Consider the following 57,671-nt stretch of genomic DNA (forward strand, 5'->3'; position numbering starts at 1 on the left):
GGTGTCGTGCTCGCGCATCCACGTTATGCAGACCTGCCGCCCGCGAACTGTCCGGCATTGCGCCGGACCGGACGGTGGCCGGACCTCTGATCAGCGTCTCCGACGGACACCTCCCGGGCCCGGTGACACCACCCCCCAGGTCATCCCATCGACAGGGGGACACAGTCATGCCGGGCCCGGAGGCCAGCGGCCCTCTTGCAGGACCGCGAAAAAGATAACGGGGGTGGTGTCTGGCGAGGATGCGGCGGGCGAGACCGGACAGACGTCCAGGCGGTCGGTCGCGGGATCGGTCAGGACGAGTTCGTCGACGGGGAGGGTGTCCCGCAGGCGGGCGACGCCGTCGACGAGTTCGGGGGTGCAGGCCGAACCGCCGCCGACCGTGGTGCGTTCATCGTCGTCCCTTCACTCCGGTGAGTGTGACGCCTCGGCGAACGCCTTCTGGGCGAGGAGGGTGGTGCGGGAGCCGGGGGGAGAGACGGGGTGTCAGCGGGAGGTGTCGAAGACTTCGGCACGGGTCGTGGCCAGGGCGCTCTCCAGGGCGCCGCGCAGCACGGGGTGCTCCCGGACGTCGCCGGTGACCAGCCGCGGGCGGGAGGCGGCCAGCTCCTCCAGCTCGGCCTGGACGAGGGCGCGCAGGGCTTCGCCGCCGGAGGTGAGACCGGTGCCGCTCAGGACGACGAGTTCGGGGTCGAGGACGGAGACGAGGGAGGCGAGCCCGGTGGCGAGCCGGGTCGCGTAGGTGGTCAGCAGGGCGCGGTGGCGTTCGTCCCGCTCGGCGGCGACGGCGGCGCGTTCCAGCAGGGCGGCGGCCACCTCGGTGCAGTGGCCCCGGGGGATGTCGGCGATGCCCAGCTCGCGGGCCAGCTCCGCAACCGCCTGGGCGCCTGCCAGCTCCTGGAAGCCGCCGCTGCCGGCCCTGGTGACCCGGCGGACCAGCGGGGTGCCCGGCACCGGCAGGAAGCCGAGCTCGCCGGCGCCGCCGGTGTGGCCGCGGTGCAGCCGCCCGCCGATGACCAGGGCGGCGCCCAGGCTTTCCTGGTTCCACAGCAGTACGAAGTCCTCGTGGCCGCGGGCGGCGCCCAGCCGCTGCTCGGCGACGGCGACCAGGTTGACGTCGTTCTCGTACGCGAACGGCATGGGCAGTGCGGCGGCCAGCTCCTCCAGCAGCGTCGGAGAGTGCCAGCCGGGCAGGTGGGAGGCGTGGCGCAGGCGCCCGGTGTTCGGGTCGAAGGCGCCCGGGGTGCCGATGACCAGGCGGTGGATGTCCGACTGGGACAGTCCCGCCTCCTTCACCGCGCCGTCCAGGGCGTCGGTGACCTGCCGCACGACCGGGACGGCGGGCCGGCGGCCGGGAGTGGGCAGCTCGTACCGGCCGACGGTGCGTCCGGTGATGTCGGCGACGGCCGCCAGGATCCGCTCGGGGGTGACGTCGAGTCCGGCGGCGTGTCCGGCGGCGGGGTTGACCTCGTAGAGCTGGGCGCCGGGTCCGGGCCGCCCTGCGGTGGTGCCGGTGGCGAGCACCAGTCCGGCCGCCTCCAGGCGGGCCAGGAGCTGGGAGGCGGTGGGCTTGGACAGGCCGGTGAGCTTGCCGATCCGGGTGCGGGACAGCGGGCCGTGCTCAAGGAGCAGGTCCAGGGCCGTGCGGTCGTTCATGGCACGCAGGACGCGCGGGGTGCCCGGCGTGCCGGCGGTTCCTGCCACGGGGTACGACACCTGCCTCTCCTCGGCGCCCAGCTTCTCGACGACCGGTGCCGGCCGCCCGACGGTACTGTTAGGAAAGTTTCCTGTCAGGTGCAGGGAACGTACGCCCGCCGGAGAACGGGCGTCAAGGGGAGCGACGAGAGGGCCGGAAGAGGGCGGGAAGAAGGCGGGGGGAGGAGGCGGGAACGGCCGGGAAGAGCGAGGGTGTGCGAGCAGGGCGGCCCCCGGTGGTCACCGGGCGCCGCCCTGCTCGCATGCCGTGCCGGCTACTTCGTGGTGCTCGGCGGGGTCAGCGGGGAGGCCGCGACCGACTGCGGGGAGACCGAGCTGGCGTACGCCGACGGCGGGGCGACGGAGGCCGCCGGGTCGGGGCCCGGGGCCGGGTCCTCCGGGGTGGTGGCGCCGCCCACGATGCGGATGCCGGCGGCGTCGAAGGCCCGCTTGATGCGCCAGCGCAGCTCGCGCTCCACGGAGAGGGACTTGCCCGGCATGGTCTTCGCCGAGACGCGGACCACCATCGAGTCCAGCAGCACCGAGTCCAGGCCGAGGACCTCCACCGGGCTCCACAGGAGCTCGTTCCAGGGCTCTTCCTTGTTCATCTTCTCGGCGACCTCGACCAGCGTGGCCTTCACCCGGTCCAGGTCCTCGTCGGCGCGGACGGTGACGTCGACGTTGGCGGTCGCCCAGCCCTGGGAGCGGTTGCCTATCCGCTTCACCTCGCCGTTGCGGACGTACCAGATCTCACCGCTGTCGCCGCGCAGCTTGGTCACCCGCAGCCCCACCTCGATGACCTCGCCGGAGGCCACGCCCGCGTCGATGGTGTCGCCGACGCCGTACTGGTCCTCCAGGATCATGAAGACACCGGAGAGGAAGTCCGTCACCAGGTTGCGGGCGCCGAAACCGATGGCCACACCGGCCACACCGGCCGAGGCGAGCAGCGGGGCGAGGTTGATCTGGAAGGTGCCGAGCACCATCAGCGCGGCCGTGCCCATGATCAGGAAGGACGCGACCGAGCGCAGCACCGAGCCGATCGCCGCCGAGCGCTGGCGGCGCCGCTCGGCGTTGACCAGGAGCCCGCCGAGCCCGGAGCCGTCCACCGTGTTGCCGGTGCGGGACATCCGCTCGATCAGCTTGGTGATGGCTCTGCGCACCACCACCCGCAGCACCGCGGCGATCACCACGATCAGCAGCACCCGCAGACCGATCGCCAGCCACGTCGACCAGTTCTCCTCCACCCAGCCGGCGGCGTTGGTGGCGCTCTCCTGGGCGTCCCGGAGCGAGGGCACCGTCGGTGTCTCGGCCTCCGAAGGGGTCGGCGAGGGACTCACGGCCGCCAGGGCGACGTCCGCAACGGGCAAGGACACGGCAGGTACCTCCAGGTGCACGCTCTGCCCCCGGTGCGCAAACCACGGTCACGTCGGTTCGGCAAGGTCGCGCCGATCACGAAAGGGTCACCGGTACGGCAGAACCACCACACTATCGGGGCATTGTGAAGACCCGGGACGGCTTCGTGAAGAAGTAATGGCCCTCACCTGCGCTTGAACCGGCCATGATCCGGGGGAAGACACTCCTGTGTGGTCGAAAACACTCCCAGCCCGTTACCGGGACATGGTGGCGCGTTCACCTGGCATGAGAGGAAACTGACTACGAAATCGTCCCGGCGCGAGCCACGCGCCGCCGGCGTACAAGGAGGCATCCGTGCCGCATGTCCTGGTCCTCAACGCGTCGTACGAGCCACTCGGCGTCGTACCGCTCCGCCGCGCGCTCGTGCTCGTCCTCGAGAACAAGGCCGTCTGCCTCGAGGAGTCCGGCGCCTATCTGCACAGCGCAACCGTCACCGTCCCCGCACCCAGCGTGGTCCGGCTCAAGCGTTTCGTGCGTGTTCCCTACCGGGGGCCCGTTCCTCTGACGCGGCGGGCACTGTTCGCCCGTGACGGGGGCCGGTGCATGTACTGCGGTGGCGTCGCAACCAGCGTCGACCACGTCATCCCGCGCAGTCGTGGGGGCAAGCACGTCTGGGACAACGTGGTGGCCTCCTGCCGCCGCTGCAACCACGTGAAGGCCGACCGGCATCTGCGCGAGCTCGGCTGGCGCCTGCGCCACAAGCCCGCCCCGCCCACCGGTCTGGCCTGGCGCATCATCGGCACGGGCCATAGGGACCCGCGCTGGCTGCCCTACTTGCAGCCCTACGGCGCGGACGACGTCCTGGCCCGGATCGACGGCATCTCAGCCTGACGATCCGGGCCTTCGTGTGTCCGCCGGGGCCCCGCCGAGGGCGATCCGCCCCGGCGGCGGCCGGTACGCGTGCGCACGGATTCCGTCCAGGCCGTGAACGGCGGAGGCCGCCCGGTGAACGGGCGGCTCAGTCCGCCACGGCGTACGCCTCCACCGACCACAGCGAGTACCCGTACTGCGTGGCCCGTCGCTCGCCCTGGACGCGTACGAAGCGCACCTCGGGTTCGTCCATGCGGAGCGTCTCGCGGCCGCCGCGGCCGTCCTGCACACGGACCGCCGTGCGCCAGGTGCGGCCGTCCGCCGAGACGTCCACCCGGTACACCGACGGGTACGCGTCCTGCCAGTGCAGCTTCACGCGGCCCAGCCGCACCGGACGGCCCAGGTCCACCTGCCACCAGGCGCCGTCCTCGGCCGGGGAGGACCAGCGCGTCGCGGGATCGCCGTCGTTCGCCGCCGGGGCGGGGAAGTCGGGCGTCTCGTCCGCCGAGGAGCTCGCCCGGCCGGTGCGTGCCAGGTCGGGGCCGGCGGTGCGCGGGACGGCGTGCACGGTCAGCGTGCGCCGCACCCCGCCGAATCCGAGCCGCACCTCGTAGCGTCCGGCAGGCGTGCCCCGCTCCACGCTCACCTCGACCGGCACCCGCACCGAGGCGCCGCGCGGCACGCTCACCTCACCCTTGGGCACGCGGACCTCGACGCCCTCGGGCGCCTCGACGGTCAGCCGGCCGCGCACCCCGGCGGGGCGGCGGGAGCCGAGGGTGGCCGTCAGCCGGCGGCTGCCGCCGATGTCGGTGTCCGCGCGGCCGCCGCCGGACAGGTTGAGGGAGGCGGTGGGCGCGTCCTGGAACCAGGGCACCAGGTGGCGGACGCGGCCGCTGCCGGCGCCGGTGACCCGTACCCCGTCCGCCCGCTCGTCCGTGCGCAGCTCGGTCGCGCCGGAGGCGTCCAGCGTCCCCACCCGGCGCCAGCCCGCGCCGGGCACCCGCACCTCGACCGTCCCCTCGGTGCCGGGCTCGGCCAGCACCGTCACGGCGGACAGCGAACGCGTCCGGGGGAGCCGCAGCTCACGTTCGTCGGCGGCACCGCGGGACTGCGCGGGCGGCTCGTGCTCGACCCCGGCCCACTCCCGGTACGTCTCCTGCGCCCGGCTGAGGAAACCGTCCAGCACGCCCTCGCCGACGGTGACCCGTGCCGACTCCAGCCGCTCCCGCTGGGTGCCGAGCCGCTGGTACGCCGCCCACGCGCCGGCCGCGTCGCCGGAGTCCTGTGCGCGGAGCATGTCCAGCGCCGTGAGCCCGGCGTCCCCGTACCGGCGCAACTGCCCGGTCCACGGGGCGGCCTCCGCGCCGATCCCCGCCCCGTCCAGGCTGCGGGGCAGCTCCCGCAGCTCGCGGAAGGCCGAGCGCAGCCGTTCCTCCGCGCCGGACGCGGAGCGGCCCCGGCCGCCTTCCGCCGAGGTGCGGGCCTGCCAGTACGCCTTCATCGCCGGGCGCAGATACGCCGCGTCCTCGCCGCCGAGCACCGAGGAGGCCGCGTTGCCCGCCAGGGCCCGCAGCGCCCGTTCGCGTCGGGCGTCCTGGCCGGCCAGGGCGGCGATCGCGGCCCGCCAGGACTCTTCCGGGCGGTAGCCGCGCGGGTTCCAGGCGAAGTCGGCGGTGGTGAACAGGGGGATGCGGGAGGCCTCCGGCTGCTCCATGGCGTTGGCGAGCAGGGCGGCCGAGCCGTAGGCGACGGCGGGTTCGCGGCCCCGGTAGGGGCCGAGGAGGATGCGGCCCGGCTCGTAGTCGTTGACCGGGTAGTTGTCCATGGTCACCAGCGGGTGCCCGAACACCTCGCGGGCCTCGGCGAGCTCACCGCCGGTGATGGTGCGCGGCACCACCCCGACCCCGGTCCACGCCACCTCCACCCGCGGGTCCAGCGCCTTCGCCAGCTCCCGCCGGTAGGGGGTGGCACCGTCCTCGTAGTACTCGGTCGGCAGGACCGACAGGGCGGCCGCGTCCGGGTGACGTTCCGCCAGATGGCGGGCCACCGCGTCGGCCACGTGCGCCTGGGCGCGGGCGGCGGCCTCGGGGCCGGAGCCGAAGCGTTCGGCGTCGGCGCGGCAGTGCCACTCGCTGTAGCTGACGTCCTGGAACTGCAGCTGGAAGGCACGGAAGCCCAGCGCCCGCATCGCGTCCAGCTTGCGGGTGAGCGCCCGCAGGTCCTCGTCGGAGGCGAAGCACATCGCCTGACCGGGGGAGACCGCCCAGCCGAGGGTGACGTGGTTGCGGCGGGCGCGCTCGGCCAGCTCCCGGAACTCCGCCCGCCGTTGCTGCGGGTAGGGCTCGCGCCAGCGGGCCTGCCGGTAGGGGTCGTGGCCGGGCGCGTACAGATAGCGGTTCTGCTTTGTGCGGCCCAGGAAGTCGAGCTGAGTCAGTCGCTGCCGGTGCGTCCACGGGGTGCCGTAGAAGCCCTCCGTGACGCCCCGCACCGCGGTGGCGGGCCAGTCCCGGATCACGGCGGCGCTGAACCGTCCGTCCGGGCGCAGCAGCTGACGCAGGGTCTGCACCGCGTGGAACTGGCCGTCCGGGCCCGCCCCGGTGAGCGAGATGCCGTCGCGGCCGACGGTCAGGGCGTAGCCGCCGGAGGGGAGGGCGTGACGCGAGTCGCCGCCGGGGCGCTGAGCGCCCACCCGCACCACCAGCGCCCCCTTGGGCATCCGTGCGCCGGGCTCGGTGAACCGGCGCGCTCCGGCTTGCCGCAGCAGGGCGCGCAGCGCGTCCAGGGCGTACGGGTCGGCCGTCCCGTCGACGTGCAGGGCCACCTCGTCGGTCACCGCGACCGGATCGTTGCCGGTGCGCAGGGAGTGCGGGCGCGGCCAGACGGACACATCGGCGGCCTCGGCCGCCCCGGAGGCGGGACGGGGCTCCGTCCGGGGGTCGTCCGCCGGGACGGCGGACACGTCGGGCGCGAGGCCCAGGGTTCCGGCGACGACGGCGAGCGCGAGGACCGCCGCCCTCTTCCCACGCCGTGGCTGCACAGCTCCTCCCGGTCGCTCGACAGGCGGTTCGAGCCCACCACCCTTGCGGTGAACGTGTCAACGAGAGTGGCCGGTGTGCCCGATCTGTCCGAATGCGGGGCGAGTGAGCGGGAACAGAATGTGAGCAGGACCACGTTGGACGGGTTTGTGCGTCTGGTCTCGCGCCCTCTGGGTAGGGCTGCGGGATAACCCGCACGACCCGACCGGACACACCCGCACATCCGTGCCGAACACTACACACGGCCCGAGCCGAGCCTCAGGGGCACGGCCGGGCCCGACGAGGAGGCCATCCGTGGCTGCACCCGCATACGTACCGTCCCCCGCCCTGTCCAAACCCTGGGCGGAGCACACCTCCGCCGCACCCGAGGGCCCCCACGGGGCCGAAGCGGGCGAGGGGCTGCACGCCTGCGTCTTCAGCGCCGAAGGCCCCTGCACCGAGGTCCCCCTGACCAGCGAGCCCCCGCTGCCCGACGCCGAACCCCTCACCAGCGAGCCCCCGCTCGCCGACGCCGCCCCGCTGACCAGCGAGTCCGACGCCTTCACGGACACCGAGACGGACACCGACCCCTCCGGACTCGACGCCTTCCCGTCCCAGTCCACCGGATTCGACGACGCCTTCCCGGCCCAGTACCGCCCGGAGCCGTAAGTGACCGCGCCGGCCGAGCCCTGCTCCGAGGACCTCTCCCGGCTCGCCGAGCTGCATGGCGTCGCCACCTCCTACCGTCCCTCCCCGGACCGCACCGTCGACGCCTCGGCCACCGCCGTCACCCTCGCCCTCGCCGCACTCGGCGTGGACGCGACCACCCCCGAGGCGGTGCGCGCCGCGCTCGCCGCCCGCGAGGAGGAGCTGGCCGGCCGGCTGCTGCCGCCCACCGTCACCGGCTGGGGCGGCACCGTCCCGGCCGCGCTGGCCGCGCTCCCAAAGGGCACCCGGCTGAGCATCCGCACCGAGCAGGGCGAGCTGCGCTCCGGTGCCGACGGGCTCCCGCCCGGCGTTCACCAGGTGACCGCCACCGCCCCCGACGGGCGCACCGCGCGGGCCCACCTGATCGTCGCCCCGCCCCGGCTGCCGGCCCCCGCAGGACGTTCCTACGGCCTGCTCGTCCAGCTCTACTCGCTGCTGTCCGGCCGCTCCTGGGGCATGGGCGACCTCGGCGACCTCAACGAGCTGGCCGCCTGGGCCGGACGCAGTCTCGGCGCCGGATTCGTCCAGGTCAACCCGCTGCACGCGGCCGTGCCCGGCTCCCCGACCGACCCCTCCCCGTACCGGCCCTCCTCCCGCCGGTTCCCCGACCCCGTGCACCTGCGGATCGAGGACATCCCGGAGTTCGCCCACGTCACCGACGACGACCGCGTGCGGTCCCTGCGCCGGCGGGCCGGACGGCTGCGCACGGCGGTGCTGGAGCAGGGCGAGCTGATCGACCGGGACGCCGTCTGGAAGCTGAAGCGCGAAGCCCTGGAGCTGGTGCACCAGGTGCCGCTCGGGCCCGGCCGGCGCGCCGCCTACTGCGACTTCCTCGCCGAGCAGGGCACCGCCCTGGAGGACCACGCCACCTGGTGCGCGCTCGCCGAGGTGCACGGCCCCGACTGGCACAGTTGGCCCGCCTCCCTGCGCGACCCGCGCTCGCCGGAGACCGCCCGCGCCCGCCGCGAACTGATGGACCGGGTCGACTTCCACTGCCGACTGGCCTGGCTCACCGACAACCAGCTCGCCGCGGCCCAGCGCACCGCCCGCGAGGCCGGGATGCCGCTCGGCATCGTGCACGACCTCGCCGTCGGCGTGCACCCGGGCGGCGCCGACGCCTGGGCGCAGCAGGAGTACTTCGCCGCCGGCATGTCCATCGGCGCACCCCCGGACGCCTTCAACGCGCGGGGCCAGGACTGGGGCCTGCCCCCGTGGCGGCCCGACCGGCTCGCCGAGTCCGGCTACGCCCCCTTCCGCGACCTGCTGAGGGCCCTCTTCCGGTACGCCGGGGCGCTGCGCATCGACCACGTCATGGGCCTGTTCCGGCTCTGGTGGGTGCCCCACGGCCACCCGCCCACCGAGGGCACCTACGTCCGCTACGACGCCGAGGCCATGCTCGCCTCCCTGGTCCTCGAGGCCTCCCGCGCCGGGGCCATGGTGATCGGTGAGGACCTGGGCACGGTCGAGCCGGGCGTGCGCGAGGCGCTGCGCGAGCGCGGGGTGTACGGCACCTCGGTCCTCTGGTTCGAGCGCGACTGGGAGGGCGACGGGCGCCCTCTGCCGCCGGACGCCTGGCGCGCCGACTGCCTGGCCACCGCCACCACCCACGACCTGCCGTCCACCGCCGCCCGTCTCACCGGCGAGCACGTCGACCTGCGCGACCGCCTCGGCCTGCTCACCCGCCCGCTCAGCGAGGAGCGTGCGGAGGCCGCCGCCGACACCGCGGAATGGCTGGACCTGCTGTCCCGGCTCGGCATGCTGCAGGGCTCCGGCGGCGGGGGCGACACGCGCTCGGAGGAGGCCGAGATCCAGGCCGTCCACCGCTATCTGCTGCACACTCCCGCCCGCCTGATCGGCGTCTGGCTGCCCGACACCGTCGGCGACCGCCGCCCGCAGAACCTCCCCGGCACCTGGGACCAGTACCCCAACTGGCGGCTGCCGATCGCCGACGCCGAGGGTCGTCCGGTGTCCCTGGAGGACCTGGCGGAGTCGCCGCGGCTGCACGCGCTGCTCGAGGTGCTCAGGGACGCGCGGGGAGGCCGGGGCCGGTGAACCGCCGTCGTCCGACCTGCGCGAAGGCCTCGTACGGCACCCCGGGCGCGCGCCCTTCACCGGCGTTCGCTACCTTGTGCAGCGTGGACAAGAAGAACGCCCTGCGCGCCGGCGCCCTGGCAGCCGGTACGACGCTGATGATGCTGCTCATGTCGTCCCCCGCGCTCGCGATCACCCGCGACGACGGTGACGACCCCGGCCCCGGCCTGAGCGTCATCGAGACGCTGGGCCTCTTCGTCGCGCTGCCGATCGTCCTGTTCGCGGTGATCACCGGCCTGGTGATGGTCCTCGACCGCTCCAAGGAGGAGCACCGGGTGACCAGCCGCAACATCAAGACCAAGGCCGACGCCAAGGCCTGACCGGCGCCGCACACGCGCCCGCGGGGACCGTCACCGAGGGCGCCGCGTCACGGGCGCCGAGGGTGCAGCTGCACAGCTCACCGGGGCGCCGCCGCACAGCTTCACCGAGGGCGCCGTCTCCAGCCGATCCCGGCGGAGGCGGCGCCCTCGGCGCGTTCACGGGGCCCGCGGACCTACCGCTCGTTGGCGAGCAGCAGCTCCCGCAGCAGATCGGCCAGCTGCCCGGCCTGCTCCCTGCTGAGCACCGAGAGCGCCTCCGTCTGCACGGCCAGCCCCGCGGCCACCGCCTGGTCGACCACCCGCAGCCCCTCCTCGGTGAGCGTCACCTGCAGCCCGCGGCGGTCGTGCGGGTCGGGGGAGCGGCGCAGCAGTCCGGCCCGTTCCAGCTTGTCCAGCCGGCCCGTCATCCCGCCGGTGGTGAGCATCAGCGTCTCCGAGAGCCGGCGGGGGGAGAGGGTGTAGGGCTCCCCGGACCGCCGCAGCGTGGCGAGCACGTCGAACTCGCCGCGGGCCAGCTCGTACGCCCCGTACGCCTTGTCCATGCGGGCGCCCACCGCCCGGGTGAGCCGGTACATCCGGCCGAAGACCTCCATCGCCGCGGTGTCGAGGTCCGGCCGGACCGTCGCCCACTGCTCGATGATCGCGTCGACGGGATCCCTGCGCTGCGCGCGGCGTTCACTCATGGCCCTGAGTATGACCTGTCCGGTCAGCGGCGAGAAAGCAGCTTGATGGTAAGTAGCTTGCCGCTAAGCTACTTACCATCAATCTATCCGGCCCTCCTCGGAGAGGTGCACATCATGTCCGCTGCCCGTGCCGCACACGCCGGCCTGATCGTGCTCACCGCCTACGCCCCCGTCTCCTGGGGCACCACCTACGCCGTCACCACCGAGTTCCTGCCGGCCGACCGTCCGCTGTTCACCGGTCTGATGCGCGCCCTGCCCGCCGGCCTGCTCCTGCTGGCCCTGGCCCGGGTGCTGCCGCGCGGGGCGTGGTGGTGGAAGGCGGCCGTGCTGGGCGCGCTGAACATCGGCGCCTTCTTCCCGCTGCTGTTCCTCGCCGCGTACCGCCTGCCGGGCGGCCTCGCAGCGGTCGTCAGCTCGACCGGCCCCCTGCTCGTGGTCGCCCTCTCGGCCCTGCTCCTGCGCGAACGCCCCACCGTCCGCTCCGTACTCACCGGCATCGTGGCCGCCTTCGGAGTGAGCCTGGTCGTCCTGAAGGCGACCGGCGCGCTGGACGCGGTCGGCGTGCTGGCGGCCCTGGCCTCCACCGCGTCGATGTCCACCGGCACCGTGCTCACCCAGCGCTGGGGCCGCCCGGAGGGCGCCGGCCCGCTCGCCCTGGCCGGCTGGCAGCTCACGGCCGGCGGACTGGTCATCGCCCCCGTCGCCCTGCTGGTGGAGGGCGCCCCGCCCGCCCTCGACGCCCCGGCCGCCGGCGGCTACCTCTACCTCGCCCTGGCCAACACGGCCCTCGCCTACTGGCTCTGGTTCCGCGGCATCGGCCGCCTCACCGCCACCCAGGTCTCCTTCCTCGTCCCCCTCTCCCCCCTCACCGCGGCGGTCCTCGGCTGGGCGGCCCTCGGCGAGTCCCTCACCCCCGTGCAGGTGGCCGGCATGGCCCTGGCCCTCGGCGCCACGGTGGCGGGACAGCTCCTGCCGCGGCGGGAGCCCGTGGCGGGGCCCGTCCCCTCCGGAACGTCCGGGTCGGCCGAACGAGCCGATCGCAAGGTCTCGACGCGCGTGTGAACGCCGAAGGGGCGCCCGGCATCACACCGGGCGCCCCTGTCGCTGCGGACGTACTGGCTGCTACTTGCCCGCCGCCGCGTCCGCGGACTGGGCGCGCAGGGCCCGCTCGATGCCGGCGCGGGACTCGGAGACCAGCCGGCGCAGGGCCGGGCTCGGGTCGGCCGAGGAGAGCCAGGCGTCGGTCTTGTCCAGGGTCTCGCGGGTGACCTGGACGGACGGGTAGAGGCCGACCACGATCTGCTGGGCGATCTCGTGCGAGCGGGTGTCCCAGATGTCCTTGACCACCTCGAAGTAGCGGTCGGCGTACGGGGCGAGCAGCTCGCGCTGGTCGGTCTGGACGAAGCCGTTGATGACCGCCTCCTGCACGGCGTTCGGCAGCTTGTCGGACTCCACGACCGACGCCCACGCCTCCGCCTTGGCCTCCTCGGTCGGGCGGGCCGCGCGGGCGGTGGCCGCGTGGCGCTCGCCCGCCGCGGTCTTGTCGCGCTCGTACTCGGCCGCGATGTCCGCCTCGTCGAAGCGGCCCACCGCCGCGAGCCGCTGCACGAAGGCCCAGCGCAGCTCGGTGTCCACGGTCAGGCCCTCGACGGTCTGCTCGCCGCTGAGCAGGCCCTCCAGCAGGTCCAGCTGCTCGGGGGTGCGTGCGGTCGCGGCGAACGCCCGCGCCCAGGCCAACTGGTGGTCGCTGCCCGGCTCGGCGGAGCGCAGGTGCGCCAGCGTCGCGTCGGTCCAGCGGGCCAGCAGGGCCTCACGGGCGGCCGGGTCGGCGTACAGGTCGATGGCCAGCTTCACCTGGCGGTGCAGCGACTGCACGACACCGATGTCCGACTCCTTGCCGATGCCGGACAGCACGAGGGAGAGGTAGTCGCGGGCGGGCATCTCCGCGTCCCGGGTCATGTCCCAGGCGGAGGCCCAGCACAGGGCGCGCGGCAGCGACTCCGCGAAGTCGCCCAGGTGCTCGGTGACGGTGGCCAGCGACTGCTCGTCCAGGCGGACCTTGGCGTACGAGAGGTCGTCGTCGTTGAGCAGGACGACCGCCGGGCGGGGCTTGCCCACGAGCTGCGGCACGGCGGTGAGTTCGCCGTCGACGTCCAGCTCCACGCGCTCGCCGCGCACCAGGCGGCCCGCGCCGTCCAGGCCGTAGAGGCCGATCGCGACGCGGTGCGGGCGCAGCACCGGCTCGCCCTTGGCGCCGGCGGGCAGCGCCGGGGCCTCCTGGCGGACCGCGAAGGAGGTGATCACGCCCCGGTCGTCGGTCTCGATCTCAGGACGCAGGACGTTGATGCCGGCCGTCTCCAGCCACTTCCTCGACCAGGTCTTCAGATCGCGCCCGGAGGTCTCCTCCAGCGCTCCCAGCAGGTCGGACAGGCGGGTGTTGCCGTAGGCGTGGCGCTTGAAGTAGGCCTGCACACCGCGGAAGAACTCGTCCTCACCGACGTACGCCACGAGCTGCTTGAGCACGCTGGCGCCCTTGGCGTAGGTGATGCCGTCGAAGTTGACCAGCACGTCGTCCAGGTCGCGGATGTCCGCCATGATCGGGTGCGTGGACGGCAGCTGGTCCTGGCGGTAGGCCCAGGTCTTCATCGAGTTGGCGAACGTGGTCCACGAGTGCGGCCAGCGCGAGCCGGGCGCCGCCGCCTGGCAGGCGATCGAGGTGTAGGTGGCGAACGACTCGTTGAGCCACAGGTCGTTCCACCACTCCATGGTGACCAGGTCGCCGAACCACATGTGGGCCAGCTCGTGCAGGATGGTCTCCGCCCGCACCTCGTACGCCGCGTCCGTCACCTTGGAGCGGAAGACGTACTGGTCGCGGATGGTCACCGCGCCCGCGTTCTCCATCGCGCCCGCGTTGAACTCCGGCACGAACAGCTGGTCGTACTTCTTGAACGGGTAGGCGTAGTCGAACTTCTCCTGGAACCAGTCGAAGCCCTGCCGGGTCACCTCGAAGATCGCGTCCGCGTCCAGGTACTCGGCCAGCGACGGCCGGCAGTAGATGCCGAGCGGCACGCTCTGCCCGTCCTTCTCGTACACGCTGTGCACGGAGTGGTAGGGGCCGACGATCAGGGCCGTGATGTACGTGGAGATGCGCGGCGTCGGCTCGAAGACCCAGACGTTGTTCTCCGGCTCGGGCGTGGGCGAGTTGGAGACGACGGTCCAGCCCTCCGGCGCCCTCACGGTGAACTGGAAGGTCGCCTTCAGGTCGGGCTGTTCGAAGCTCGCGAACACCCGGCGGGCGTCCGGCACCTCGAACTGCGTGTAGAGGTAGGCCTGGCCGTCGACCGGGTCGACGAACCGGTGCAAACCCTCGCCGGTGTTGGTGTAGGCGCAGTCCGCGCTCACCCGCAGCACATTGCGGCCCTTGAGCAGGCCGGGCAGAGCGATGCGGGAGTCCTTGAAGACCTCGTCCGGGTCGAGGGCGTCCCCGTTCAGGATCACCTCGTGCACGGTGGGTGCCACCAGGTCGATGAACGACTCCGCGCCGTCCTCGGCGACGTCGAAGCGCACCGTGGTCACGGACCGGTAGGTCCCTCCCTCTTGCGCGCCGGAGAGATCCAGGTCGATCTCGTACGAGTCAACGGTCAGCAGCTTCGCCCGCTGCTGCGCCTCTTCGCGAGTCAGGTTTGTGCCAGGCACGCGGTCATCTCCTCGTCATGTGTGCGTCGGGTCATCCTTCCACGCATCCCCCCTGTTCAACGACGACGGAGCCGGACCATGGGGATACCCCTGCATCGGACGGGGGAGTGCGAGGGCCCGGTGCGCGGTGCGCGGCGACGGAGAGGCGCACAGAACACGGCTCGGGCACCCCGGACACCGCGGGGCGCGGGGCGCGACCGGGCACACGAAGGGGGCGCCCGGTCGTCCGCCGGGCGCCCCCTTCGAGGCTCCTGGAACTGCCGCGCAGCTCCGGGCTACTTCTTCTGCAGCTCGGCCGCCACCAGCTCCGCGATCTGCACCGCGTTCAGCGCGGCGCCCTTGCGGAGGTTGTCGTTGGAGATGAACAGGGCCAGGCCGTTCTCGACGGTCTCGTCGCGGCGGATGCGGCCGACGTACGACGGGTCCTTGCCGGCCGCCTGCAGCGGGGTCGGGATGTCCGACAGCTCGACGCCGGGGGCGTCCGCCAGCAGCTCGGTCGCGCGCTCCGGGCTGATCGGGCGGGCGAACCGGGCGTGGACCTGCAGCGAGTGGCCGGAGAAGACCGGGACGCGGACACAGGTGCCGGAGACCTTCAGCTCGGGGATCTCCAGGATCTTGCGGGACTCGTGGCGCAGCTTCTGCTCCTCGTCGGTCTCGTTCAGACCGTCGTCGACGAGGTTGCCGGCGAAGGGCAGCACGTTGAAGGCGATGGTGCGCTTGTAGACGTTCGGCTCGGGGAAGTCGACCGCTTCGCCGTCGTGGGTCAGCTTGTCGGCCTCGGCGACCACCTTCTGGGTCTGCCCGTGCAGCTCCGCGACGCCCGCGAGACCGGAGCCGGACACCGCCTGGTAGGTGGCGACGACCAGGGCCTCGAGGCCGGCCTCCGCGTGCAGCGGACGCAGTACCGGCATCGCGGCCATGGTGGTGCAGTTCGGGTTGGCGATGATGCCCTTGGGGCGGTCGGCGATCGCGTGCGGGTTCACCTCGGCGACGACCAGGGGAACCTCGGGGTTCCGGCGCCAGGCGGAGGAGTTGTCGATCACGACCGCGCCCTGCGAGGCGACCTTCTCGGCGAGCGCCTTCGAGGTGGCGCCGCCCGCCGAGAACAGCACGATGTCCAGGCCGGTGTAGTCGGCGGTGGACGCGTCCTCCACCGTGACGCCGTCCAGCTCGGTGCCCGCCGAACGGGCCGAGGCGAACAGGCGCAGCTCGGTGACCGGGAAGTTCCGCTCCGTGAGGATCCTGCGCATGACCGTACCCACCTGACCGGTGGCTCCGACGATTCCGACCCTCACGGTGACTCCTTCACTTGCGTCCTGGTGCGTACCTGATGCCTGGCCGAGGCTCTTCCATCATGCGGCCGGCCACGGCCCTGCTGTCCAATCCTTCGGCGTACTGCCCGCCCACTGGGACGAGCCCACGGTGATCAGAAGTTCCGGACCTTCGGTTCCGGGCCCGCTGAGCTGCACAAAATCAGCCCTTCACAGCTCCCGGCCGCAAGGACCCCTGCCCGGACCGCCGGCACGCCACACAGAGTGTGACGTACGCCTCTGAACACTCCGGGCCGGGCGTGAACGTTCCGGGCGGCCCCGGCGTCGTAGGAGAAACAGCGTGAGGGGGGTGCCAGTGCTGCGCGGAAGGACCCGGCGCGGACGGGGCGCGCGTACCGCCGCGGACGACGATCCGCTGGACGCGGCGCAGGAACGCCGGGTGCGGGCGGTGCTCGCCCTCGGCGGGGTGCCGCAGGCGGACCTGCCGGACGGGGTGCAGCAGGTCCGCCTGCGGCTGCTGGAACGCGCCGCGAGCGGCCGGGAGGCACCCCGGGACGTCGCGGCCTGGGCGGCGGTCGTCGCCTCCAACCTGGCCATGGACTGGCACCGCGCCCGCCGGCGCCAGGAGCGGCTGGGCGAACGCCTCGCCGCACTGCATCCGACCCAGCTGCCGTCCGGCGAGGAGACCAGCCTGCTCTCCCTCGCCGTCGCCCGCGGTCTGGACGAGCTGCCGGACGCCCAGCGCCAGGTCGTCGTCCTGCGCTTCTACGCGGATCTGCCGGTCCGCTCCATCGCCGAACAGCTCGGCGTCCCTGAGGGCACGGTCAAGAGCAGGCTGCACTCCGCGGTCCGCGCGCTGCGCACCCGCCTGCACGAGGACGAGGTGGTGTGACATGACCGCCGAGAACAGCGGAAGCACCGGGAACACGGGAAACCCCCGGAACCCCCGGAACCCCTGGAACCCCGGAAGCACCGGCCGCAGCGAGAACACCGAGAGCGCCGGGCACGGCGAGCACGGCATGCACGGGTACGCCGGCCCCGAGGGCCAGGACGCCCTGATGGCCGCGATCCTGGGCGAGCCGCCGCCCCCGGGGGCCCTGCGCGACCCGTCCGTCCGGGACGAGCACGGCGCGGCCGCCGCCGATGTCGCGGCGCTCCGGGAGCAGCTGGTGGTGATCGGTGACGCGCTGGCCGGCGAAGCCGGTGCCGCCCCTGCCGGACAAGCGGCCGTCACCCCGCTCGCCGGGCGCCGCCCGCGCCGCCCGCTGAAGGCCGCCCTCGGCGCCCTCGCGGCCGCCGCTGCCGCCGCGCTCGTCGTCTCGGTGGGCTGGCTCGCGCCGCAGGCGGGCGTCTCGGGCGGCGACGCCGGGGGCGGCTCCGCCGCCGACAGCGTGCCCGGCGAGAGCAGCGGCCCCGGCGTCCTCTTCGGCAGCCCCCGGTATCTGGCCTGCGCCCGCACGGTCGCCGAGGGCACCGTCTCCGCGGTGCGGCCGGCATCGTCCGGCGGGGTCGAGCGGGTCACGCTGACGGTGAGGGCCCTGTACAAGACGGAGGACGGGCGGACCGGAGAGCTCTCCTTCCCGGTCCGCACCGCCGAGGCGCCGCCGCTGCGCACGGGTGACCGGGTGCTCGTCGGCATCCCGAGGAACAACGCCTTCCCGGACACGGTGCTGGTCGGTGAGGAGCGGATCGCCCCTGCCCGGTCCCGGCTCGCCGCCTCCCTGCCCGAGTCCCGCACCCTCGGCTGCCCATGACGGCATGACGAAGGGCGGGCGCCCTCACCAGGACGCCCGCCCCTCGTGCGCGGGCCCTGCCAGGACCCGGGCTGCTCACGGCTTTGCCGTCACGGCACGGGGCCGCAGCGGACCCGGCCGACAGCCGTTACGGCACGACGTTCCCGATCGCCACGCTGCCGGTGCCCGCGACCGTGCCGCGCTCGTTGACCAGCTGGACCCGGCCGAAGAACTCGCGTCCCTCGGGGGCCGCCGCGGCGGCCGTGACCTCGGCGGAGACCTCCGCCGAGTCGCCCGTGCCGAGCTTCACCGTCGCGGAGTCGTCGACCGACACCGTGCCGAGCGAGGCGGAGAAGAACACGTCACGGTAGTCGTACTCCGTGGTGCCCGCCGGGACCGAGTAGCCCACGACCTCCACCGTGTAGGTGCCGGCGGCCGGCTCGGCGATGGACACCGACTCCTCCGAGTCGCCGTCGGCCGACTGGGCGACGCGGTTGCCGTCCTCGTCGTAGACCGCGAGGTCCAGGTCGGCGGCGGCGTCGGAGACGTTGCCGATGGACACGTCGAGCGAGGCGGCGCCCTCGGGCACCTCGACCGTGGTGGTCCGGGTCTCACCCGTCTTGATCGACGGGCGGTCCGCCTTCGCCGAGCCGAGCGGCCCGCCGACCAGCTTGCCCTCCAGGGCGGCGAACTTGTTCGTCACCTTCCAGGAGGCGGCGGCCGGTGTGCCGATCTCCGCCTCCGGCACGGTCACGGTCTCCGGCTCGAAGGCCGCGCCGAGCACGGCGACGTCCAGCTTGTAGGGGTTGTCGAGCAGCGGCGAGGTGCGGCGCGCCTCGACCTCGATCTCCCAGACGCCCGGCTGCGGGTCGGCGTAGGAGCGCAGGTCGGGGCGGCAGCCGTTGCCGTCGTTGTAGTTGTTGTAGCAGTTGGGCGTCGAGGTGGTGTCGACCGGGACGCCGTAGGGGTGGATGGCGATGAACCGGGTCTGGCTCTTGCCCTTCAGCCCGCTCATCGCGACCTGCAGCGTCTTCGCGCCCTCGGGCACGGTGACGAAGTAGGAGGTGGTGCTGTTGCGCTGCACCGAACCGGACGCCGAGTAGGTGTACTTCAGCGGGGCCGAGACCACCACCGTCGTCATGATCTGGCGGTCCACGCCCTCGGTGCGCGGGTCGTCGACCTCCAGGATCGCGCTCTTGATGCCGGCCGAGCCGGGCGCGGCCTGGACCTTCACGGTCACCGGCTTGTTCAGCGGCAGCTTGATGTCGTCGTCGCCGAGGATGCGGAAGGTGCGGCCGGCGTTGTTCTCGATGTCCAGCTTGTGCTTGATGGCGCGGTCGGGACCGGACGTACGGGTGATGGTGATCTCGTACGTCTTCTTCTGACCGGCCTTCAGGCCGCCCTCACGGTCGTACAGACCGGTGCCGAAGCCCGGCGTCTTCAGGAACTGGTCGATCGCGGTGTCGACCGGCGCCTTCACCGTGTAGGTGTGCGCGGTGGCGCCGTCGCGGATCGCGTCCCAGGCGTCCTCGATGTCGATCAGGCCCGCGCCCTCCTCGTAGGCCTGCACGTCCTTGATGTGTTCGGCGGTGGAGGTGAGGGCGGTGCGCAGCGTCGCCGGAGGCAGGTCGATGCGCTTCTGCTTCGCGGCCGACAGCAGCAGCGCCGCGGCGCCCGCGGCCTGCGGGGAGGCCATCGAGGTGCCCTGCAGCATGCCGTAACCGGGCGGGAGCTGGTAGCCGGCCTCGGCGACCGGGGCGCCCGGCATCCAGGTCTGGATGGTGTTGATGGCGGCGCCAGGTGCGACCAGGGTCGGCGTGAAACCGCCGTCCTCACGCGGACCGCGCGAGGAGAACGGCATCATGGCGTACTTCTTCTTGACCTCGGAGCCGTAGTTGGCGGCCCAGGTCTCGCGGGAGACGGAGGCGCCGACCGAGATGACCTTGTCGGCCAGCGACGGGTCACCGATGGTGTTGGCGCCGGGGCCGGAGTTGCCTGCGGAGATCACCAGCTGCACGCCGTACTCGTCGATCAGGCGGTTGTACAGCTCGGCGCGGGCGTTGTTGCCGTCGTTGAGCGCCGGCAGGCCGCCGATGGACATGTTGACGATGTCGACGCCGCGCTTGGTGACGAGGTCGATCATGCCCTCGGTGAGCGCGACGTTGGTGCAGCCGCCGGACCAGGTGCAGGCGCGCGAGGAGACGAGCTTCGCGCCGGGCGCGGCGCCGTTCATCTTCCCGCCGAACAGGCCGTGCGCGGCGGTGATGCCGGCGACGTGCGTGCCGTGCTCGGACTCGATGACGCCGATGTTGACGAAGTCGGCCTTCTTGCCGGTCCAGTCACCGCCGTAGGGGTCCATCGGGACGTCCTTGCGGATCTCCACGACGAACGGCTGGCGCTCGGCGATCTCGGTCTTCGGGTCGTCGGTGCCGAAGTAGCCGACCTGGAAGCCGTCCTTGTACGGCTTCATCGGCTCGTCGTCGCCGAAGTCCTGGTTGTTGTTCAGGTCCACCCGGACGGTGCCGGCCGCCGGGTCGTACAGCACGCCCCAGGAGTCGGTGGTGTCGCCGTCGCGGTTGGCGTCCCCGTCGGCGTCGCCGCCGGTGGTGTACGACTCCAGGAAGGTGCTGATCCGGTACTCGCCGGCCGGGGCCTTCCAGGTCTTGCCCTGGTAGGTGAAGCTGGGGCCGGAGACGTCGGTGACCATCGGCCGCCAGGTGCGGTCGTTGTCGACGATCGGGTCGGTCGCCGTCACCCAGTCGACGATCTTGCGCTCGCCGGTGGTGGTCTTCTGCAGCGCCGGGTGGCCGAGGTCGACACCGGAGTCGAGGATGCCGATGGTGATGCCCCGTCCGTCCGCCTTCGGGTGGTGCTTGACGAAGTCGACGGCGCCGGTCTCGAAGGACGGGTTGTACGGGTTCTTCGCCGGGGTGTGCTTGCCGGGCGCCGGGTAGGGCTTGCCCTTCTGGCCGCCGGCCGCCTTGGCGGTGTCCGCGCTCGGCGTCGGGTCGTCCAGCGGGATCTCCTCGCGCAGGTCGATGCCGTGCACGGAGGAGAGCTTGGCGGCGGCGGCGATGGCCGACTCGGCCCTGGCCGTCGGGACGGTGGCGCGGACGTAGCCCAGCTTGTCGTGGGTGCGGCCGACCGAGCCGCCCTTGACCGCGTTCAGCTGCGCGGCGACCTCCTCGGTCTTGCCGGGCGCGGTGGCGATCATCATGGTGACGTGCTTGGCGCCCTCGGCCTGCGCCTCGGCGAGCAGCTCCGCGTCGTCCGAACCGAGCTTCTCGGTGGCGGACTTGACGTCGGCGTCGGCCGGTGCGGGGGTGGCGGGCGCGCCGGCGGCGAGGGCCATGGGGACCGGTCCGGCCGCGGACAGCGCGGCGACGAGACCGGCGGCCACGGCGATGCGGGCCACGCGTCTCGCGCCCGGTATCGGGCCCTGTTGTGGGGAATGGGTCATCGGCATCCCTTGTGCGTAAAGGACGTGAACGTGCGTGACAGACGATCGTGGGCGACCGGAGCTGAACGGCCCTGGCCGCGACGGTCCGGATGGCACTCCCGGACGATCGCTGAGCTTTACGCAAGGGACTGATGTTTGGGAGGGGTTGACCGAATCGCAATGGATGCATGGGGAAAACCCGCGATCCGCTTTTCCGGACAGCCTCCCGCGAACGCGACATGTCGTCGCCCGGCACCCTTTAACGTCCCTGTGTGCGAGAGAAGTTGAGGGTGGCGGCCTACGCCGTGGTGGTCCAGGACGGCCGGATCCTGCTCGCCCGCTCCCCGGGGCCGGGCGGCGTCCCCGAGTGGGTGATGCCGGGCGGCGGCATGGAGCACGGCGAGGATCCGTACGACACCGTGCGCCGGGAGGTCATGGAGGAGACCGGCTACCGCATCGAGGTCACCGGGCTCCTGGGCGTCGACTCCATCCGCTTCGTCCTGCCCGGCCGCCTGGGGCGCCCCACCGACCACCACGGTGTGCGCCTCGTCTACGAGGGCCGCGTCACCGGCGGCGAGCTGCGCAACGAGGTGAACGGCTCCACGGAACTCGCCGCCTGGCAGCCGCTGGAGGACGTTCCCGGCCTGGTCCGGGTGAGCCTGGTCGACACCGCGCTCCGGCTGTGGCGGGAGCGGCCGGCGACGGGACGGCTGGAGCCGGCCGAGGAGTAGCCGCGGACGCGTCCGTGTCCGGCCCGCATGAGGAGGGGCCGCCCGCCGGCGGCCCCTCCTCTCCCCTCCTGCCGCGGCGCGAGCCGCGCTCTTCAGCGGGGCAGCACCACCACGTACGCGGCCGGTTCCCGGTCCGCGGCGGCCATGAGCGCCGTGCGGATCACCGCCGCCTGCTGCTCCATCGCGTCCCGGAGCTTGCGCGGGGTGACATGCACGACCGTGATGCCCAGCCGCTCCAGGTGCTCGCGCTTGCGGACGTACTCCGACCACAGCGCGTCGTCCTCCTGGCGCGGCGCCCGCGTGTCCAGCTCCAGGGCCACCGCCTGGTCCGGCCAGTAGGCGTCCAGACCGCCCAGGTGCGGGCCGCCCGGCAGGCGCAGGTCGACGTTCCACACCGGGTCCGGCAGGCCGTACTCGCGCACCATCCGGTACAGCCGGTCCTCCGCGATCGCCCGGCCCTCGGCGACCAGCGAGTCCACCGCGTTCACCACGTGCGGACGGTTCAGCAGGCGCGCCTCGTTCAGCTCCCGCACCACCGCGACCGCCTCGCAGTGCCCGCCGCGCACCGCCTCCGTCAGCAGCCTGCGCACCAGGCCCGCATCCTGCAGCCGCGCCACCGCGTCGGCCAGCGCCCGCTCCACCGGGGCCACCGGGACACCCGTCACCTGCTGGGGGTCGGGCAGCGTGGCGGTGCGCACGATCCGGGCGCAGCCCGCCGACCGCAGCCGCCGCAGCCGGGGCACCAGCACGTCGAAGGCGTCCAGGGAGGGCAGCGGGGGAGCGGTGGTGAAGCCGTGCAGGGTGAGCGCCGCCAGGCCGGTGATCATGGCCTCGGTGTAGGCGGGCGGCGGCGTGTCACCGGCGCCGGGCTGCTGGGGTACACCGGTGGTCCGCTGCCGTGCCGCGTACATCAGCACGGCGTGCAGCCGCTCCTCGCTGGTGGGCGGTCCGGGGTGGAGCAGGACGACCCCCGGCAGCAGCTGCTGCCAGGGCCCGCCGGGGCGGCACTGCTCGGTGATCTCGGAGTTCGGCACGCCGTGGCGGCGCAGCTGCGCGGTGGTCATGACGCGCCGCCGGCCGTCGGCGAAGTGGTGCAGGGGGCGGGGGGAGAGCGGGGTGTTGTGGTTCATGCCGGGCAACTTCCCGTGTCCGGCCCGCCCGCGAACCGCTGTTACACGTCCGTCGACAAATACGGACAAGCTCGCACTAAAGGACGCATGTTCGGTTGCCGAAAACCCCTGGTCCATTCGGGTGAGGACCAGGGGTTACGGGTCCGGTCGTACGCATCGGGTAACGCTCGTACGAGCGGCCCGACCGGGTATCGCGGCCTGCTCGCCGCGGCACCGCGGCCGGACGTCCGGCTCGTCGGCCCGGCCGGGCGGCTCAGCCGGCTGCCGCGTCGCACTCCTGCCCGCGCAGCGCCCGCGCCAGGTCGTCCCGGGCCTCCAGCACCAGCCGCCGCAGCGCCGGCGGCGCCTGCTCGTGCCCGGCGAGCCAGGCGTCCGCCGCCTCGAGCGTCGCCGGGGAGTCCTGCGTGGTCGGGAACAGGCCCCGCACCACGTCCATCGCGATCTGGATGGACCGCTCGCGCCACACCCGCTCGATCGCCTCGAAGTACTTCTCCGCGTACGGCGCCAGCAGCTCGCGCTGCGAGTGCTGCACGAACCCGGAGATGGTCGCCTCCACCAGCGCGTTGGACAGCGCGTCGGACTCCACCACCTGGGCCCAGCACTGCGCCTTCACGGCGGCCGACGGGCGGGCCGCCAGGCAGCGCACCTGGTGCCGCTTGCCGGAGGCGGTGTCGTCCCGGGCCAGCTCCTCGGCCAGCGCCTTCTCGTCCGCGACCCCGTGCGCGGCCAGCGGCTCCAGGAACGCCCAGCGCAGCTCCTGGTCCACCTCGAGACCCTGGATCGTCACCGAGCCCGCCAGCAGATCCTGCAGCAGCTGGAGGTCGCCGGGCGTGGACGCCACCCGGGCCAGGAAGCGCGCCCAGGCCAGCTGCTGCTCGCTGCCCGGCTCGGCCGCCTCCAGCTCCCGCCGCGCACCCTCGGCGAGCAGCGCCCCGCCGGTCTCCCGCCAGGCCGGCGCGGCGTAGTGCACCAGCGCCGACTCGGCCCAGGCGTGCAGCATCTGCAGCACCCCGATGTCGCTCTCCCGCCCGGCGAAGCGCAGCACCAGGGAGATGAAGTCCCGGGCCGGCAGCAGCGCGTCGCGGGTGAGGTTCCACAGCGCGGACCAGCACAGGGCGCGGGCCAGCGGGTCGGTCAGGGCGCCGAGGTGCTCGCGCAGGGTGGCCAGCGAGGTCTCGTCGAAACGGATCTTGCAGTAGGTGAGGTCGTCGTCGTTGACCAGGACCAGCTCGGGCGCCTCGGCCCCGGCCAGCTCCGCCACCACCGTACGGGCGCCCTCGACGTCCGTCTCGGCGCGCGCGTAGCGCTCCAGCGTCCCGTCGCCGGTGCGCCGGTACAGGCCCACCGCGACCCGGTGCGGCCGCAGTTCGGGGTGCGACTCGGCGGCCTCCTGCACCACCGCGAGCTCCTCGACCCGCCCGTCGGCGCCCAGCAGCACCTGCGGGGTGAGGGTGTTGACCCCGGCCGTCTGCAGCCAGGACCGCGACCAGGCCGCCATGTCCCGCCCGCTGGTCTCCTCGAGGACCGACAGCAGGTCACCGAGGGTGGTGTTGCCGTAGGCGTGCCGCTTGAAGTAGCGCCGGGCGCCCTCGAGGAAGGCGTCCTGGCCGACGTACGCCACCAGCTGCTTGAGCACGCTGGCGCCCTTGGCGTAGGTGATGCCGTCGAAATTCAGCTTCGCGTCCTGCAGATCGCGGATGTCCGCGGTGATCGGATGCGTGGACGGCAGCTGGTCGGCGCGGTAGGCCCAGGCCTTTCGGCGGTTGGCGAAGGTGATCCAGCCGTCGGTGAAGCGGGTGGCGCCCACCAGCGCGAACGCGCCCATGAAGTCGGCGAAGGACTCCTTCAGCCACAGGTCGTCCCACCAGCGCATGGTGACCAGGTCGCCGAACCACATGTGCGCCATCTCGTGCAGGATCACGTTGGTGCGGCCCTCGTAGGACGCCTGCGTCACCTTGCCCCGGAAGATGAACTCCTCGCGGAAGGTCACCATCCCCGGGTTCTCCATCGCGCCCAGGTTGTACTCGGGCACGAACGCCTGGTCGTACTTGCCGAAGGGGTACGGGTAGTCGAAGTGCTCGTGGAAGAAGTCCAGGCCCTGCTTGGTCACCAGGAACACGTCGTCGGCGTCGAAGTACGGGGCGAGACCCTTGCGGCACATGGCGCCCAGCGGGATCCGCAGCCGGGTGCCGTCGGGCAGCTCACGCTCGTAGGAGTCCTCCACGTAGTGGTACGGGCCCGCCACCACACAGGTGATGTACGTCGAGATCGGCTTGGTCTCCGCGAACCGCCACACCCCGTCGGCGAGTTCACCGGTGCCGTTGCTCCACACCCGCCAGCCCTCCGGGGCGCGCACCTCGAAGCGGAACGGCGCCTTGAGGTCGGGCTGCTCGAAGTTCGCGAAGACCCGGCGGGAGTCGGCAGGCTCGTACTGGGTGTACAGGTACACCTCGCCGTCCTCGGGGTCGACGAAGCGGTGCAGGCCCTCGCCGGTGCGGGAGTAGGCGCACTGGGCGTCGACGATCAGCTCGTTGTCGGCGGCGAGGTCCTCCAGCAGGATGCGGGAGCCGTCGAAGACCTCGCCGGGGTCCAGGTCGCGCCCGTTGAGGGAGACGGCCGTCACACTCGGCGCGATCAGGTCGGCGAAGCTGCTCGCGCCCGGCTCGGCGCAGCGGAACCGGATGGTGGTGACGGAGCGGAACGTCCGCGGCCCCGGCCCGTTCTCCTCGCCGACCGCGGACCGCACATCGAGGGACACCTCGTATCCGTCGACGGAGAGCAGGGCGGCCCGCTCCCGGGCCTCGTCACGGGTCAGGTTCTCACCGGGCACGGGCGGTACTCCTCATGCGTCGTCGACATGACTGATCAGCACCGATCCTGCCATGCGCCCCTGACGGGGAGCAGCCGGGAATGGCCGGGAGGCGATGTGGCGTTGACATGGAGGCTGAGTCCTGAACGAACAGACCCGTACCACGCAGATCCCCTGCCACGTCGAGGAGCGACATGTCGGACACGTCACCTGCTGCCCCCACCCCCGTCGACTTCTGGTTCGACCCGTTGTGCCCCTGGGCCTGGATGACCTCCCGATGGGTGCTGGAAGTGGAGAAGGTCCGGGACGTCAAGGTGCGCTGGCATCTGATGAGCCTCGCCGTGCTGAACGAGAACAAGCTCGACGAGCTGCCCGAGGAGTACCGGGAGATGCTCGAGACCAAGGCCTGGGGCCCGGTCCGGGTGGTCATCGCCGCCCAGCAGGAGCACGGCGCCGAGGTGCTCGGTGACCTCTACACCGCGCTCGGCACCCGCATCCACAACCGCGGCGAGGGCCCGGGCAAGGAGACCGTCGCCGCCGCGCTGCGCGACGTCGGGCTGCCCGAGTCGCTGATGGAGCACTGGGACTCCACCCCCCACGAGGCGGAGCTGCGCGCCTCCCACAAGGAGGGCATCGAGAAGGTCGGCCAGGACGTCGGCACCCCGGTCATCGCGGTGCCCGGCCCCGACGGCAAGGAGATCGCCTTCTTCGGCCCGGTGGTCACCCCGGCGCCCAAGGGCGAGGAGGCTGCCCGCCTGTGGGACGGCACCCTGGCGGTCGCCTCGGTCCCCGGCTTCTACGAGATCAAGCGGACCAGGACGAAGGGTCCTGACTTCAGCAACCTGTGAGGCCGGCGCCGGCGAGACCGCCGCTGCCTGCCGCGCGGACAGAAGCCCCCCGCGAGTCACGTCCTCGCGGGGGGCTTCTTCTTTCCGCCTGCCCGGGTGAACGGTGAGAAGACGATCACGAGGCAGGACGCTTCAAGGGGCCGCTGGTGTCCTGGGCCCCGGGTTCTCAGGGAGCGAGCAGCAGCACGTCCGTGCGGGACCTGGCCGCCTCGTAGCGGCGGGCGACGTCCTGCCAGTTGACGACCTGCCACATCGCCTCGATGAAGTCCACCTTCTGGTTCCGGTACTGCAGATAGAAGGCGTGCTCCCAGGCGTCGAAGACCAGGATCGGGGTGGAGCCCTGCCCCACGTTGCCCTGATGGTCGTAGACCTGCTCGACGATCAGCCGCCCGCTCAGCGGCTCGTAGGCGAGAACGCCCCAGCCCGAACCCTGGGTGGTCGCCGCGGCCTTGGACAGCTGCGCCTTGAAGGCCGCGAAGGAACCGAAGGACTCCTTGATCGCCTCGGCCAGCTCGCCCACCCCGTCCTGGGCGAGGGGCTCGCCGCCGCCCTCCTCCGGGCCGGTCATGTTCTGCCAGTAGATGCTGTGCAGGATGTGCCCGGACAGGTGGAACGCCAGGTTCTTCTCCAGTCCGTTGAGCGCGCCCCACTGCTCCTTCTCCCGCGCCTCGGCGAGCTGCTCCAGCGTGTCGTTGGCGCCCTTCACATAGGCCGCGTGGTGCTTGTCGTGGTGCAGCTCGATGATCTCGGGGCTGATCACCGGGGCGAGTGCGGAGTAGTCGTAGGGCAGGTCGGGCAGCGTGTACACGGGCATGGCGGGGTCCCCTCCGAACCTCTTATTGCAAAGAGCTTGCAAGTGCACGCTAGCAGCAGAAAGGGTCCCGGGGAGGGCCGGGGCACACAAAAAGGCCCTCGCGTGTCGTCCACGCGAGGGCCTTCGCCCGGGAGGGCCGGCGATCAGCGCCGGGCGCGCGCCCACTGCCAGGCGTAGCCCGCGGCCGCCAGCGCCAGCGTCATCCCGCCCGTCGAGTACAGCTGCACACGCGTGTCGGGCTCCCGCGCCATCAGCACGAACACCGCCGCCATACCCAGCAGCGCGACCCACGTCAGATACGGGAACGCCCACATCCGCACGACCAGCTTCTCCGGGGCCTCCCGCTCGAGCCGGCGGCGCAGCCGCAGCTGGGAGACGGCGATGAAGATCCACACGACCAGGATCACCGCGCCGATCATGTTCAGCAGCCACGAGAAGACGTCGTTCGGCCGCCAGTAGCTCAGCAGCACGCACCCGAAGCCGAAGACCGAGGAGGCCAGCACGGCCACCCGCGGCACACCGCCCGAGACCCGGCCCAGCGCCTTGGGGCCCTGGCCGCGCTCGACCAGCGAGTAGCCGATGCGGGAGGCGCCGTAGATGTTGGCGTTCATCGCCGAGAGCAGGGCGACCAGCACCACCACGTTCATCAGCTGGCCGGCGCCGGGGATGCCGAGCTCGTCCAGCGCGGCGACGTACGGGCCGCTCTCCACCACGGCCGGGGAGTCCCAGGGCACCAGCGTCACGATCACGGCCATGGAGCCGATGTAGAACACCGCGATCCGCCACATCGCGGTACGGACCGCGCTCGCCACGCCCTTGACCGGGTTCTCCGACTCGGCCGCGGCGATCGTCACCGTCTCCAGACCGCCGTAGGCGAACACCGAGGCGAGCAGTCCGATCACCAGCCCCTCGCCGCCGTTGGGCAGGAAGTCGCCCAGGTGGGAGGCGCCGGGGGAGTCCGTGCCCGGCAGCAGGCCCGCGATGGCCAGTCCGCCGAGCACCAGGAACAGGGTGATCGCGCCGACCTTCAGCGCGGCGAACCAGAACTCGAACTCACCGAAGTTCTTCACCGCGGCGAGGTTGGTGCCGCAGAACACCACCATGAACAGCGCCACCCAGGCCCACTCGGGCGTGCCGGGCAGCCAGCCGGTGACGATCTTGGCGGCGCCGATGCCCTCCAGACCGACCGCCGTGCACAGCAGCACCCAGAACGACCAGCCGGCGGTGAACCCCGCCCAGGGCCCGAGCGCCCGCTCGGCGTGCGCCGAGAAGGAGCCCGACGACGGATGGGCGGCCGACATCTCGCCGAGCATCCGCATCACCAGCATCACCAGCAGACCGGAGAGGGCGTAGGCGACGACGATCGACGGACCGGCGGCGGCGATGCCGGCACCGGAGCCGACGAACAGGCCGGCGCCGATGACACCGCCGAGGGCGATCATCGACAGATGGCGCTGCTTGAGACCGTGGGAGAGGGAGACGCCGTCCTGCTGCTGTTGCGGCGGCGCTTCGACAGAGGGGCTGGGCATGGGGCGCGGCTCGTCCAATGCGTGGGGGGACGTGGGCAAAACGACGCCAGTCTGGGCGGCCGGGCCACCCTCGGGACGGAGCGGCTCACCATACGGACGCCGGGCGGACGCACGGTGCCCGGCCCCTGACCGGCGGTGCGGGGACGGGTCGACGCCGACCACGACCCTGATTGGTGAAACCCTACAGGTACCGTCCGGCGCTCCGGGTGAGAGAAACCTCCTCACCTCCGTGACACGGGTCACTCCCGCCCGGGTACCGTTTCCGCTCTTTGTCCGAAACCCACCAACGGTCCGATCGCGCCTTTGTCGGGCCATGACGGTGATCGCCGCGCGGGCCGCGGGATAGCGTCACGGTGTTCCGAACCGTCCTCACCCTCGCGGAGTCCCCATGAGCACCGTCGCCGCCACACCCGCCCGCTCCGGCCTGGTCCTCGCCGACCTGCTCCCGGCCTCCCGCGTCCGGGACACCGCCCTCGTGCTCGGCGGTGCCGCGCTCACCGGCCTCGCGGCACAGATCGCCGTGCCCGTCCCCGGCTCCCCGGTGCCGGTGACCGGCCAGACCTTCGCCGCGCTCCTGGTCGGCACCGCCCTCGGCGCCCGCCGCGGTCTGCTCTCGCTCGCCGTGTACGCGCTGGCCGGCATCGCCGGCATGCCGTGGTTCGCGGGCGGCGCGTCCGGCATCGGCATGCCGTCCTTCGGCTACATCATCGGCATGATGCTGGCCGCGGCCGCCGTCGGCGCCCTGGCCCGCCGCGGCGGCGACCGCTCCGCCTGGCGGATGGCGGGCACCATGCTGCTCGGCGAGGCGATCATCTACGCCGTCGGCGTGCCCTACCTGGCCCTGGCCACCGGAATGTCCGCCTCGGCCGCCGTCGCGGCCGGCCTGACCCCGTTCCTCATCGGCGACGCCCTCAAGGCCGCCCTGGCCATGGGCATCCTCCCCACGGCCTGGAAGTTCGTGAACAAGCGCTGACCGCGCGACACACCGGAGGGTTCCCGCCGGTGCGAGGCCCGCCGGGCCGTACGGCAGACGTACGGCCCGGCGGGCCCTCTGTGCGCCGGGGCCGTCTCAGGCGCCGCCTTCCCGCTGAGCCGGGCGCCGCAGCGACCACCACAGCCCGGCCGTGCCGGCCGCCAGCAGGGCGGTGCCGGCCGTGCCCAGCGGCAGCAGCTCACGCACCGGGCCCGTCTTCGGCAGCTCGTCCGCTGGGTGCCTGAGGTCTCGTCCGTGGAGGAGCGGGAAAGGGCGCCTGTGGACTCCGCCCGGTCCGGAGCCGCCCAGGCATCCGCACCGACCGCCCGGTCCGGAGCGGCCCAGGCATCCGCACCCGCCGCCCGGCCCGGAGCGGGCCAGGCATCCGCACCCGCCGCCCGGCCAGAGCCGGGCCGGACCACCGGACCCGCCGCCCGTCCAGGGCCGGGCCGGGTCCCAGCGCACCCCGCTCGGCCGGAGCCGGCACCGGGATCCGGGCCGCCGCCCGCCACGGTCGTCGACCGGGCGCGGACCGAGCCGGGTTCGCCCGCGGCACCTGCCGGCCCGGACGCCTCCGAGGCGGGGGCGCGTGACGGCGACCACCCGCACAGGCTCCCGGACGCCGTGGCCGGCCAGGCCCCTTCGGCCGGTCCCCTTCGCGCTCGCACCAAGCCGCACCGCCGCACCGTCCTCGCCGCCGCGGCGGCAGCGGCGGTCGCCGCGACCACCGTGCTCGCCGTCCTGCTCACCGACGCCGGGGGCGACCCCTCCGCAAGCGGCGGCGGCACGGAGACCTCCGCGTCCGGGCCGAGCCCCACCGTGCAGGGCACCTCCAGGCCGCCGTCCCTGCCGCCCGGCGTCCGTCGCGAGGCGGGGGGATTCGCCTGGGCGCCGCCGGACGGCTGGCGCCGTGACGTCAAGACCGGCGCGGAGGTGCACTACACCTCGCCCGACGGCCGCCAGGAACTGGTCGCCAAGTCCGCGCTGGCCCGCGGCGACCTCCTCCGGACCTGGCAGACCTCCGAACGCAACGCCCACCAGGGCCGGGACTACCGCAAGATCCGCCTGGAGGAGACCACCTTCCGCGGCCACCCCGCCGTCGTCTGGGAGTACACCTTCACCCTCAAGGGCACCCCCTGGCACGCCCGGCTGCTCGGCTTCAACCAGGACGGCAAGTCCTACCAGATCAGCACCTGGTACCAGCCCGGCATCGAGGACCAGGCCCTGCGCGTCTACGAGAAGACCAAGAAGAGCTTCACCGTGCTGTGAGCGCACCTTCCGGACGTGCCGAGGGGGCCCGCGGCGGATCTCCGCCGCGGGCCCCCTCGCCCGTTCAGGCCCGGCAGGCCCGCCAGGCCCGTTCAGCCGCAGGAGTCAGGCGGCCGGTGCCTCGTCCCGCTCCGCCGCGGCCCTGCGCGCCCCGAGCCGCTGCCTGACCACGGCGATTACCAGCACCACGACCGCGACCAGCAGCGACAGCAGCATCGTGGTCCGTCCGTTGTGCTCGGTGTCGGTCAGCATGTAGCCGATCACGAACACGATCAGCGCCATGCTGGCCCAGGTCAGGTACGGGTAGAGCCACATCCGCACGACCAGCTTCTCCGGCGACTCCCGCTGGATGATCTTGCGCATCCGCAGCTGCGAGACGCAGATCACCAGCCACACGAACAGGGCGACCGCACCGGAGGAGTTGACCAGGAAGAGGAAGACCGAGTCGGGGAACTCGTAGTTGAAGAACACGGCGACGAAGCCGAACACCACCGACACCAGGATCGCGGTCCGCGGCACGCCGCGCTCGGTGGTCCGGGCGAACGCCTTGGGCGCGTCGCCGCGCTCACCGAGCGAGAAGGCCATCCGGGAGGCCGTGTAGAGACCGGAGTTGAGGCAGGACAGCACCGAGGTCAGCACGATGAAGTTCATGATCTGGCCGGCGTGCGCGATGCCCAGGGTGTCCAGCGCGGCCACGTAGGAGCCCTTCTCGGCGATGGACTCGCTGTTCCAGGGCAGCAGGCAGACCACCACGAAGATGGAGCCCAGGTAGAAGACGCCGATACGCCAGATGATGCTGTTGGTGGCCTTGGTGACGGCCCGGCGGGGGTCCTCCGCCTCACCGGCCGCGAGGGTGGCGATCTCGCTGCCCATGAAGGAGAAGACGACCAGCAGGATGCCGGTGAGGATCGCGCCGGGCCCGTTGGGCAGGAAGCCGCCGTGCTCGGTGAGGTTGGACAGGCCCGCCTGCTCGCTGTCGACGCCGGGCAGCACGCCGAAGACGGCCAGCCCGCCGATGAGGATGAACACGCTGATGGCGGCGACCTTGATGCCGGCGAACCAGAACTCGAACTCTCCGTAGGAGCCCACGGAGGCCAGGTTGGTCGCGGTGAGCACCACCATCACGAGCAGGGCCCAGACCCATTGGGGCACGGCCGGGATCCAGCCTTCCAGGATCTCGGCACCGGCGGTCGCCTCGACCGCCAGCACGACGACCCAGAAGAACCAGTACAGCCAGCCGATGGAGAACCCGGCCCAGGGGCCGAGCGCCCGGTCGGCGTGCGCCGAGAAGGAACCGGAGGTCGGGTGGGCCGCGGACATCTCGCCCAGCATGCGCATCACCAGCACCACGAGCGTGCCGACGAGCGCGTACGAGAGCAGGATGCCGGGTCCGGCGGTCGCGATGGCGGACTTGGATCCCACGAACAGGCCCGCGCCGATGACACCACCGATGGCGATCATCGACAGATGCCGGTTCTTGAGTCCGGCCTGCAGCCCGGTGCCCCCGGATTCGCCGGGGCCGGCTGGAGAGCTTCCGGGCTTGGTCAGGGTCGGCTGCGAGGTCATGGAACGGACTTCCTTTGCGCCGGGTAGCTGTATGCCGCACAGAGTGATGTGCGAGCTGGACCAGTGAAACGGAGGGTTGCGCGCGGGAAAACCTTCGAAAGCGAATCGTTACTTGAGGTTTTCCTGAGGTTCTGAGATTCTCCTCACATTTCCCGGGGGCGGCACCCCGCGCGCCTGCCCGGCAGGGCGCGTGTCACACTCGGACCATGCGCGTGTACCTCGGCTCGGACCATGCCGGCTACGAACTCAAGAACCACCTCGTCCAGTGGCTGAAGGAAGCGGGGCACGACCCCGTCGACTGCGGCCCCCACATCTACGACGCCCAGGACGACTACCCGCCCTTCTGCCTGCGCGCGGCCGAGCGGACCGCCGAGGACCCCAACGCCCTCGGCATCGTGATCGGCGGTTCGGGCAACGGCGAGCAGATCGCCGCGAACAAGGTCAAGGGCGTGCGGGCCGCGCTGGCCTGGAGTGAGGAGACGGCCGCGCTGGGCCGCCAGCACAACAACGCCAACGTGGTCGCGATCGGCGCGCGCATGCACACGCAGGACGAGGCCACCAAGTTCGTGGAGACCTTCCTCAACACCCCGTTCTCCGAGGACGAGCGGCACGTCCGCCGCATCGGCATGCTCTCCGCCTACGAGACCACCGGCGACCTCCCGCCGATCCCGGCCCACCACCCCCAGCAGTAGCCGTCTCGCCGGCCCGCACCGGGACGGGACGGGCCGGCCCGCACGCGACACGCAGGGGCCGTACGCCCGTTGCCGGCCGGCGCGGGCAGCCGGGCGGAGGGTTCAGCAGGACGGCCGGGCCGAGGACGCAGAGGAAGGGGACGAGGGGGACCATGCCCGAGGGGCACACCATCCACCGGCTGGCCAAGGACTACGCCGCCGCCTTCGCGACCGGCGCCCCGCTCCGTGTCACCAGCCCGCAGGGCAAGTTCTCCGACGCCGCCGCCCTCCTCGACGGCACCCCGCTGCACACCACCGACGCCCACGGCAAGCACCTCTTCCTCGGCTTCCGCGACGCCGACTGGATCCACATCCACCTCGGCCTGTTCGGCAAGGTCACCTTCGGACCGGCCCCCGCGCCGCCGCCCACGGACACCGTCCGGCTCCGCCTTGCCCACGACGGCGCGTACGTCGATCTGCGCGGCCCCACCACCTGCGCCCTGATCACCGACGGAGAGAAGCAGGCGATACACGACCGGCTCGGCCCCGACCCGCTCCGCCCGGACGCCGACCCGGCCGCCGCCTACCGCCGCGTCAGCCGCAGCCGCACCACCATCGCCGCCCTGCTGATGGACCAGAAGGTCGTCGCCGGCGTCGGCAACGTCTACCGGGCCGAGGTCCTGTTCCGGCACCGCATCGACCCCTACCGCCCGGGACGCGACATCACCCCTGCCGAATGGGACGCGCTGTGGGCCGACTTGGTGGAGCTGATGCACGAGGGCGTGCGCCGGAACCGCATCGACACCGTCCGCCCCGAGCACACCCCGGAGGCGATGGGCCGTCCGCCCCGCGTCGACGACCACGGCGGCGAGGTGTACGTCTACCGGCGGGCGAACCAGCCCTGCCATGTGTGCGGTGAGCCGGTCCGCACCGCCGGCCTGGCCGCCCGCAACCTCTTCTGGTGCCCCACCTGCCAGCGCGGCACCTGACTCCGTACCTTCCCGTACGTTCCCGTACGTCCTCAGAAGCCGAACGGCAGCCAGGGGGCCGGGCCGCCCGGCCCGAAGGCGACGGCCGCCCGGGCCAGCGCCCCGGGCCGCAGCTCGCGCACCCGCCCGGCCGCCGCCAGCGCCGCGAGACTCACGCCGCCCAGATAGGCCGCACCCAACTCACGTACGGACAGCGCGAGGTCGGCCGGATCGCCGGTCCGCTCACAGGTGGCGCCCTCCGTGTCCCCGCTCAGCCGCCAACGCCCGCTGTTCCACGGGCAGAAGGCGTCCTCCACCTCCAGCACCACGTCCAGCGGCACCTGGTAGGTCCGCCGCGACAGCGCCGCCCCCACCTCCACCGGCCGCAGATACAGCGAGTCCCGCAGCGCCGGCCGGCACCGCCGGATGTCGGACACCAGGTACTGCCACGCCTCGTCCACCGGGCGCCGCCGCGCCACCAGCGTCGAGGTCAGGTCGATGCCGAACAGGAACCGCCACAGCGCCGCGTCCGCCGCCGGATCCAGCGCCGCCAGATCCTCCAGTATCACCGTGCCCTGATGCCCGCCCGGCCCGAACTCCGGCTTCACCCGGAACCGCGCGTACCCCACCGTCTCGCCGTCCCGCCGGGCGACCACGCACTGCAGCGGCGAGGCGCCGCCCCGGTCGCTCTCCGGGTCCAGCAGCGGCACCCGCTCCCAGCCGGCCGGCGCCGTCAGCATGCCCGGCCGCAGCGGCACCAGTTGGTCGTACACCGCCTGGCACTCCTTCACGACATCGGCGGGCGGCGCGTACCGCACTGCTACGTCGTCCGTGCCGTCCGGCGTGGACAGCGTCACCAGGGCCGTGTCGATCTCGGCGTGCAGCTGGAAGGCCGCCGCTCCGTATCCGAACCGGCCGTAGATCGCCGGCTCGGACGCGGTCAGCACCGCCAGCGGCTCGCCCCAGGACCGTATGTCGTCCAACTGCCGTCGCATCATGGACGTCAGCACCCCGCGCCGCCGGTGCGTGGCGGCCACGCTCACCATCGTCACACCCGCCGCCGGAACCCGGGCGCCACCCGGCACGGTCACCCGGAAGGAGAAGGCCCCCGCCGTCCCCACACACTCGTCCCCGTCCCATACGCCCAGGGAACGGCCGAACTCGGTGAGGGAGTTCCACAGTTCCCGTTCCTCGTCCGATTCCGGGACTCCGCCGAAGGCACGTAGCAGCGTTTCGTACCACTTGTTCCAGTCGTCCGGGGTGAGTACTCGGAGTCCGGTCGTTGGGGAGGTGCGCTCATTCGCCATGAGCCATGCCTATCAGGGCAATGCTGGACGAGCGAGGGAATTTCTCCCGAGCGGCCACGAGACGGCATCCCGTGAAGTTCACTGTGATGTCGGTCCCCGGACGGGGGACAAGGCGGACCTCCCGTGCCAAGCGGCCGGTCCCACGGATAGGGTCCCGAACTAATGGCACCGAGACGACAGCGGCGAGCGGAAGCCGAGACGTTCACGGCCCGGTTGAAGAAGCAGTGGCACCGGGCCCGCGTCGGCGTGCGCAGAGCCGCCGTCGACTACTTCCGCGGCGACGGCTCGGACTGGATCGCGCTGGCCGGACTCTTCCTCACCATTCCCCTGATCATGGCGGGCACGCTCGTCAACTCGGTCTGGTTCTCCCCGGCGGCGCTGGTGCTGCCGATCGTGGCCGGCGGGCTGCTGCTGCGCCCGGCCAGCCTGCTCGGCCTGTACGCGGCGGCGGCCACCGCGCTCATCGTGGAGTCGGTCCATCTCGGTCCGTACACCGAGGGCACCTCACGCGTCACCCCGGGCGTGGTGCTGGTGGTGGCCGCCTGCGGCTTCTTCGGGCTGGTCGTCGCCCAGTTCCGCAGCAGGGTCGGCGTGCCCTGGCGGCGCGGTGGCACCATGCTCTTCGACCTGCGCGAACGCATCCGGGTGCAGAGCAAACTGCCCAAACTGCCCTCCGGATGGCACCACGAGATGGCCCTGCGGCCGGCCGGCGGCCAGTCCTTCTCGGGCGACTTCGTGGTCGCGGCCCGCACCAACGGCGGGCGCACCCTGGAGGTCGTGCTGACCGACGTCTCCGGCAAGGGCATGGACGCGGGCTCCCGCGCCCTGCTGCTCTCCGGCGCCTTCGGCGGGCTGCTCGGCAGCCTGCCCCCGCACGCCTTCCTGCCCGCCGCCAACGGCTATCTGCTGCGCCAGGAGTGGGAGGAGGGCTTCGCCACCTCCATCCACCTCGTCCTCGACCTCGACTCCGGCGACTACGAGCTGTACTCCGCGGGGCACCCGCCGGGTCTCCAGCTCAGCGCGGGCAGCGGCCGCTGGGAGGAGAAGGCCGCAGAGGGGCCACTGCTCGGCGTGTACGACGGCGCCCAGTTCGACCCGGTGAAGGGCTCCCTGCGCCCCGGCGACGTGCTGATGCTGTTCACCGACGGGCTGGTGGAGACGGCCGAGCGGGACATCGCCGAGGGCATCGACCGGCTCACCGGGGAGGCGGACCGCTATGTCGCCGGCGGCTTCCACGGCGCCGCATGGCATCTGATCGAGTCGGTCGCCAAGGACGTCAACGACGACCGCGCCCTGCTGCTGATCTGCCGTGAGGGCCCCACCGCCACGCGCTGAGCCGGGCTTGCGGGCAGACTGGGGCGGTGAGCGACAGCGACACACCCATGACCCCGGCCGAGGCCGAGGCCGCCGCCCGCGCCGCCCACGCGGGCCGGACCGACAAGGCCGGACGCCCGTACGAGGAGCATCTGCAAGCCGTCGCCGAGGGCGTCAGGGCGCGCGGCGGCGACGCGGAGCAGATCGCCGCGGCCTGGCTGCACGACGCCGTCGAGGACGGCAAGCTCTCCCGCGCGTGGCTGGAGCGGGCCCCGCTGACCCGGCGCACCAAGGACATCGTCCTCGCGGTCACCAAGCGGCCGGCCGAGCCGCCCGAGGCCTACGCGGCCCGCATCCTCGCCACCCCCGGCGCGCTGCTGGTGAAGGAGGCCGACCTGGCGCACAACGCCGACCCGGATCGTCTGGCCGTGCTGGACGAGCCCACCAGAACGAGACTGGCCGAGAAGTACGCGCGGATGCGCACACTTCTCGGCCTGGTCGCGGGGGAGTCCCCCTAGGGCTGCCGGGTCCGGCTCAGACGGAGACCTTCTCGCGGGACGGGGCGGCCTCGGAGCGCTTCTCGCGCTCCCGTGCCTCCGCTATGGCGTCCCGCCTGAAGGCCCAGTCCATCCGCGGCTCCACCACCCAGCGCAGCGCCTGCCGGACGGGCCTGGTGCACATCAGGGTGATACCGACGGCACCGATCACGGTCAGCGCGATCTCGCCCAGCGGCGTGTCCAGCACGGGCGCCTTGAACCAGCCCTGGTAGGTGCCGGTCTTCACCACGAAGCCGTGCAGCAGGAAGCCGTAGATGGTTCCGGCGCCCAGCGAGGTGAACCACATGCGCCGGCCGGGGATCCAGGCCAGGAAGCAGGCGGTCAGTACGAGCGAGCAGCCGAACAGCGCCAGCATCATCACCGGACCGGTCCACCACGGGGCGCCCGCGTCCTGCGCCGCGGAGTCGCGGTAGAACCAGCCGGTGGACATGCGCGGCACCGACCACCAGGCGACGGCCAGCGCCGCCGCCATCACCGGCAGCGAGGCGATCCGCACCGAGCGGCGGCGCACCAGGTTGAAGTGCTCGGGCCGCAGCATCAGACCCAGCACGAAGCACGGCAGGAACTGCAGCACGCGCTGCATGTCCAGGTCGTTGCCGATCGACGGCGTCATGGACGCCAGCGCCCCGATGACGATGGCCACCGGCAGGGGGTAGCGGATCGTCTTCCAGATCGGCGTGGTCAGGCGCCAGACGAACAGTGCGCACAGGAACCACAGCAGATAGGTGGCGTCCAGCAGGCTGAAGTCGGCGCCCGGGTCGTTGTTCACGATCCGCTTGTGCAGCGTGTAGGCCACCTCGAAGACGAGGTACGGCACGACCACGGTGGCGATGAGCCGCTTCACGCGCTTGGGGCTCATGTCGAAGCTGCGCGAGAAGTAGCCGGAGATGATGATGAACGCCGGCATGTGGAACGTGTAGATGAACCGGTAGAGCGCCTCCACCGCCGGGTTGTCGTCCAGGATCTGGCCCCAGGCGTGGCCCACTCCGACCAGCACGATCGCCAGGTACTTGGCGTTGTCGAAGAAGGCGTCGCGCTGCTTGCCGGCGGAGTTGGCGGAGCCGGAGGCGTCAGAGCGGTCGGCGGAGCCCGCGCTCGGGGTGTGCGGGCCCGCACCTCCGGCCGCCGGCGCGTCTGCCGGGGGAAGCGGCGTTCTGCGGTTGCCGTACGGTCGCAGCGAGTTCGTCACAGGCCCTCCCACAGCGCACCGGGGGAGAGGTTCACAAAGCTCGCTGCGCTTGCGGGGGACGAGGCAGCGTGGAACATCTGAGGCACCCTAGCGTTGTCTCCGGGTATTCGTAAAACGCCTGACGTCATTACTGGTTATTGGCTCCGAGTACCCCCGATCGGGGAAACTCGGCCTCGCGGTCCGCGTGATGACCAACACATCCGATGCTTAAGGGGAGTAGGCGCCCCGACCGCCCGAGGGAGCGCCCTGCATGTCGTGATTCATCGGCATTATGACGTGCATAAGACCGGAGGGTGACTCCGACGGAATGTCCCCTTCTGTCGGCTTCGCGCCGTGCGTCGTCCGCCCGTCGGGAAGACCGTGCGGGCAATTCGAAATGCCTGCGAACGCGTTGTGTGGATGTGGAAACGATCCCGTTGAATTCCCTGCCCGGGTGGTGTCTCGAATTCCCGTGCGAGACCCCGGTGTTGTGGCGTACCGTGCCGCGTGCGCGCGGGCGTGCGCGGTCCTGACGCACGGGAGCTCCCCGTCCGCCGTCGGGTACCCCGGCCGAACGATGTGTCACCTGCCGCATGACCCGGACCGGTTGGTGGCACGATGGTTCTGGCGGGGTGCGCGGGGGTCGCGCCCCCGGGCCGGGAGAGCGGACCGACCGAGGGTGTGATCAGTTGTGGCCATTTCACTGTCTGTGGTGCTGCTGTTGGCGATCATCCTTGTGGTGCTCCTGAGAGGTGGCTCCATCAAGGCGGGCCCCGCGATCGTCGCGATCCTCTTCGGCTTCTTCCTCGCCTCCACCGGCATGGCCGACGACATCCAGCGCTTCCTGAACTCGATAGCCGAGACGATCAACTCGATCCAGTTCTAGCCAGGGGCTCGATCCAGTTCTGGGGGAGCGCCCGTCTTCTGGGGGAGCGCCCGTTCCGGCCCCGTGAGGCGCCCGTCCCAGCCCGGTGGTCGAGGTCCCGGTCGGCGGTGCGAAGCCCGCGGGGGCCGCGGTCCGGCCAGACGATCAGGCAGAGCCCCGGGGCCGGAGGGCGGAGCCGGAGCGCGATCGGGGGGACGCCCGGGGTGGCCGGGAGAACGTTCACCGCGCAGCCCGGGGCGGCCGGGAGAATGATCGCCGCGCAGCCCGGAGCGGTGCGACAGCGATCATGACGGCCCCCAGGCGGCCGGGGAGCGATCAGCGCCCCCGGAGCGGGGAAACGATCAGCCGCCGGAGGAGGTGGAGAACGATCAGGGCCGGCCGGAGGAAGTGATCCTCCGGCCGGCCCTGAGCCGTACAGAGCGGGCGACGGGAATCGAACCCGCGTAGCTAGTTTGGAAGACTAGGGCTCTACCATTGAGCTACGCCCGCAGGGTGCACCGCAGGCCGTACCGGCCGCAGTACTGACAGGCATCGTAGCGGGTCAGGGCACCTCGATGCACACCCGTTGCCCGCCCCGCCGGCGACACCACCGCATGCCCCCGAAATCCTGCCGTCGCAGCGCCGGGCGGCATGTACCCTACGTGTCGCACCAGACGGGGTGTGGCGCAGCTTGGTAGCGCGTCCGCTTTGGGAGCGGAAGGCCGTGGGTTCAAATCCCGCCACCCCGACCACCCATTCCGATCACCCTCGGTGATCATGCGCGGTCACCTGCCGGTGATCGCCTTTTGGGCGCCGTAGTCGCTGCCGTTACTATGCAAGCTGCACGCCCGTGTGTCTCAGGTCTGAAGTCCTCCGGGCGGCGCATCCGCCGGACCGCTCTGGTACCGGCAGAAACCGAGAAGTCAGCCACAAGGAGACCGAACCGTGAAGAGCGCCGTGGAGACCCTGAACCCGACCCGGGTTCGGCTCACTGTCGAGGTGCCCTTCGAGGAGCTCAAGGACAGCCTCGACGCGGCGTACAAGAAGATCAACCAGCAGGTCACGGTGAAGGGCTTCCGCAAGGGCAAGGTCCCGGCCCGGGTCATCGACCAGCGCTTCGGCCGCGGTGCGGTCCTGGAGGAGGCGGTCAACGACGCCCTCCCGAAGTTCTACACCGACGCCGTGAACCAGGCCGAGCTGAGCCCGCTGGGTCAGCCCGAGGTCGACATCACGGAGCTGAAGGACGGCGAGACGCTGAACTTCACCGCCGAGGTCGACGTGCGCCCCTCCATCGAGATCCCGGACTACTCCGGCATCGAGGTCGAGGTCGACGCCGTCGAGGTCACCGACGAGGACGTCGACAAGTCGGTCGAGCAGCTCCGTGAGCGTTTCGCCTCCACCACCCCGGTCGAGCGTGCCGCCGAGGACGGCGACGTGGTCACCATCGACCTGGAGGCCAAGGTCGAGGGCAAGGTCCTCGAGGACGGCGTCGCCAAGGACGTCTCCTACACCATCGGCTCCGGCGAGCTGCTCGACGGCATCGACGACGCCGTCAAGGGCCTGTCCGCCGGTGAGGAGGCCACCTTCACCTCCGAGCTGAAGGGCGGCTCCGCGGCCGGCAAGGAGGCCGAGGTCACCGTCAAGGTCACCCAGGTCGCCAAGCGGGAACTGCCCGAGCTGGACGACGAGTTCGCGCAGCTCGCCTCCGAGTTCGACACCCTCGAGGAGCTCCGGGCGGACAGCCGCAAGCGCCTGGAGAACATGAAGCAGTACGACCAGGCCACGCAGGCCCAGGAGCGCGTCCTGGAGAAGCTGCTCGAGCTGGTCGAGGTCCCGGTCCCCGAGAAGCTGCTCGAGGACGAGATCAACACCCGCAAGCACAACCTCGAGCACCACCAGCTCGGCCAGATGGGTCTCACCCTCGACAAGTACCTGGAGATCCAGGGCAAGACCGCCGAGGAGTTCGAGAACGAGACCCGCGAGGCCGCGATCAAGGGCATCAAGACCCAGTTCGTGCTCGACGAGCTCGTCAAGCAGGAGAAGCTCAACGTCAACCAGGAGGAGCTCACCGAGCACCTCATGCGGCGTGCGGCCTCCTCCGGCATGTCCCCCGACCAGTTCGCCCAGGCCGTCGTCGAGCAGGGCCAGGTCCCGCTGCTCGTCGGAGAGGTCGCCCGCGGCAAGGCGCTGGCCGTCGTGGTCGAGAAGGCCACGGTGAAGGACACCAACGGCGAGATCGTCGACCTGGACGACGAGGAGGAGGCGGAGGCGGAGACCGCCGAGGCCGCCGCCGAGCCGACCGAGTCCGCCGAGGCCGGCGACGCCAAGGCCGAGGAGAAGTCCGAGGGCTGAGCCCCGGCTTCCGCAAGATCACAGGAAGGGCCCCGGGGCGAACCCCCCGGGGCCCTTCCGGCACCAGCGAAGGGCAGCACCGCAGGTACGCGGCGACCGGCGCCGACCGGACGCGCGCGACCCGTACCCGCAGGCGACCGGAACCACACGGGCCGCTACGCCCCCGGCGAACACCCACAGAACCGGGATGGCACCGCCCACCCTGAGCGTTAGGGTCCTTGAATACGGGGCCCAGCACCCACCGGCGGCCGAGCTGCCGGAGGCCCCCCGCAGGGAACACGTGAGACGGCCCGGCGCCGTCGTAAGACGAGCAGGTGGATACGTGACGAATCTGATGCCCTCCGCCGCCGGCGAGCCCTCCATCGGTGGTGGCCTCGGCGACCAGGTCTACAGCCGGCTGCTCAACGAGCGGATCATCTTCCTCGGCCAGCCGGTCGACGACGACATTGCGAACAGGATCACCGCACAGCTGCTGCTCCTTGCCGCCGACCCCGACAAGGACATCTACCTCTACATCAACAGCCCCGGCGGCTCCATCACGGCCGGTATGGCGATCTACGACACCATGCAGTACATCAAGAACGACGTGGTGACGATCGCCATGGGCCTGGCCGCCTCCATGGGCCAGTTCCTGCTGAGCGCCGGCACCCCCGGCAAGCGGTTCGCACTGCCGAACGCCGAGATCCTGATCCACCAGCCCTCCGCCGGCCTGGCCGGCTCGGCCTCGGACATCAAGATCCACGCCGAGCGGCTGCTGCACACCAAGAAGCGCATGGCCGAGCTCACGGCCCAGCACACCGGTCAGACGGTGGAGCAGATCATCCGTGACTCCGACCGTGACCGCTGGTTCGACGCCTTCGAGGCCAAGGAGTACGGCCTCATCGACGACGTGATCGCCACGGCCGCCGGCATGCCGGGCGGCGGCGGCACCGGGGCCTGACCGCCCCATCAGCTCCGCTCGCCGACCGCCTCAGCCTTTACCAGGAGACACCGTGAACGACTTCCCCGGCCGCGGCCTGTACGACCGCATGGACGCCGTGCAGGACATGCGCGCATCCCAGTCCCGGTACACCGGCCCGATGGCCGAGTCCCGTTACGTCATCCCCCGCTTCGTCGAGCGCACCTCCCAGGGCATCCGCGAGTACGACCCGTACGCGAAGCTCTTCGAGGAGCGCGTGATCTTCCTCGGCGTCCAGATCGACGACGCCTCCGCCAACGACGTCATGGCGCAGCTGCTGTGCCTGGAGTCGATGGACCCCGACCGTGACATCTCGGTCTACATCAACAGCCCCGGTGGCTCCTTCACCGCGCTGACGGCGATCTACGACACCATGCAGTACGTCAAGCCGGACATCCAGACGGTCTGCATGGGCCAGGCCGCCTCGGCCGCCGCCGTGCTGCTGGCCGCCGGCACGCCCGGCAAGCGCATGGCCCTGCCCAACGCCCGCGTGCTGATCCACCAGCCGTACAGCGAGACCGGCCGCGGCCAGGTGTCCGACCTGGAGATCGCCGCCAACGAGATCCTGCGGATGCGCTCGCAGCTGGAGGAGATGCTGGCCAAGCACTCCACCCAGCCGGTGGAGAAGATCCGTGAGGACATCGAGCGCGACAAGATCCTCACGGCCGAGGACGCGCTGCAGTACGGGCTGATCGACCAGATCATCACCACCCGCAAGATGGACAACGCCAGCCTGCGCTGACGCACGAGGCTGAGACGTCTGCCGCCCCTTGGCACGGTTTGGCCCGGTTCACGTCAAAGCGAACCGCGCCAAGGGGGGCCCGAACGGGGGGCCCGGCAAGGTACCGTCGGACATAAGGCAGCACCAGGAGCCGCTGGACGGTGACGTCCAGGCGTCTCCCAGGCGAAGGGGAAGCACACCGTGGCACGCATCGGTGACGGCGGCGATCTGCTCAAGTGCTCGTTCTGCGGCAAGAGCCAGAAGCAGGTCAAGAAGCTCATCGCAGGGCCCGGTGTGTACATCTGCGACGAGTGCATCGATCTCTGCAACGAGATCATCGAGGAGGAGCTCGCCGAGACCAGCGAGGTGCGCTGGGAGGAGCTTCCCAAGCCCCGTGAGATCTACGAGTTCCTCGAGGGCTATGTGGTCGGCCAGGAGGCGGCGAAGAAGGCCCTCTCCGTCGCGGTGTACAACCACTACAAGCGGGTCCAGGCCGGCGAGAACGGCGGGGCGAACGGCCGCGACGACGGCATCGAGCTCGCCAAGTCCAACATTCTGCTGCTCGGCCCCACCGGCTCCGGCAAGACCCTGCTCGCCCAGACGCTCGCCCGCATGCTGAACGTCCCGTTCGCCATCGCCGACGCGACGGCGCTCACCGAGGCGGGCTATGTCGGCGAGGACGTCGAGAACATCCTGCTCAAGCTGATCCAGGCGGCCGACTACGACGTCAAGAAGGCCGAGACCGGGATCATCTACATCGACGAGATCGACAAGGTGGCCCGCAAGAGCGAGAACCCGTCGATCACCCGCGACGTCTCCGGCGAGGGCGTCCAGCAGGCGCTGCTGAAGATCCTGGAGGGCACCACCGCCTCGGTCCCGCCGCAGGGCGGCCGCAAGCACCCGCACCAGGAGTTCATCCAGATCGACACGACGAACGTGCTGTTCATCGTGGGCGGTGCCTTCGCGGGGCTGGAGAAGATCATCGAGGGCCGGGCGGGCGCCAAGGGCATCGGCTTCGGCGCCGACATCCGCTCCAAGCGGGAGCTGGAGAAGAAGGACCAGTTCGAGGACGTCATGCCGGAGGACCTGGTCAAGTTCGGCATGATCCCCGAGTTCATCGGCCGCCTGCCGGTCATCACCTCGGTCCACAACCTGGACCGCGAGGCCCTGCTCAAGATCCTGGTCGAGCCGCGCAACGCGCTGGTCAAGCAGTACCAGCGCCTCTTCGAACTCGACGGCGTGGAGCTGGACTTCGAACGCGAGGCGCTCGAGGCCATCGCCGACCAGGCCATCCTCCGCCAGACCGGCGCCCGCGGCCTGCGCGCCATCATGGAGGAGGTCCTCCAGGGCGTGATGTACGAGGTCCCGTCCCGCAAGGACGTCGCCCGCGTCGTCATCACCGCCGACGTCGTCCTCTCCAACGTCAACCCCACCCTCATCCCCCGCGACGCCCGCGGCCGCGGCCCGGGCGAACAGAAGACGGCGTAGCCCGCCCTCACCAACGCAACAGGGGGCGCCCGGTGGCGGAGACCACCGGGCGCCCCTTCTTCGTGCCTCGTGGGCTTCTTCGCGGACCCGAACACGACGGAGGCGGCCCGGTGTTGCACCCGGCCGCCTCCAACTGCCCCGCGTGGGCGCGTCAGGCCTTGACGCGGACCTCCTTGCGGAGCTTGGTCGTGATGTCGGCCGCGACGTCCTTGCTGACGTCCTTGGTGGCGTCACCCGGGGACACCAGCACGATGGTGCTGTAGTCGGCCCAGGCGCAGAACCAGTCGGTCTTCTCCTTCTGGGTCGCCAGGTCCTTGCCCTTGGCGGCCTGGCACTTCATCGCCGCGCCGTCGAGCTCGACGTCCTCCGGGTCACCCACCAGTTCGGCCTTGTTGGCGTTGCCCTTGTCCTTCTCCGCCGACTTCTTGAAGTTGGCGAAGAAGTTGTCCAGGGCCTTCTCCGGGTCCTCGATCTCGCCGTAGGCACCGGCGAACGTGATGCCCTTGGCCGTTGCCGTCTCGGCCGGGTCGGGCTGGGTCGACGGATCACTGGGGTCAAAACCGCTCAGGTCGGCCGTCGAGTAGAGGCCGAACACCGTCTTGCCGTTCTTGACGCCGCTCTTCTCCAGCTCCTTGGCCGAGTCGTCGCCGCCGGGCTGCCCGTCCTTCGAGACACGCTTGTACTCGGTGAGAACCGTGTCCGGCGTCACGATCTTGTGCGGGCCGTCGTCCTCCAGGCCCGCCGCTCCGCCGGTGCCGCCGAGCACGAAGTACGCGCCCACGCCGATAGCCGCTACGACCGCCACCGCGCCGATGATGATGCCCGCCTTCTTGCCGCCGCCTCCGCTCGGGGCAGGGGGCTGGCCGTAAGGGGCCTGGCCGTAGGGCGGCTGCTGCGGCGGGACACCGGGCTGGCCCGGCTGCTGGGGGTAGCCGTAACCCGGCTGTCCCGGCGGCGGGGCCTGCTGGGGGTAGCCGTAGCCGGGCTGCGGAGCCTGCGGCTGCTGGCCGTAAGGACCCGGCTGGCCGTACGGTCCGGGCTGCTGGGGCTGCCCGCCGTACGGGCCCGGCTGGTTGTAGCTCATTCCTGGGTTCCCCTCCAGATGCTTATGTGTCCCTCACATCCTGTCGTAGAGGCGATGTGTTCAGGCCAGCGGGTACCGCACCGTTACAAAGGAAACGCGTTTCGGGACTGGGCCGTGACACCCGTAAACTCATGCCCGTGACCGAGAACACTCAGCAGCCACAGACAGCGCCCACCACCGAACTGCCGACCCAGTACGCGCCGGCCGACGTAGAGGGGCCCCTGTACGAGCGCTGGGTAGAACGCGGTTACTTCGAGGCCGACGAGCACAGCGACAAGCCGCCGTACACCATCGTCATCCCGCCGCCTAACGTCACCGGCAGCCTGCACCTGGGCCACGCCTTCGAGCACACCCTCATCGACGCCCTGACCCGCCGCAAGCGCATGCAGGGCTACGAGACGCTGTGGCAGCCCGGCATGGACCACGCCGGCATCGCCACCCAGAACGTCGTCGAGCGGGAGCTCGCCAAGGAGGGCCTGTCCCGGCACGACCTCGGCCGTGAGGCCTTCGTCGAGCGGGTCTGGCGGTGGAAGGCCGAGTCCGGCGGCCAGATCTCCGGCCAGATGCGCCGCCTCGGCGACGGCGTCGCCTGGTCCCGTGAGCGCTTCACCATGGACGAGGGCCTGTCCAAGGCCGTCCAGACCATCTTCAAGCGGCTCTACGACGACGGGCTGATCTACCGCGCCGAGCGCATCATCAACTGGTGCCCGCGCTGCCTGACCGCGATCTCCGACATCGAGGTCGAGTACCAGGACGACGACGGCGAGCTCGTCTCCATCCGCTACGGCGACGGCGACGACTCCATCGTCGTGGCCACCACCCGCGCCGAGACGATGCTGGGCGACACCGCCGTCGCCGTCCACCCCGAGGACGACCGCTACCGGCACCTGGTCGGCCGGGAGATCGAGCTGCCGCTCACCGGCCGCCGCATCCCCGTCGTCGCCGACGACCACGTCGACCCGCAGTTCGGCACGGGCGCCGTCAAGGTCACCCCGGCCCACGACCCGAACGACTTCGAGATCGGCCAGCGGCACGGCCTGCCCGCCATCGCCGTGATGGACGAGCACGCCGTCATCACCGCGCACGGCCCCTTCCAGGGCCTGGACCGCCTCGAGGCCCGTTCCGCCATCGTCGCCGCGCTGCGCGCCGAGGGCCGGATCGTCGCTGAGAAGCGCCCCTACGTCCACTCCGTCGGCCACTGCTCGCGCTGCAAGACCACCATCGAGCCGCGCCTGTCCATGCAGTGGTGGGTCAAGGTCGGCCCGCTCGCCAAGGCCGCCGGTGACGCGGTCCGCGACGGCCGGGTCAAGATCCATCCGCAGGAGATGGAGAAGCGCTACTTCGACTGGGTCGACAACCTGCACGACTGGTGCATCTCGCGGCAGTTGTGGTGGGGCCACCGCATCCCGGTCTGGTACGGCCCGGACGGCGAGGTCGTCTGCGTCGGCCCCGACGAGGAGCCGCCCAGCGGCGAGGGCTGGCACCAGGAGACCGACGTCCTGGACACCTGGTTCTCCTCCGGCCTGTGGCCCTTCTCCACCCTGGGCTGGCCCGAGGAGACCGACTCGCTCAAGAAGTTCTATCCGAACTCCGTCCTGGTCACCGGCTACGACATCCTCTTCTTCTGGGTCGCCCGGATGATGATGTTCGGCCTGTACGCGATGGACGGCACCCCGCCGTTCCACACCATCGCCCTGCACGGCATGGTCCGGGACCAGTTCGGCAAGAAGATGTCGAAGTCCTTCGGCAACGCGGTCAACCCGCTGGACTGGATGGACCGGTACGGCTCCGACGCCCTCCGCTTCACCCTGGCCCGCGGCGCCAACCCCGGTGTCGACGTCCCGATCGGCGAGGACTGGGTCCAGGGCTCGCGCAACTTCGCGAACAAGATCTGGAACGCGACCCGCTTCGCGCTGATGAACGGCGCGACCGTGGAGGGCCCGCTGCCGGACCCGTCGAAGATGTCGCCGACCGACCGCTGGATCCTCTCCCGGCTGAACTCCGTCGTCGCCGAGGTCGACGCGTACTACGACGACTTCCAGTTCGCCAAGCTGTCGGACGCGCTGTTCCACTTCGCCTGGGACGAGGTCTTCGACTGGTACGTCGAGCTGTCCAAGACGACGTTCCAGGCGGGCGGCGAGCCGGCCGAGGTCAGCAAGCGCGTCCTGGGCGAGGTCCTGGACGTCATGCTCCGGCTGCTCCACCCGCTCGTCCCGTTCGTCACCGAGGCGCTGTGGACCGCTCTCACCGGCGGCGAGTCCGTCGTCATCGCCGACTGGCCGAAGGACAGCGGCTTCCGTGACCCGGAGGCCGAGCGGGAGATCGCCACGCTCCAGTCGGTGTTCACCGAGGTCCGCCGCTTCCGCGCCGACCAGGGCCTCCAGCCCGGCCAGCGGGTCCCGGCCCGCCTGTCCCTGGACGGCTCGCCGCTGGCCCGGCACGAGGCGGCCATCCGCCAGCTGCTGCGCCTGCAGCCGGAGGGTGACTCCTTCACGCCGACGGCGACGCTCCCGGTCGAGGGCGTCGAGGTCGCACTGGACCTCTCCGGTGTGATCGACGTCGCCGCCGAGCGCAAGCGCCTCGCCAAGGACCTGGCCGCCGCCGAGAAGGAGAAGGCCCAGGCCACGGCCAAGCTCGGCAATGAGGCCTTCCTGTCCAAGGCCCCGGAGCACGTGGTCGAGAAGATCCGCACCCGCCTGGCCAAGGCGGAGGAGGACATCACCCGCATCCTGTCCCAGCTGGAACGCCTCCCGCGGGCGTAGCCACCCACGCGGGCAGAGTCCAGGGCCCCGGCGCCGCACCGGCACCGGGCCCTGGCACGCCTGGTGAGGGGGACCGGGGCCGTGCAGCCCCGCACGTAGACTGGGGTCCGTGAGTGACAGCGACCCCTTTGAAGAGATCGTCGCGGCGGAGACCGACCGCGACCCCGATCTCGCCGTCATCGAGGCCGGCAGCCGCACCCTGCGCACCCAGAGCGGCCCGCCTCGGGCGGACATCCCCGCGCGCCCGGAGGACCCCGAGGTCGACAAGGCCCTGCGCGAGGTCGAGGGGGAGCTGGCCACCCGCTGGGGCGAGACCAAGCTCGAGCCCTCGGTCAGCCGCATCACGGCCCTGATGGACGTGCTGGGCGAGCCGCAGCGCTCGTACCCCTCCGTCCACATCACCGGCACCAACGGCAAGACCTCCACCGCCCGCATGATCGAGGCCCTGCTCGGCGCCTTCGAGCTGCGCACCGGCCGGTACACCTCACCGCATGTGCAGTCGGTCACCGAGCGCATCAGCCTGGACGGCGCGCCGATCTCCGCCGAGCGGTTCATCGAGACGTACCGGGACATCCAGCCGTACGTCGAGATGGTCGACTCCCAGCAGGAGTACCGGCTGTCGTTCTTCGAGGTGCTGACCGGCATGGCGTACGCGGCCTTCGCGGACGCGCCGGTCGACGTCGCGGTCGTCGAGGTCGGCATGGGCGGCAGCTGGGACGCCACGAACGTGATCGACGGGGACGTCGCCGTCGTCATGCCGATCGAGCTCGACCACACCGACCGGCTCGGCACCACGCCTGCCGAGATCGCCACGGAGAAGGCCGGCGTCATCAAGCAGGGCGCGACCGTGATCATGGCCCAGCAGCCGGTGGAGGCGGCCCAGGTGCTGCTGAAGAAGGCCGTCGAGGTGGACGCGACCGTGGCCCGCGAGGGCCTGGAGTTCGGCGTCGTCTCCCGTCAGGTCGCCGTCGGCGGCCAGCTGCTCACCCTGCGCGGCCTGGGCGGCGAGTACCCCGAGGTGTTCCTGCCGCTGCACGGCGCCCACCAGGCGCACAACGCGGCCGTGGCGCTCGCCGCCGTGGAGGCCTTCTTCGGCGTCGGCGCGCAGCGCGCCGAACCGCTCGACCTCGACACCGTGCGCAACGCCTTCGCCGCCGTCGCCTCGCCGGGCCGGCTGGAGGTCGTACGGCGCTCGCCCACCGTCGTCCTGGACGCCGCCCACAACCCGGCGGGCGCGCGGGCGGCCGCCGAGGCGCTGGGGGAGGCCTTCCAGTTCAGCCGGCTCATCGGCGTGGTCGGCGCGAGCGGCGACAAGAACGTCCGGGGCCTGCTCGAGGCCTTCGAGCCGGTCTTCGCGGAGATCGTCGTCACCCAGAACTCCAGCCACCGCGCGATGGACGCCGACGAACTGGCGGGCATCGCGGTCGAGGTGTTCGGGGAGGAGCGCGTGCAGGTCGAGCCCCGGCTGCCGGACGCGCTGGACGCGGCGGTCACGCTGGCCGAGGAGGAGGGCGAGTTCGCCGGCGGCGGGGTGCTGGTCACCGGCTCGGTCATCACGGTCGGCGAGGCCAGGCTGCTCCTGGGGAGGGGCTGACCCACGATGCGTACGCTCTGTTCGTCCACGCTGATCGGCGAGTTCTTCGTGATCGGATTCGCCGGGCTGGTCGCGATGAAGGACCCGGACCTCGCCACCGGCACGGTGTGGACCGTGTGCGGTATCGCGATGTTCCTGTCCGTGGCGCTGTGCGGCATGGTCACCCGGCCCGGCGGGGTGGCGCTCGGCTGGGCGCTGCAGATCGCCCTGATCGCCTCCGGCTTCTTCGTCCCCTTCATGTACTTCATGGGCGTGCTGTTCGCCGCCCTGTGGTGGGCCTCGGTGCATTTCGGTCGAAAGGTGGACGAAGCCAAGGCCCGCTTCGCGGCGGAGGCCGAGCAGGCTGACGCTGCGTGACGCCCGCGAGGATCCGCCCGGTAATCTCATCGAACCGCACACATTGCTGCATATAAGGAGCTCAGCCGTGACCCAGCGCACCCTCGTCCTCCTCAAGCCCGACGCTGTCCGTCGCGGCCTGACCGGCGAGATCATCAGCCGTATCGAGCGCAAGGCCGGCTGGCAGATCACCGCGCTGGAGCTGCGCACCCTGGACCAGGACACGCTGGAGCAGCACTACGGCGAGCACAAGGGCAAGCCCTTCTACGAGCCGCTGGTGGAGTTCATGTCCTCCGGCCCGGTCGTGGCCATGATCGTCGAGGGTGAGCGGGTCATCGAGGGCATGCGGCAGCTGGCCGGCCCGACCGACCCGATCGCCGCCGCGCCCGGTTCCATCCGCGGCGACTACGGCGTCATCGTCCGCGAGAACCTGATCCACGCCTCCGACTCCGAGGAGTCCGCCGAGCGCGAGGTGAAGATCTTCTTCCCGGGTCGCGCGTAAGGACGGACGCCCCGTGAGGACGGATGCCCCGTGCGGACGGACGGGCGGCCTCCGTGTGCGGGGACGATCACGGTCCGCGCACCAGCGTGCCTGCGGTCCGCCCGCCGGGGGGCCCGGCCGGCGGCCCGGGGGTCCCGGCCGGGACCCCCGGGCGGGATGCTGTGCGAGGTGTCCGGCGGGCGCTGCATAACGATCTCGTCGCGGGCCCGTGAGGTCCGTTCCCGCACGTCTCGGAGGGTCTGGGGGCTTTGCCCCCGGACCTTTCTGGCATATGCACGGCGTTCGGGGGAACGCATGCCCCCGATGGACCGTCTCCACAAGCAGCCGGAGACGCCATCTGATGACAATGGCGAAGACCCTCGCGCAGTGTTCGCGAAGGCGCGTCTACGATGGAAGCCTTCACGTCACCGCACCCACCTCGCCGACCTGAAAAGCCCTCAAAAGCTCGTGGGAAGGCCAGACGAATCCTGATGGGGAACTCAATGTCGTTCATCGGCCGTGACATGGCTGTCGACCTCGGGACCGCCAACACGCTGGTGTACGTCAGGGGTCGCGGGATCGTACTCAACGAGCCGTCCGTCGTCGCGATCAACACCAACACCGGTGGCATCCTCGCGGTCGGCGCCGAAGCGAAGAAGATGATCGGGCGCACGCCCGGCAACATCGTTGCCGTGCGTCCCCTGAAGGACGGTGTCATCGCCGACTTCGAGATCACCGAGCGGATGCTCCGCTACTTCATCCTGAAGATCCACAAGCGGCGTTATCTGGCTCGCCCACGGGTCGTCGTCTGTGTGCCCTCGGGCATCACCGGCGTCGAGCGCCGTGCCGTCATCGAGGCGTCGTCCCAGGCCGGCGCCCGGCAGGTGCACATCATCGAGGAGCCCATGGCGGCGGCCATCGGCTCCGGGCTGCCGGTCCACGAGGCCACCGGCAACATGGTGGTGGACATCGGCGGCGGCACCACGGAGGTCGCGGTCATCTCCCTCGGCGGCATCGTCACCGCCCAGTCCATCCGGGTCGCGGGCGACGAGCTGGACAACGCGATCATCCAGCACGTCAAGAAGGAGTACTCGCTGCTGCTGGGTGAGCGGACGGCCGAACAGATCAAGATCACGATCGGTTCGGCGTACGACCTCGATTCCGACGAGCACACCGAAATCAGAGGCCGGGACCTGGTGTCCGGGCTGCCCAAGACCGTCGTCATCTCGGCCGCCGAAGTCAGAAAGGCCATCGAGGAACCCGTCAACGCCATCGTGGACGCCGTCAAGACGACCCTCGACAAGTGCCCGCCGGAGCTGTCCGGGGACATCATGGACCGGGGGATCGTGCTGACCGGCGGCGGCGCCCTGCTGCGCGGCCTGGACGAGCGGCTGCGCCGGGAGACCGGCATGCCCATCCACATCGCCGAGGACCCGCTGGACAGCGTCGCGCTGGGGTCCGGCAAGTGCGTCGAGGAGTTCGAGGCGCTGCAGCAGGTGCTCGACGCCCAGCCGCGCAGATGACACAACGTTTCGATTCCGCCGTACGGGACGATCACCTCTCGTACGGCGGATCGTTGATATAGAGACATAAGCTCATCTCAACCACCGTTCCCGACACCCGCCTACGACGAGGAAGGCACGGCCGCCGCACGTGAGGGACACGAAAGAGAGCCGGCTGCTCCTGGTGCTGCTGATCGCCATCGCGTTCGCTTTGATCACGGTGGACATCCGCGGCGGAGAGGATTCGCCGGTCGACGGTGCCCGGCAGGCCGCCGCATCCGTCTTCGGCCCCATCGAGAACGGGGTGTCCAGCGCGGTCGATCCCATCGGCAACGCCGTCTCCGCCGTCCGCGAGTCCGGTGACCGGCACGACCGGCTCGCCGAACTGGAGCGGGAGAACGCCGCCCTCAAGGCCGAGCTCGGCAGCGACGACCGCGACCGCAGCCGCCTCAAGCAGCTCGACAAGCTCCTCGGGGTCGCCGGCAAGGGCCAGTACGGCATCAAGGGCGCCCAGGTCATCGCCATCGGCGCGGCCCAGGGCTTCTCCTGGACCATCACCATCGACGTCGGCGCCGGCGACGGCATCGAACGCGACATGACCGTGATCAACGGCGACGGACTCGTCGGCCGGGTCACCACCGTCGGCCCCAGCACCTCCACCGTGCTGCTCGCCAGCGACCCCGACTTCACCGTCGGCACCCGCATGGAGGGCAGCGACGAACTCGGCTTCGCCTCAGGACAGGGCGACCGTCCGCTGCGCGTCGAACTGCTCAACGGCAAGGCCGAGGTCAAGAAGGGCGACCGCCTGGTCACCTTCGGCTCGCAGGCCGACAAGCCGTTCGTGCCCGGGGTGCCCGTCGGCGTCGTCTCCCGCGTCGACCCCTCCGGCGGCGACCTGACCCGCACCCTCTACGTCACCCCGTACGTCAGCTTCAGCAAGCTCGACGTCGTCGGGGTCGTCGTCCAGGCGCCCGAGAAGGACCCGCGCGACACGGTGCTGCCCGAGAAGCCCAAGCCGACGCCCACGCCGACCGTGACGGTGACCGTCACCCCGTCCGCCCCCGCCGACGACCAGTACCAACCCGAGCAGTAGGAGCTGCACATGCGCGTCAACCGGATCCTGCTGTCCAGCTCGCTGATCGTCGTCGCCCTGGTCGTGCAGGTCACCGTGCTCGCCCGGCTCCACCTCCCGGGCGCCGTGCCGGACCTGCTGCTGCTCACCGTCCTCGGTCTCGCCCTGGTCTACGGCCACGTCGGCGGTGCCCTGATCGGCTTCTTCGCCGGGCTCCTCGCCGACCTCGCCCCGCCCGCCGACCACGCCGCCGGCCGCTACGCCCTCGTGCTGTGCGTCATCGGCTACCTCGCCGGGCTCGTCAAGCCCGAGACCGGCCAGGTGAAGTCCGCCTCGGGACCGATGGCCGTGGTGGTCGCCGCCGCGCTCGGCTCCACCCTGCTCTACGCCGGTGTCGGTGCCCTGGTCGGCGACACCGCCGCCCGCCATGTGGGCCTCGGCAGCCTGCTGTTCACCGCCGCCCTCTACGACCTGCTGCTCGCGCCGTTCGTGGTCCCCGGCGTCATGGCACTCGCCCGCCGCGCCGAGAACGACCCCCTCGCCGACACCAGCTCCACCAAGGCCGGCGACATCTCCTCCGGCTGGCTGGCCGGCGGCACCGGGCTGCGCATCGGCGGCCAGCGCGGCAACGGCGGCCTGCGGGCCAGGGCCGCCCGGGCCCGGGTCGCCCGCGCCGGACGCATCAAGGGGGTCAAGCGCCTGTGACCTCGGCGAAGTTCACCCGGACGTGTGAGCGGGGCTGGAACCCGGCCGGGCGGCCGGGCCGTTCATCACTCGTACGCGGCCGCTCACGCGTGCGAACCCAGCCGCAGGACGGGCGGGCCGCGGTGGCACGAGCGACCAGGACGTCGAGAGGGGGAGGAACCAGGTGACCAACATTCCCGAGACCGGCCGCAGCCCACGCGTGCAGATCCGGCTCATCGTCATCCAGGTCCTCGTCCTCTCCCTCCTCGGCACCCTCGGCGGCCGGCTGTGGTACCTCCAGATCCGCGAGGGCGACCAGTACGCCAAGGAGGCCTCCGGCAACCACGTCCAGCAGGTCGTCCAGCCCGCCGTGCGCGGCTCCATCCTCGACGCCCGCGGAGTGCCCCTCGCGGACAACGAGACCCGGCTCGTCGTCTCCGCCTCCCGCACCGAGCTGATGAAGATGAAGGACGACGGCAAGGCGGTCCTCACCAAGCTCGCCAAGGTCCTCGGCATGACCCCCAAGGAGGTCATGGAGAAAGTCCGGCTGTGCGACGCCAAGACCCCCCAGCCCTGCTGGAACGGCTCGCCCTACCAGCCCATCCCCATCACCGACGAGGCCACCCCCAAGCAGGCCCTGCAGATCCGCGAACGCGCCGAGGACTTCCCCGGCATCACCGCCGAACCGCAGGCCGTGCGCCGCTACCCGGCACCCGGCAAGGCCAACACCGCCCAGGTCCTCGGCTACCTCTCGCCCGTCACCGACGAGGAGATCAAGGAGGCCCAGGACACCGACTCGCCCTACCTGCGCTCCGACATGGTCGGCCGCTCCGGGCTCGAGCGGCAGTACGACAAGCAGCTGCGCGGCAAGGCCGGCGTCACCCGCTACGAGGTCGACAACCTCGGCCGCGTCCTCGGCAAGGCCCAGTCCGACCCGGCCGAGCCCGGCGCCAACCTCGTCACCAGCATCGACGCCCGCGTCCAGCGCGTCGCCGAGTACCAGCTCGACTGGGCGATGAAGGAAGCGCGCAAGGTCCACGACCGCAACACCGGCACCAACTACAAGGCCGACTCCGGTGCCGTCGTGGTGATGGAGGCCAAGACCGGCCGCATCGTCGCCATGGCGTCCAACCCGGCCTACGACCCCAACGTCTGGGTCGGCGGCATCTCCTCCAAGGACTACGCCAAGCTCACCGGCAAGAAGAGCAACTACCCGCTGCTCAACCGCGCCATCCAGGGCCAGTCCGCCCCCGGCTCCGTCTTCAAGGTCATCCCGACCGCCGCGGCCATCCGGGCCGGCTACTCCTTCGAGGGCCCCTACAACTGCTCCAGCTCGTACTCCATCGGCGGCCAGGTCTTCAAGAACTTCGAGTCCCAGAACCACGGCCCGATCAGCCTCGGCCGCGCCCTCGAGGTCTCCTGCGACACCGTCTTCTACCGCCTCTCCCACGAGGAGTGGAAGCGCGACGGCGGCAACAAGCCCAAGAAGAACCCCAACGACTGGTTCTACAAGACCGCGCACGATTTCGGCCTCGGCCAGAAGACCGGCATCGACCTGCCCAACGAGGTCAGCGGCCGCGTCCCCGACCGCCAGTGGAAGAAGGACTACTGGAAGGCCAACAAGGACGCCTGGTGCAAGACCGGCAAGAAGAACGGCAGCTACGCCGAGCGCATCGCCTACGAGAACTGCCTCGAGGGCAACAGGCTGCGCGCCGGTGACTCCGTCAACTACTCCATCGGCCAGGGCGACACCCTCGTCACCCCCATCCAGATGGCCACCATCTACGCCGCCCTCTCCAACGGCGGCACGCTGTACGACCCCACCATCGGCAAGGCCGTCATCAGCCCCGACGGCAGGACCGTCACCGAGATCAAGCCCAAGGCGCACGGCAAGCTCCCGGTGTCCAAGAAGACCCTCAAGGCCATCGACGGCGCCCTCGAGGGCGTCGCCACCCGCGGTACGGCCGCCTGGCGCTTCGGCGGCTGGCCGCAGGACAAGATCCCGATGCACGCCAAGACCGGTACGGCCGAGGTCTACGGCAAGCAGACCACCTCCTGGTTCACCACCTACACCGAGGACTACGCGGTCGTCATGACGATCTCCCAGGGTGGTACCGGCTCCGGCGCCTCGGGCCCCGCCGTGCGCAACATCTACAACGCGCTCTACGGCGTCACCGAGGACGGCAAGATCGACAAGAAGAAGGCACTGCTGCCCGAGCCGCAGAAGAGCCTGCCCAAGGTCAAGGCGGACGGCACCATCAAGTCCCCCAAGATCCCCAAGGACCCCGCCAAGACGGCCCAGCCGTCCCCCGACGCCTCGGCCGACCCGCCCGCGGACGACCAGGGCGACCCCGCCGACCAGCAGGGGGCCACCGTCCCCTCACCCGAGGCCGGCAACCGCGACACCCGCCGCCGGCGGCGCCGTGGCGGCGGCCGCCCGCGTCGCGCCGCACGCAGGCCCCGCACCACCGCCACCCGGAGGGCCGTCACATGACCGGCGGAGTCAACAGCTTCCAGGTCTCCGGCTACGGGCCCAAGCGCTCCGGCTGGACCCGGCTCCTCGCCCGTGACTCCCTGGTCCGGCGCCTCGACTGGCCGATACTGCTCTCCGCGCTCGTCCTGTCGCTGCTCGGCTCCCTGCTGGTCTACTCGGCCACCCGCAACCGCACCGAGCTCAACCAGGGCGACCCGTACTACTTCCTCGTACGGCACCTGCTGAACACCGGCATCGGAGTGGCCCTGATGATCGGGGCGCTCTGGCTCGGCCACCGCGCCCTGCGCACCGCCGTGCCCGTCCTCTACGGCGCGTCCGTCTTCCTCATCCTGCTGGTGCTCACCCCGCTGGGCTCCACCATCAACGGCGCCCACTCCTGGATCAAGCTGCCCGGCGGCTTCTCCCTCCAGCCCTCGGAGTTCGTGAAGCTCACGATCATCCTGGGCATGGCGATGCTGCTCGCCACCCGCGTCGACGCCGGCGACAGGCAGTACCCCGACCACCGCACGGTCCTGCAGGCCCTCGGCCTCGCCGTCGTGCCCATGATCATCGTCATGCTGATGCCCGACCTCGGCACCGTCATGGTGATGGCCGTCATCGTGCTCGGCGTGCTGCTCGCCTCCGGCGCCTCCAACCGCTGGGTCTTCGGCCTGATCAGCGCCGGAGCCGTCGGCGCGGTCACCGTCTGGCAGCTCGGCATTCTCGACGACTACCAGATCAACCGGTTCGCCGCCTTCGCCAACCCCGAGCTCGA

Annotated in this window: 44 protein-coding genes, 2 tRNA genes and 1 pseudogene (1 of these 47 running past the window's edge); 30 read left to right on the top strand and 17 right to left on the bottom strand. The window is 71.5% G+C overall.

Going from position 1 to position 57,671, the window contains the following annotated elements; genetic code table 11:
- Positions 1 to 229 precede the first annotated feature (229 nt).
- The 3 genes and pseudogenes from HCJ93_RS29700 to HCJ93_RS25235 form a co-directional block, all read right to left on the bottom strand.
- Positions 230 to 384 (bottom strand): annotated as a pseudogene (locus tag HCJ93_RS29700) (family 4 glycosyl hydrolase); the annotation flags it as partial.
- 99 nt (positions 385 to 483) lie between these two features.
- Complete coding sequence (locus HCJ93_RS25230; protein ID WP_167998115.1) at positions 484 to 1,701, bottom strand: ROK family transcriptional regulator; 1,218 nt, start codon at positions 1,699 to 1,701, stop codon at positions 484 to 486.
- A 266-nt stretch (positions 1,702 to 1,967) separates the two neighbouring features.
- A complete protein-coding gene (locus HCJ93_RS25235; RefSeq protein WP_309141502.1) occupies positions 1,968 to 3,065 on the bottom strand; it encodes a mechanosensitive ion channel family protein in 1,098 nt (365 codons plus the stop codon).
- 334 nt (positions 3,066 to 3,399) lie between these two features.
- Here HCJ93_RS25235 and HCJ93_RS25240 point away from each other — a divergent pair, with 334 nt between their 5' ends.
- Positions 3,400 to 3,936, top strand: coding sequence for an HNH endonuclease (locus HCJ93_RS25240; RefSeq protein ID WP_167998117.1), 537 nt, complete (start codon positions 3,400 to 3,402; stop codon positions 3,934 to 3,936).
- Between the two features lie 127 nt (positions 3,937 to 4,063).
- Here the strand turns inward: HCJ93_RS25240 and HCJ93_RS25245 are convergent, their stop codons facing one another.
- Complete coding sequence (locus tag HCJ93_RS25245; protein WP_167998118.1) at positions 4,064 to 6,952, bottom strand: beta-N-acetylglucosaminidase domain-containing protein; 2,889 nt, start codon at positions 6,950 to 6,952, stop codon at positions 4,064 to 4,066.
- 292 nt (positions 6,953 to 7,244) lie between these two features.
- Between HCJ93_RS25245 and HCJ93_RS25250 the strand changes: the two genes are divergently transcribed.
- The 3 genes from HCJ93_RS25250 to HCJ93_RS25260 all read left to right on the top strand — a co-directional run bounded on the left by HCJ93_RS25250 (position 7,245) and on the right by HCJ93_RS25260 (position 10,048).
- Entirely contained in the window at positions 7,245 to 7,598 is a 354-nt protein-coding gene (locus tag HCJ93_RS25250; protein ID WP_167998119.1) for a hypothetical protein, read from the top strand.
- Entirely contained in the window at positions 7,599 to 9,689 is a 2,091-nt protein-coding gene (gene malQ / locus HCJ93_RS25255; protein WP_167998120.1) for a 4-alpha-glucanotransferase, read from the top strand.
- An 83-nt stretch (positions 9,690 to 9,772) separates the two neighbouring features.
- Positions 9,773 to 10,048: a hypothetical protein gene (locus tag HCJ93_RS25260; protein WP_167998121.1), complete on the top strand. Its 276-nt coding sequence runs from the start codon at positions 9,773 to 9,775 to the stop codon at positions 10,046 to 10,048.
- 173 nt (positions 10,049 to 10,221) lie between these two features.
- Here HCJ93_RS25260 and HCJ93_RS25265 read toward each other — a convergent pair whose 3' ends face one another.
- The gene (locus HCJ93_RS25265; protein ID WP_167998122.1) at positions 10,222 to 10,731 is read right to left on the bottom strand and encodes a MarR family winged helix-turn-helix transcriptional regulator; all 510 of its coding nucleotides are present in this window, start codon (positions 10,729 to 10,731) and stop codon (positions 10,222 to 10,224) included.
- A 114-nt stretch (positions 10,732 to 10,845) separates the two neighbouring features.
- Here HCJ93_RS25265 and HCJ93_RS25270 point away from each other — a divergent pair, with 114 nt between their 5' ends.
- Positions 10,846 to 11,793 carry an EamA family transporter gene (locus tag HCJ93_RS25270; RefSeq protein ID WP_167998123.1) on the top strand — a complete coding sequence of 316 codons (948 nt, stop codon included), beginning with the start codon at positions 10,846 to 10,848 and terminating at the stop codon, positions 11,791 to 11,793.
- A 60-nt stretch (positions 11,794 to 11,853) separates the two neighbouring features.
- Here the strand turns inward: HCJ93_RS25270 and pepN (HCJ93_RS25275) are convergent, their stop codons facing one another.
- Complete coding sequence (gene pepN / locus HCJ93_RS25275; protein ID WP_167998124.1) at positions 11,854 to 14,427, bottom strand: aminopeptidase N; 2,574 nt, start codon at positions 14,425 to 14,427, stop codon at positions 11,854 to 11,856.
- Between the two features lie 275 nt (positions 14,428 to 14,702).
- Positions 14,703 to 15,722: an aspartate-semialdehyde dehydrogenase gene (locus HCJ93_RS25280; RefSeq protein WP_167998125.1), complete on the bottom strand. Its 1,020-nt coding sequence runs from the start codon at positions 15,720 to 15,722 to the stop codon at positions 14,703 to 14,705.
- A 331-nt stretch (positions 15,723 to 16,053) separates the two neighbouring features.
- Here HCJ93_RS25280 and HCJ93_RS25285 point away from each other — a divergent pair, with 331 nt between their 5' ends.
- Together HCJ93_RS25285 and HCJ93_RS25290 are read left to right on the top strand one after the other, a co-directional pair.
- Positions 16,054 to 16,590 (top strand): RNA polymerase sigma factor, encoded by a 537-nt coding sequence (locus HCJ93_RS25285; RefSeq protein WP_167998162.1) that lies wholly within the window; start codon positions 16,054 to 16,056, stop codon positions 16,588 to 16,590.
- A 1-nt stretch (position 16,591) separates the two neighbouring features.
- Positions 16,592 to 17,452, top strand: coding sequence for a hypothetical protein (locus tag HCJ93_RS25290; protein WP_206317933.1), 861 nt, complete (start codon positions 16,592 to 16,594; stop codon positions 17,450 to 17,452).
- A gap of 127 nt (positions 17,453 to 17,579) precedes the next feature.
- Here the strand turns inward: HCJ93_RS25290 and HCJ93_RS25295 are convergent, their stop codons facing one another.
- Positions 17,580 to 20,891 (bottom strand): S8 family serine peptidase, encoded by a 3,312-nt coding sequence (locus tag HCJ93_RS25295; protein ID WP_167998126.1) that lies wholly within the window; start codon positions 20,889 to 20,891, stop codon positions 17,580 to 17,582.
- Between the two features lie 269 nt (positions 20,892 to 21,160).
- Here HCJ93_RS25295 and HCJ93_RS25300 point away from each other — a divergent pair, with 269 nt between their 5' ends.
- Positions 21,161 to 21,601 (top strand): NUDIX hydrolase, encoded by a 441-nt coding sequence (locus tag HCJ93_RS25300; protein WP_167998164.1) that lies wholly within the window; start codon positions 21,161 to 21,163, stop codon positions 21,599 to 21,601.
- Positions 21,602 to 21,693: 92 nt separating this feature from the next.
- Here the strand turns inward: HCJ93_RS25300 and HCJ93_RS25305 are convergent, their stop codons facing one another.
- Together HCJ93_RS25305 and pepN (HCJ93_RS25310) are read right to left on the bottom strand one after the other, a co-directional pair.
- Positions 21,694 to 22,731, bottom strand: a complete 1,038-nt coding sequence (locus HCJ93_RS25305) for a hypothetical protein (RefSeq protein WP_167998127.1) — start codon at positions 22,729 to 22,731, stop codon at positions 21,694 to 21,696.
- Between the two features lie 253 nt (positions 22,732 to 22,984).
- Positions 22,985 to 25,561 (bottom strand): aminopeptidase N, encoded by a 2,577-nt coding sequence (pepN, locus tag HCJ93_RS25310; protein WP_167998128.1) that lies wholly within the window; start codon positions 25,559 to 25,561, stop codon positions 22,985 to 22,987.
- Positions 25,562 to 25,734: 173 nt separating this feature from the next.
- Between pepN (HCJ93_RS25310) and HCJ93_RS25315 the strand changes: the two genes are divergently transcribed.
- Entirely contained in the window at positions 25,735 to 26,388 is a 654-nt protein-coding gene (locus HCJ93_RS25315) for a mycothiol-dependent nitroreductase Rv2466c family protein (protein ID WP_167998129.1), read from the top strand.
- 166 nt (positions 26,389 to 26,554) lie between these two features.
- Here the strand turns inward: HCJ93_RS25315 and HCJ93_RS25320 are convergent, their stop codons facing one another.
- Positions 26,555 to 27,202 carry a superoxide dismutase gene (locus HCJ93_RS25320; protein WP_167998130.1) on the bottom strand — a complete coding sequence of 216 codons (648 nt, stop codon included), beginning with the start codon at positions 27,200 to 27,202 and terminating at the stop codon, positions 26,555 to 26,557.
- A gap of 143 nt (positions 27,203 to 27,345) precedes the next feature.
- Entirely contained in the window at positions 27,346 to 28,731 is a 1,386-nt protein-coding gene (locus tag HCJ93_RS25325) for an amino acid permease (protein WP_167998131.1), read from the bottom strand.
- A gap of 388 nt (positions 28,732 to 29,119) precedes the next feature.
- Between HCJ93_RS25325 and HCJ93_RS25330 the strand changes: the two genes are divergently transcribed.
- Both HCJ93_RS25330 and HCJ93_RS25335 read left to right on the top strand, forming a co-directional pair.
- Positions 29,120 to 29,704, top strand: coding sequence for a biotin transporter BioY (locus tag HCJ93_RS25330; protein ID WP_167998132.1), 585 nt, complete (start codon positions 29,120 to 29,122; stop codon positions 29,702 to 29,704).
- A 624-nt stretch (positions 29,705 to 30,328) separates the two neighbouring features.
- Positions 30,329 to 30,973: a serine/threonine kinase C-terminal domain-containing protein gene (locus HCJ93_RS25335; protein ID WP_167998133.1), complete on the top strand. Its 645-nt coding sequence runs from the start codon at positions 30,329 to 30,331 to the stop codon at positions 30,971 to 30,973.
- A 105-nt stretch (positions 30,974 to 31,078) separates the two neighbouring features.
- On the opposite strand, the gene HCJ93_RS25340 is transcribed toward HCJ93_RS25335, so the two are convergent.
- Entirely contained in the window at positions 31,079 to 32,539 is a 1,461-nt protein-coding gene (locus HCJ93_RS25340; protein ID WP_167998134.1) for an amino acid permease, read from the bottom strand.
- Positions 32,540 to 32,745: 206 nt separating this feature from the next.
- On the opposite strand from HCJ93_RS25340, the gene HCJ93_RS25345 reads away from it, so the two are divergent.
- Together HCJ93_RS25345 and HCJ93_RS25350 are read left to right on the top strand one after the other, a co-directional pair.
- Positions 32,746 to 33,231 (top strand): ribose-5-phosphate isomerase, encoded by a 486-nt coding sequence (locus HCJ93_RS25345; RefSeq protein WP_167998135.1) that lies wholly within the window; start codon positions 32,746 to 32,748, stop codon positions 33,229 to 33,231.
- Between the two features lie 152 nt (positions 33,232 to 33,383).
- The gene (locus tag HCJ93_RS25350; protein ID WP_167998136.1) at positions 33,384 to 34,199 is read left to right on the top strand and encodes an Fpg/Nei family DNA glycosylase; all 816 of its coding nucleotides are present in this window, start codon (positions 33,384 to 33,386) and stop codon (positions 34,197 to 34,199) included.
- Positions 34,200 to 34,231: 32 nt separating this feature from the next.
- Here HCJ93_RS25350 and HCJ93_RS25355 read toward each other — a convergent pair whose 3' ends face one another.
- The gene (locus tag HCJ93_RS25355) at positions 34,232 to 35,485 is read right to left on the bottom strand and encodes a GNAT family N-acetyltransferase (protein WP_167998137.1); all 1,254 of its coding nucleotides are present in this window, start codon (positions 35,483 to 35,485) and stop codon (positions 34,232 to 34,234) included.
- Positions 35,486 to 35,647: 162 nt separating this feature from the next.
- Between HCJ93_RS25355 and HCJ93_RS25365 the strand changes: the two genes are divergently transcribed.
- Positions 35,648 to 36,820 carry a PP2C family protein-serine/threonine phosphatase gene (locus HCJ93_RS25365; protein ID WP_167998138.1) on the top strand — a complete coding sequence of 391 codons (1,173 nt, stop codon included), beginning with the start codon at positions 35,648 to 35,650 and terminating at the stop codon, positions 36,818 to 36,820.
- Positions 36,821 to 36,867: 47 nt separating this feature from the next.
- Entirely contained in the window at positions 36,868 to 37,317 is a 450-nt protein-coding gene (locus HCJ93_RS25370; protein WP_167998165.1) for an HD domain-containing protein, read from the top strand.
- 16 nt (positions 37,318 to 37,333) lie between these two features.
- On the opposite strand, the gene HCJ93_RS25375 is transcribed toward HCJ93_RS25370, so the two are convergent.
- Complete coding sequence (locus HCJ93_RS25375; RefSeq protein WP_167998139.1) at positions 37,334 to 38,545, bottom strand: acyltransferase family protein; 1,212 nt, start codon at positions 38,543 to 38,545, stop codon at positions 37,334 to 37,336.
- Positions 38,546 to 39,215: 670 nt separating this feature from the next.
- Between HCJ93_RS25375 and HCJ93_RS25380 the strand changes: the two genes are divergently transcribed.
- On the top strand, positions 39,216 to 39,410 hold the full coding sequence (locus tag HCJ93_RS25380; RefSeq protein ID WP_167998140.1) for a hypothetical protein: 195 nt from the start codon (positions 39,216 to 39,218) through the stop codon (positions 39,408 to 39,410).
- Between the two features lie 418 nt (positions 39,411 to 39,828).
- Here the strand turns inward: HCJ93_RS25380 and HCJ93_RS25385 are convergent.
- Positions 39,829 to 39,899 (bottom strand) — tRNA-Gly (locus HCJ93_RS25385).
- Positions 39,900 to 40,064: 165 nt separating this feature from the next.
- Here HCJ93_RS25385 and HCJ93_RS25390 point away from each other — a divergent pair.
- From HCJ93_RS25390 to clpX, 5 genes are all read left to right on the top strand, one after another.
- Positions 40,065 to 40,141 (top strand) — tRNA-Pro (locus tag HCJ93_RS25390).
- 193 nt (positions 40,142 to 40,334) lie between these two features.
- On the top strand, positions 40,335 to 41,741 hold the full coding sequence (gene tig, locus HCJ93_RS25395) for a trigger factor (RefSeq protein ID WP_167998141.1): 1,407 nt from the start codon (positions 40,335 to 40,337) through the stop codon (positions 41,739 to 41,741).
- A 334-nt stretch (positions 41,742 to 42,075) separates the two neighbouring features.
- Positions 42,076 to 42,681, top strand: a complete 606-nt coding sequence (locus HCJ93_RS25400; protein WP_167998166.1) for an ATP-dependent Clp protease proteolytic subunit — start codon at positions 42,076 to 42,078, stop codon at positions 42,679 to 42,681.
- Between the two features lie 52 nt (positions 42,682 to 42,733).
- Positions 42,734 to 43,441 carry an ATP-dependent Clp protease proteolytic subunit gene (locus tag HCJ93_RS25405; protein WP_167998142.1) on the top strand — a complete coding sequence of 236 codons (708 nt, stop codon included), beginning with the start codon at positions 42,734 to 42,736 and terminating at the stop codon, positions 43,439 to 43,441.
- 180 nt (positions 43,442 to 43,621) lie between these two features.
- Positions 43,622 to 44,908: an ATP-dependent Clp protease ATP-binding subunit ClpX gene (gene clpX, locus HCJ93_RS25410; protein WP_167998143.1), complete on the top strand. Its 1,287-nt coding sequence runs from the start codon at positions 43,622 to 43,624 to the stop codon at positions 44,906 to 44,908.
- Between the two features lie 151 nt (positions 44,909 to 45,059).
- Here the strand turns inward: clpX and HCJ93_RS25415 are convergent, their stop codons facing one another.
- Positions 45,060 to 45,992 (bottom strand): hypothetical protein, encoded by a 933-nt coding sequence (locus HCJ93_RS25415; RefSeq protein ID WP_167998144.1) that lies wholly within the window; start codon positions 45,990 to 45,992, stop codon positions 45,060 to 45,062.
- 137 nt (positions 45,993 to 46,129) lie between these two features.
- Here HCJ93_RS25415 and HCJ93_RS25420 point away from each other — a divergent pair, with 137 nt between their 5' ends.
- From HCJ93_RS25420 to rodA, 9 genes are all read left to right on the top strand, one after another.
- On the top strand, positions 46,130 to 48,754 hold the full coding sequence (locus HCJ93_RS25420) for a valine--tRNA ligase (RefSeq protein ID WP_167998145.1): 2,625 nt from the start codon (positions 46,130 to 46,132) through the stop codon (positions 48,752 to 48,754).
- A 109-nt stretch (positions 48,755 to 48,863) separates the two neighbouring features.
- The gene (gene folC / locus HCJ93_RS25425) at positions 48,864 to 50,348 is read left to right on the top strand and encodes a bifunctional tetrahydrofolate synthase/dihydrofolate synthase (protein ID WP_167998146.1); all 1,485 of its coding nucleotides are present in this window, start codon (positions 48,864 to 48,866) and stop codon (positions 50,346 to 50,348) included.
- Between the two features lie 6 nt (positions 50,349 to 50,354).
- Entirely contained in the window at positions 50,355 to 50,705 is a 351-nt protein-coding gene (locus tag HCJ93_RS25430; RefSeq protein ID WP_167998147.1) for a DUF4233 domain-containing protein, read from the top strand.
- A 67-nt stretch (positions 50,706 to 50,772) separates the two neighbouring features.
- Positions 50,773 to 51,186 (top strand): nucleoside-diphosphate kinase, encoded by a 414-nt coding sequence (gene ndk / locus HCJ93_RS25435; RefSeq protein ID WP_167998148.1) that lies wholly within the window; start codon positions 50,773 to 50,775, stop codon positions 51,184 to 51,186.
- A gap of 482 nt (positions 51,187 to 51,668) precedes the next feature.
- A complete protein-coding gene (locus HCJ93_RS25440; protein ID WP_030381728.1) occupies positions 51,669 to 52,688 on the top strand; it encodes a rod shape-determining protein in 1,020 nt (339 codons plus the stop codon).
- 130 nt (positions 52,689 to 52,818) lie between these two features.
- Complete coding sequence (gene mreC / locus HCJ93_RS25445) at positions 52,819 to 53,760, top strand: rod shape-determining protein MreC (protein ID WP_167998149.1); 942 nt, start codon at positions 52,819 to 52,821, stop codon at positions 53,758 to 53,760.
- A 9-nt stretch (positions 53,761 to 53,769) separates the two neighbouring features.
- Positions 53,770 to 54,444 (top strand): rod shape-determining protein MreD, encoded by a 675-nt coding sequence (mreD, locus tag HCJ93_RS25450; RefSeq protein ID WP_167998150.1) that lies wholly within the window; start codon positions 53,770 to 53,772, stop codon positions 54,442 to 54,444.
- A 163-nt stretch (positions 54,445 to 54,607) separates the two neighbouring features.
- Positions 54,608 to 56,917 (top strand): penicillin-binding protein 2, encoded by a 2,310-nt coding sequence (gene mrdA / locus HCJ93_RS25455; protein ID WP_167998151.1) that lies wholly within the window; start codon positions 54,608 to 54,610, stop codon positions 56,915 to 56,917.
- Positions 56,914 to 57,671 carry the 5' portion of a rod shape-determining protein RodA gene (rodA, locus tag HCJ93_RS25460; RefSeq protein WP_167998152.1) on the top strand. The gene runs 445 nt beyond the window's last position, so the window shows 758 of its 1,203 coding nt (coding positions 1-758); the start codon lies at positions 56,914 to 56,916; its stop codon lies off the right edge, out of view. Before mrdA ends, rodA begins: the two co-directional genes overlap by 4 nt.

The organism is Streptomyces composti, assembly GCF_012034205.1.
In the GTDB taxonomy this organism is placed as follows: Bacteria; Actinomycetota; Actinomycetes; order Streptomycetales; family Streptomycetaceae; genus Streptomyces; species Streptomyces composti.

Coding starts and splice junctions, on each gene's coding strand:
- HCJ93_RS25265 (WP_167998122.1), bottom strand. CDS start 10,731: ATGAGTGAACGCCGCGCGCAGCGCAGGGATCCCGTCGACGCGATCATC.
- HCJ93_RS25270 (WP_167998123.1), top strand. CDS start 10,846: ATGTCCGCTGCCCGTGCCGCACACGCCGGCCTGATCGTGCTCACCGCC.
- HCJ93_RS25290 (WP_206317933.1), top strand. CDS start 16,592: ATGACCGCCGAGAACAGCGGAAGCACCGGGAACACGGGAAACCCCCGG.
- HCJ93_RS25295 (WP_167998126.1), bottom strand. CDS start 20,891: ATGACCCATTCCCCACAACAGGGCCCGATACCGGGCGCGAGACGCGTG.
- HCJ93_RS25305 (WP_167998127.1), bottom strand. CDS start 22,731: ATGAACCACAACACCCCGCTCTCCCCCCGCCCCCTGCACCACTTCGCC.
- HCJ93_RS25315 (WP_167998129.1), top strand. CDS start 25,735: ATGTCGGACACGTCACCTGCTGCCCCCACCCCCGTCGACTTCTGGTTC.
- HCJ93_RS25320 (WP_167998130.1), bottom strand. CDS start 27,202: ATGCCCGTGTACACGCTGCCCGACCTGCCCTACGACTACTCCGCACTC.
- HCJ93_RS25325 (WP_167998131.1), bottom strand. CDS start 28,731: ATGCCCAGCCCCTCTGTCGAAGCGCCGCCGCAACAGCAGCAGGACGGC.
- HCJ93_RS25330 (WP_167998132.1), top strand. CDS start 29,120: ATGAGCACCGTCGCCGCCACACCCGCCCGCTCCGGCCTGGTCCTCGCC.
- HCJ93_RS25340 (WP_167998134.1), bottom strand. CDS start 32,539: ATGACCTCGCAGCCGACCCTGACCAAGCCCGGAAGCTCTCCAGCCGGC.
- HCJ93_RS25345 (WP_167998135.1), top strand. CDS start 32,746: ATGCGCGTGTACCTCGGCTCGGACCATGCCGGCTACGAACTCAAGAAC.
- HCJ93_RS25350 (WP_167998136.1), top strand. CDS start 33,384: ATGCCCGAGGGGCACACCATCCACCGGCTGGCCAAGGACTACGCCGCC.
- HCJ93_RS25355 (WP_167998137.1), bottom strand. CDS start 35,485: ATGGCGAATGAGCGCACCTCCCCAACGACCGGACTCCGAGTACTCACC.
- HCJ93_RS25365 (WP_167998138.1), top strand. CDS start 35,648: ATGGCACCGAGACGACAGCGGCGAGCGGAAGCCGAGACGTTCACGGCC.
- HCJ93_RS25370 (WP_167998165.1), top strand. CDS start 36,868: ATGACCCCGGCCGAGGCCGAGGCCGCCGCCCGCGCCGCCCACGCGGGC.
- HCJ93_RS25400 (WP_167998166.1), top strand. CDS start 42,076: ATGCCCTCCGCCGCCGGCGAGCCCTCCATCGGTGGTGGCCTCGGCGAC.
- HCJ93_RS25415 (WP_167998144.1), bottom strand. CDS start 45,992: ATGAGCTACAACCAGCCGGGCCCGTACGGCGGGCAGCCCCAGCAGCCC.
- HCJ93_RS25430 (WP_167998147.1), top strand. CDS start 50,355: ATGCGTACGCTCTGTTCGTCCACGCTGATCGGCGAGTTCTTCGTGATC.
- HCJ93_RS25440 (WP_030381728.1), top strand. CDS start 51,669: ATGTCGTTCATCGGCCGTGACATGGCTGTCGACCTCGGGACCGCCAAC.
- mreD (WP_167998150.1), top strand. CDS start 53,770: ATGCGCGTCAACCGGATCCTGCTGTCCAGCTCGCTGATCGTCGTCGCC.